This is a genomic window from Olsenella porci, from assembly GCF_009695875.1.
GTDB lineage: Bacteria > Actinomycetota > Coriobacteriia > Coriobacteriales > Atopobiaceae > Olsenella_H > Olsenella_H porci.
The window spans coordinates 57,672-114,703 of record NZ_VUNC01000005.1 but is presented as its reverse complement, the minus strand read 5'-3'; the positions used below and the strand labels follow the sequence as shown (position 1 = coordinate 114,703).

At 64.9% G+C, this 57,032-nt stretch carries 51 protein-coding genes; 39 read left to right on the top strand and 12 right to left on the bottom strand.

What is annotated here, in order from left to right; all coding sequences use genetic code 11:
- Window positions 1-322: 322 nt before the first annotated feature.
- Window positions 323-1,543 carry a threonine ammonia-lyase gene (ilvA, locus tag FYJ68_RS07195; protein ID WP_154435480.1) on the bottom strand — a complete coding sequence of 407 codons (1,221 nt, stop codon included), beginning with the start codon at window positions 1,541-1,543 and terminating at the stop codon, window positions 323-325.
- 186 nt (window positions 1,544-1,729) lie between these two features.
- Between ilvA and FYJ68_RS07190 the strand changes: the two genes are divergently transcribed.
- Together FYJ68_RS07190 and FYJ68_RS07185 are read left to right on the top strand one after the other, a co-directional pair.
- Window positions 1,730-2,545 carry an ABC transporter ATP-binding protein gene (locus FYJ68_RS07190; protein ID WP_154435478.1) on the top strand — a complete coding sequence of 272 codons (816 nt, stop codon included), beginning with the start codon at window positions 1,730-1,732 and terminating at the stop codon, window positions 2,543-2,545.
- A gap of 33 nt (window positions 2,546-2,578) precedes the next feature.
- Window positions 2,579-3,331 carry a class I SAM-dependent methyltransferase gene (locus FYJ68_RS07185; protein ID WP_195837754.1) on the top strand — a complete coding sequence of 251 codons (753 nt, stop codon included), beginning with the start codon at window positions 2,579-2,581 and terminating at the stop codon, window positions 3,329-3,331.
- A 215-nt stretch (window positions 3,332-3,546) separates the two neighbouring features.
- Here the strand turns inward: FYJ68_RS07185 and lpdD are convergent, their stop codons facing one another.
- Entirely contained in the window at window positions 3,547-3,975 is a 429-nt protein-coding gene (gene lpdD, locus FYJ68_RS07180; RefSeq protein ID WP_154435474.1) for a prenylated flavin chaperone LpdD, read from the bottom strand.
- 228 nt (window positions 3,976-4,203) lie between these two features.
- Here lpdD and FYJ68_RS07175 point away from each other — a divergent pair, with 228 nt between their 5' ends.
- Window positions 4,204-4,725 (top strand): HD domain-containing protein, encoded by a 522-nt coding sequence (locus FYJ68_RS07175; RefSeq protein WP_154435472.1) that lies wholly within the window; start codon window positions 4,204-4,206, stop codon window positions 4,723-4,725.
- Between the two features lie 313 nt (window positions 4,726-5,038).
- Here the strand turns inward: FYJ68_RS07175 and FYJ68_RS07170 are convergent, their stop codons facing one another.
- Window positions 5,039-5,836 carry a DeoR/GlpR family DNA-binding transcription regulator gene (locus FYJ68_RS07170; RefSeq protein ID WP_154435470.1) on the bottom strand — a complete coding sequence of 266 codons (798 nt, stop codon included), beginning with the start codon at window positions 5,834-5,836 and terminating at the stop codon, window positions 5,039-5,041.
- Between the two features lie 304 nt (window positions 5,837-6,140).
- On the opposite strand from FYJ68_RS07170, the gene FYJ68_RS07165 reads away from it, so the two are divergent.
- The 5 genes from FYJ68_RS07165 to FYJ68_RS07145 all read left to right on the top strand — a co-directional run bounded on the left by FYJ68_RS07165 (window position 6,141) and on the right by FYJ68_RS07145 (window position 9,831).
- Window positions 6,141-7,031, top strand: a complete 891-nt coding sequence (locus tag FYJ68_RS07165) for a class II fructose-bisphosphate aldolase (RefSeq protein ID WP_154435468.1) — start codon at window positions 6,141-6,143, stop codon at window positions 7,029-7,031.
- A 15-nt stretch (window positions 7,032-7,046) separates the two neighbouring features.
- Window positions 7,047-7,475, top strand: a complete 429-nt coding sequence (locus FYJ68_RS07160; RefSeq protein WP_154435466.1) for a PTS sugar transporter subunit IIA — start codon at window positions 7,047-7,049, stop codon at window positions 7,473-7,475.
- Window positions 7,476-7,543: 68 nt separating this feature from the next.
- Window positions 7,544-8,044, top strand: a complete 501-nt coding sequence (locus FYJ68_RS07155) for a PTS system mannose/fructose/N-acetylgalactosamine-transporter subunit IIB (RefSeq protein WP_154435463.1) — start codon at window positions 7,544-7,546, stop codon at window positions 8,042-8,044.
- A 63-nt stretch (window positions 8,045-8,107) separates the two neighbouring features.
- Window positions 8,108-8,935 (top strand): PTS mannose/fructose/sorbose/N-acetylgalactosamine transporter subunit IIC, encoded by an 828-nt coding sequence (locus FYJ68_RS07150; protein ID WP_154435461.1) that lies wholly within the window; start codon window positions 8,108-8,110, stop codon window positions 8,933-8,935.
- Complete coding sequence (locus FYJ68_RS07145; protein ID WP_154435459.1) at window positions 8,932-9,831, top strand: PTS system mannose/fructose/sorbose family transporter subunit IID; 900 nt, start codon at window positions 8,932-8,934, stop codon at window positions 9,829-9,831. The genes FYJ68_RS07150 and FYJ68_RS07145 overlap by 4 nt, the downstream gene beginning before the upstream one ends.
- A 374-nt stretch (window positions 9,832-10,205) precedes the next feature.
- Here FYJ68_RS07145 and FYJ68_RS07140 read toward each other — a convergent pair whose 3' ends face one another.
- Window positions 10,206-11,210 carry a LacI family DNA-binding transcriptional regulator gene (locus tag FYJ68_RS07140; RefSeq protein ID WP_229772110.1) on the bottom strand — a complete coding sequence of 335 codons (1,005 nt, stop codon included), beginning with the start codon at window positions 11,208-11,210 and terminating at the stop codon, window positions 10,206-10,208.
- A 336-nt stretch (window positions 11,211-11,546) separates the two neighbouring features.
- Here FYJ68_RS07140 and FYJ68_RS07135 point away from each other — a divergent pair, with 336 nt between their 5' ends.
- The 10 genes from FYJ68_RS07135 to FYJ68_RS07090 all read left to right on the top strand — a co-directional run bounded on the left by FYJ68_RS07135 (window position 11,547) and on the right by FYJ68_RS07090 (window position 22,358).
- Window positions 11,547-11,867, top strand: coding sequence for a PTS fructose transporter subunit IIB (locus FYJ68_RS07135; protein WP_154435455.1), 321 nt, complete (start codon window positions 11,547-11,549; stop codon window positions 11,865-11,867).
- Window positions 11,868-11,889: 22 nt separating this feature from the next.
- Entirely contained in the window at window positions 11,890-12,975 is a 1,086-nt protein-coding gene (locus tag FYJ68_RS07130; protein WP_229772109.1) for a PTS fructose transporter subunit IIC, read from the top strand.
- A 135-nt stretch (window positions 12,976-13,110) separates the two neighbouring features.
- Window positions 13,111-14,391, top strand: coding sequence for a class II D-tagatose-bisphosphate aldolase non-catalytic subunit (locus tag FYJ68_RS07125; RefSeq protein ID WP_154435453.1), 1,281 nt, complete (start codon window positions 13,111-13,113; stop codon window positions 14,389-14,391).
- Between the two features lie 90 nt (window positions 14,392-14,481).
- The gene (locus tag FYJ68_RS07120) at window positions 14,482-15,165 is read left to right on the top strand and encodes a transaldolase family protein (protein ID WP_154435450.1); all 684 of its coding nucleotides are present in this window, start codon (window positions 14,482-14,484) and stop codon (window positions 15,163-15,165) included.
- A 73-nt stretch (window positions 15,166-15,238) separates the two neighbouring features.
- A complete protein-coding gene (locus FYJ68_RS07115) occupies window positions 15,239-16,081 on the top strand; it encodes a transketolase (RefSeq protein WP_154435448.1) in 843 nt (280 codons plus the stop codon).
- A gap of 3 nt (window positions 16,082-16,084) precedes the next feature.
- Window positions 16,085-17,020 (top strand): transketolase family protein, encoded by a 936-nt coding sequence (locus FYJ68_RS07110; RefSeq protein ID WP_154435446.1) that lies wholly within the window; start codon window positions 16,085-16,087, stop codon window positions 17,018-17,020.
- Between the two features lie 577 nt (window positions 17,021-17,597).
- Window positions 17,598-18,125, top strand: a complete 528-nt coding sequence (locus tag FYJ68_RS07105) for a nitroreductase (RefSeq protein WP_154435444.1) — start codon at window positions 17,598-17,600, stop codon at window positions 18,123-18,125.
- 197 nt (window positions 18,126-18,322) lie between these two features.
- Complete coding sequence (locus FYJ68_RS07100) at window positions 18,323-19,150, top strand: nitroreductase family protein (RefSeq protein ID WP_195837753.1); 828 nt, start codon at window positions 18,323-18,325, stop codon at window positions 19,148-19,150.
- A gap of 198 nt (window positions 19,151-19,348) precedes the next feature.
- On the top strand, window positions 19,349-20,929 hold the full coding sequence (locus FYJ68_RS07095) for an MBOAT family O-acyltransferase (protein WP_326832266.1): 1,581 nt from the start codon (window positions 19,349-19,351) through the stop codon (window positions 20,927-20,929).
- Window positions 20,930-20,966: 37 nt separating this feature from the next.
- Window positions 20,967-22,358 (top strand): hypothetical protein, encoded by a 1,392-nt coding sequence (locus tag FYJ68_RS07090; protein WP_154435439.1) that lies wholly within the window; start codon window positions 20,967-20,969, stop codon window positions 22,356-22,358.
- A gap of 92 nt (window positions 22,359-22,450) precedes the next feature.
- On the opposite strand, the gene FYJ68_RS07085 is transcribed toward FYJ68_RS07090, so the two are convergent.
- The 3 genes from FYJ68_RS07085 to FYJ68_RS07075 form a co-directional block, all read right to left on the bottom strand.
- A complete protein-coding gene (locus tag FYJ68_RS07085) occupies window positions 22,451-23,197 on the bottom strand; it encodes an energy-coupling factor transporter transmembrane component T family protein (RefSeq protein WP_326832265.1) in 747 nt (248 codons plus the stop codon).
- The gene (locus FYJ68_RS07080; protein ID WP_154435435.1) at window positions 23,190-24,977 is read right to left on the bottom strand and encodes an ABC transporter ATP-binding protein; all 1,788 of its coding nucleotides are present in this window, start codon (window positions 24,975-24,977) and stop codon (window positions 23,190-23,192) included. Before FYJ68_RS07080 ends, FYJ68_RS07085 begins: the two co-directional genes overlap by 8 nt.
- A gap of 135 nt (window positions 24,978-25,112) precedes the next feature.
- Complete coding sequence (locus FYJ68_RS07075) at window positions 25,113-25,679, bottom strand: hypothetical protein (protein WP_154435433.1); 567 nt, start codon at window positions 25,677-25,679, stop codon at window positions 25,113-25,115.
- 569 nt (window positions 25,680-26,248) lie between these two features.
- Here FYJ68_RS07075 and FYJ68_RS07070 point away from each other — a divergent pair.
- Both FYJ68_RS07070 and FYJ68_RS07065 read left to right on the top strand, forming a co-directional pair.
- Window positions 26,249-28,063: an ABC transporter ATP-binding protein gene (locus FYJ68_RS07070; protein ID WP_154435431.1), complete on the top strand. Its 1,815-nt coding sequence runs from the start codon at window positions 26,249-26,251 to the stop codon at window positions 28,061-28,063.
- A gap of 131 nt (window positions 28,064-28,194) precedes the next feature.
- Window positions 28,195-29,109, top strand: coding sequence for a putative ABC transporter permease (locus FYJ68_RS07065; RefSeq protein WP_195837752.1), 915 nt, complete (start codon window positions 28,195-28,197; stop codon window positions 29,107-29,109).
- Window positions 29,110-29,603: 494 nt separating this feature from the next.
- Here the strand turns inward: FYJ68_RS07065 and FYJ68_RS07060 are convergent, their stop codons facing one another.
- Window positions 29,604-30,149 carry a flavin reductase family protein gene (locus tag FYJ68_RS07060; protein ID WP_154435426.1) on the bottom strand — a complete coding sequence of 182 codons (546 nt, stop codon included), beginning with the start codon at window positions 30,147-30,149 and terminating at the stop codon, window positions 29,604-29,606.
- 156 nt (window positions 30,150-30,305) lie between these two features.
- Between FYJ68_RS07060 and FYJ68_RS07055 the strand changes: the two genes are divergently transcribed.
- Together FYJ68_RS07055 and FYJ68_RS07050 are read left to right on the top strand one after the other, a co-directional pair.
- Entirely contained in the window at window positions 30,306-30,788 is a 483-nt protein-coding gene (locus FYJ68_RS07055) for a peptide deformylase (protein WP_326832264.1), read from the top strand.
- Between the two features lie 244 nt (window positions 30,789-31,032).
- Window positions 31,033-32,886, top strand: a complete 1,854-nt coding sequence (locus FYJ68_RS07050; protein WP_154435424.1) for a DUF6020 family protein — start codon at window positions 31,033-31,035, stop codon at window positions 32,884-32,886.
- Between the two features lie 47 nt (window positions 32,887-32,933).
- Here FYJ68_RS07050 and pdxT read toward each other — a convergent pair whose 3' ends face one another.
- Both pdxT and pdxS read right to left on the bottom strand, forming a co-directional pair.
- Window positions 32,934-33,524, bottom strand: a complete 591-nt coding sequence (pdxT, locus tag FYJ68_RS07045; protein ID WP_154435422.1) for a pyridoxal 5'-phosphate synthase glutaminase subunit PdxT — start codon at window positions 33,522-33,524, stop codon at window positions 32,934-32,936.
- Window positions 33,524-34,420 carry a pyridoxal 5'-phosphate synthase lyase subunit PdxS gene (gene pdxS / locus FYJ68_RS07040; RefSeq protein ID WP_154435420.1) on the bottom strand — a complete coding sequence of 299 codons (897 nt, stop codon included), beginning with the start codon at window positions 34,418-34,420 and terminating at the stop codon, window positions 33,524-33,526. The genes pdxT and pdxS overlap by 1 nt, the downstream gene beginning before the upstream one ends.
- A 138-nt stretch (window positions 34,421-34,558) precedes the next feature.
- Between pdxS and pdxR the strand changes: the two genes are divergently transcribed.
- The 9 genes from pdxR to FYJ68_RS06995 all read left to right on the top strand — a co-directional run bounded on the left by pdxR (window position 34,559) and on the right by FYJ68_RS06995 (window position 45,170).
- Window positions 34,559-36,037 carry a MocR-like pyridoxine biosynthesis transcription factor PdxR gene (pdxR, locus tag FYJ68_RS07035; RefSeq protein WP_154435418.1) on the top strand — a complete coding sequence of 493 codons (1,479 nt, stop codon included), beginning with the start codon at window positions 34,559-34,561 and terminating at the stop codon, window positions 36,035-36,037.
- A 240-nt stretch (window positions 36,038-36,277) separates the two neighbouring features.
- The gene (locus FYJ68_RS07030; protein ID WP_154435415.1) at window positions 36,278-38,053 is read left to right on the top strand and encodes a BspA family leucine-rich repeat surface protein; all 1,776 of its coding nucleotides are present in this window, start codon (window positions 36,278-36,280) and stop codon (window positions 38,051-38,053) included.
- A 291-nt stretch (window positions 38,054-38,344) separates the two neighbouring features.
- Entirely contained in the window at window positions 38,345-38,572 is a 228-nt protein-coding gene (locus FYJ68_RS07025) for a hypothetical protein (protein ID WP_154435413.1), read from the top strand.
- Window positions 38,573-38,705: 133 nt separating this feature from the next.
- Window positions 38,706-39,860 (top strand): CobW family GTP-binding protein, encoded by a 1,155-nt coding sequence (locus FYJ68_RS07020; protein ID WP_154435411.1) that lies wholly within the window; start codon window positions 38,706-38,708, stop codon window positions 39,858-39,860.
- Window positions 39,861-39,921: 61 nt separating this feature from the next.
- On the top strand, window positions 39,922-40,698 hold the full coding sequence (locus FYJ68_RS07015) for an SDR family NAD(P)-dependent oxidoreductase (protein ID WP_326832263.1): 777 nt from the start codon (window positions 39,922-39,924) through the stop codon (window positions 40,696-40,698).
- A gap of 184 nt (window positions 40,699-40,882) precedes the next feature.
- The gene (locus FYJ68_RS07010; RefSeq protein WP_195837751.1) at window positions 40,883-41,557 is read left to right on the top strand and encodes an HAD family hydrolase; all 675 of its coding nucleotides are present in this window, start codon (window positions 40,883-40,885) and stop codon (window positions 41,555-41,557) included.
- A gap of 258 nt (window positions 41,558-41,815) precedes the next feature.
- Complete coding sequence (locus FYJ68_RS07005; protein WP_326832262.1) at window positions 41,816-43,249, top strand: radical SAM protein; 1,434 nt, start codon at window positions 41,816-41,818, stop codon at window positions 43,247-43,249.
- A gap of 63 nt (window positions 43,250-43,312) precedes the next feature.
- The gene (locus FYJ68_RS07000; RefSeq protein ID WP_326832261.1) at window positions 43,313-43,738 is read left to right on the top strand and encodes a GNAT family N-acetyltransferase; all 426 of its coding nucleotides are present in this window, start codon (window positions 43,313-43,315) and stop codon (window positions 43,736-43,738) included.
- A gap of 220 nt (window positions 43,739-43,958) precedes the next feature.
- Window positions 43,959-45,170 carry a MalY/PatB family protein gene (locus tag FYJ68_RS06995; protein WP_154435403.1) on the top strand — a complete coding sequence of 404 codons (1,212 nt, stop codon included), beginning with the start codon at window positions 43,959-43,961 and terminating at the stop codon, window positions 45,168-45,170.
- A 344-nt stretch (window positions 45,171-45,514) separates the two neighbouring features.
- On the opposite strand, the gene FYJ68_RS06990 is transcribed toward FYJ68_RS06995, so the two are convergent.
- Window positions 45,515-46,129 (bottom strand): NUDIX domain-containing protein, encoded by a 615-nt coding sequence (locus tag FYJ68_RS06990; protein ID WP_154435401.1) that lies wholly within the window; start codon window positions 46,127-46,129, stop codon window positions 45,515-45,517.
- A 67-nt stretch (window positions 46,130-46,196) separates the two neighbouring features.
- Window positions 46,197-47,123, bottom strand: a complete 927-nt coding sequence (locus FYJ68_RS06985) for a carbon-nitrogen hydrolase family protein (protein WP_154435399.1) — start codon at window positions 47,121-47,123, stop codon at window positions 46,197-46,199.
- A 300-nt stretch (window positions 47,124-47,423) separates the two neighbouring features.
- Between FYJ68_RS06985 and FYJ68_RS06980 the strand changes: the two genes are divergently transcribed.
- The 8 genes from FYJ68_RS06980 to FYJ68_RS06945 all read left to right on the top strand — a co-directional run bounded on the left by FYJ68_RS06980 (window position 47,424) and on the right by FYJ68_RS06945 (window position 56,750).
- Window positions 47,424-47,741, top strand: coding sequence for a glutaredoxin family protein (locus tag FYJ68_RS06980; RefSeq protein ID WP_154435397.1), 318 nt, complete (start codon window positions 47,424-47,426; stop codon window positions 47,739-47,741).
- Between the two features lie 290 nt (window positions 47,742-48,031).
- Window positions 48,032-48,505: a YbaK/EbsC family protein gene (locus FYJ68_RS06975; RefSeq protein ID WP_326832260.1), complete on the top strand. Its 474-nt coding sequence runs from the start codon at window positions 48,032-48,034 to the stop codon at window positions 48,503-48,505.
- Between the two features lie 185 nt (window positions 48,506-48,690).
- The gene (locus tag FYJ68_RS06970; RefSeq protein ID WP_154435395.1) at window positions 48,691-49,851 is read left to right on the top strand and encodes an iron-containing alcohol dehydrogenase; all 1,161 of its coding nucleotides are present in this window, start codon (window positions 48,691-48,693) and stop codon (window positions 49,849-49,851) included.
- Between the two features lie 367 nt (window positions 49,852-50,218).
- Entirely contained in the window at window positions 50,219-51,697 is a 1,479-nt protein-coding gene (locus FYJ68_RS06965; protein WP_154435618.1) for an aminotransferase class I/II-fold pyridoxal phosphate-dependent enzyme, read from the top strand.
- Between the two features lie 466 nt (window positions 51,698-52,163).
- Window positions 52,164-54,626, top strand: coding sequence for a Rib/alpha-like domain-containing protein (locus FYJ68_RS06960; RefSeq protein WP_154435393.1), 2,463 nt, complete (start codon window positions 52,164-52,166; stop codon window positions 54,624-54,626).
- Window positions 54,627-54,961: 335 nt separating this feature from the next.
- Window positions 54,962-55,180: a type II toxin-antitoxin system prevent-host-death family antitoxin gene (locus tag FYJ68_RS06955; RefSeq protein WP_154435391.1), complete on the top strand. Its 219-nt coding sequence runs from the start codon at window positions 54,962-54,964 to the stop codon at window positions 55,178-55,180.
- Window positions 55,181-55,474: 294 nt separating this feature from the next.
- The gene (locus FYJ68_RS06950; protein ID WP_195837750.1) at window positions 55,475-56,164 is read left to right on the top strand and encodes a lysoplasmalogenase; all 690 of its coding nucleotides are present in this window, start codon (window positions 55,475-55,477) and stop codon (window positions 56,162-56,164) included.
- A gap of 181 nt (window positions 56,165-56,345) precedes the next feature.
- Entirely contained in the window at window positions 56,346-56,750 is a 405-nt protein-coding gene (locus FYJ68_RS06945) for a hypothetical protein (RefSeq protein WP_154435387.1), read from the top strand.
- Window positions 56,751-57,032 lie beyond the last annotated feature (282 nt).

Genomic DNA, 57,032 nt, shown 5'->3' with positions numbered 1-57,032 from the left:
AGTTGCACCTGCGTACCGGTGGTATTACTGCGACTCGTGTTCCTAACATGTATGAACGCCCAGGCAGAATTATTCGATACGTTTCCTGAAGGGGATGCCGCCATGATGCCATGGCGGCGAAAGCTGGTTCGTCCTGCGGGTGAGAGAGGCGCGGCGGTAGGGTTGCTGCCAATGCCGCTGGGATGGATGGCGGCGGCGTGGCGGGCTCTTCTCGCCCATGCCTGACGGAGCCACGCAAGCGGGGCCGCCGCGACGCCCGATGCGCCACGACGGCCCCTTTTGTGCCTGGGATGGGTGGGTGCCTGCCACCCTCCCCGCGTCCTTACAGGGAGGTCTGTACCACGGTGGGCTTGAAGCCTGCCTGGCGCAGGGCCTCCACGATCTGGTTCTTGTGGTCCTCGCCGTACGCCTCGATCGTGGTGCGCAGCTCGACGGCGGCATTGCGGTTGGTCGAGACGAACTGGTTGTGCTCCAGCTTGATCACGTTGCCGTTCTGCTCTGCGATCACGCTTGCGACGCGCACCAGCATGCCGGGGCGGTCGGGCAGCAGCACCGACACGGTGAAGATGCGGCCGCGCTGGATCAGGCCATGCTGCACGACGCTGGACATGGTGATCACGTCCATGTTTCCGCCCGAGAGGATGGCGACCACGCGCTTGCCCTCGGCGGGCAGGTGGTGTAGGGCGGCAACGGTGAGCAGGCCGGAGTTCTCCACGACCATCTTGTGGTTCTCGACCATGTCCAGGAAGGCGGCGACCAGCTCGTCGTCGTCGATGGTCAGGACGTCATCCAGGTTCTGCTGCAGGTAGGGGAAGACCTTGTCGCCCACCTCAAGGACGGCGGTACCATCGGCGATGGTGTTGGCGGAGGGCAGCTTGGTCACGTGACCCGCCTCGAGGGCAGCAGTGAGGCTTGCGGCGCCCTTGGGCTCCACGCCAATCACGCGAATCTTGGGGTTGTACAGCTTGGCGAAGGTCGAGACGCCACAGGCGAGTCCGCCGCCGCCCACGGGCACCAGGATGGTGTCCACCAGGGGAAGCTCCTGCACGATCTCCATGGCGATGGTGCCCTGCCCAGTTGCGACCGTGGTGTCGTTGAAGGGCGGAATGTAGGTGTAACCCTCCTGCTCGGCAAGCTCGACGGCACGCTCCTTGGCATCGTCAAAGACGTCGCCGTACAGGATGACCTCGGCACCGTAGCCCTTGGTGCGCTCGACCTTGATGAGCGGGGTGGTGGTGGGCATCACGACGATGGAGCGGGCACCCGCGTGGGTGGCGGCATAGGCGACACCCTGGGCGTGGTTGCCGGCGCTGGCGGTGATGACGCCGCGGTCCAGCTCCTCGCGGCTCATCGTCGAGATCTTGTAGTAGGCTCCGCGCAGCTTGTACGCGCCCGTGCGCTGCATGTTTTCGGGCTTGAGCCAGACGCGGTTGCCCGAGGCCTCGGAGAAATACGGGCTCTCGACGAGCTTGGTCTCGAGCGTGACCTCCTTGACCTTCTCCGATGCCTCCTCAAACGCCTCGAGGGTGAGCATGTCTGCCATTAGAGGGTCCCCCAAATCTTGTTGCCTGTCCTGCATGTGCGTGCGATGTTTCGGGCTTGGGCAAAGTTACCTTTGCCTACCTGATTTTGCATATAGTAGGTCTTCACGCGCCCTGGGTTATTGGCGGGGCGAGAAATGTGTGGATGCGGGGGCCCATGCCCTGCGCGCAACCAGAGGGGTCACTTCATGGCACGAGGAGCGGGGGCTCTGGGCTCGGAGCTGTTCAGGATTCACGATGCGAGCGTCGTAAGGTCGGGGAAGACCATCCTGCACGTGCGCGACTTCGCGCTGCGCGAGGGCGAGCACGTCGCGTTGCTGGGGCCTAACGGCGCAGGCAAGTCAACCTTCATCCAGCTGCTCACGCGCGAGGTGTTCCCCGTGTATCGTGACGAGCCGCCCGTGCTCTTTCGTGGGCAGGAGCGCCCCCAGCTGGCTGAGATTCGTCGGATCCTGGGCATCGTGAGCTCGACCATGCACGAGCAGATTCGCGTGCATGCCCCCTCCATCGACATCGTCGTGGGTGGTATCTATGGCACGCTCGGGCTCCCCATGCAATACGAGGTCACGGAGCATGACTACCAACGGGCGCTCGAGGCACTCGATCGCCTGGGCATCGCGGGGGTTGCCCACCAGGACATCAGGACCCTCTCCACGGGCCAGGCCCGCCGCGTCCTTATCGCCCGCGAGCTCGTGCGTAATCCAAAGGTGCTGGTCTTCGACGAACCCTGCACGGGTCTTGACCCGGAGGGCATGTACCACGTGCGCGAGTCGATGAGTACCCTGGCAGCCGAGGGGGTGTCGATCATCCTGGTCACGCACTACCCCGAGGACATCGTTCCCGCAATCGGCCGCGTTCTTCTCATCCGCAACGCAGAGGTGTACGCCGATGGTCCCAAGGAGCAGATGCTGCGCGGGGAGGTGCTCTCCGACCTCTTTGGTGTCCCTCTGGTGGTGGACGTCCACGAGGGCTGGTATTCGCTGCGCGGGGCCTACGGGGATTAGCGAGTCGGGTTTGGGCGCGTGATGGGAGGTCGGATGCCGGACGGGCTTGTGGTGCGTGCGGGGGACCCTTCCCTCGTTGGTGAGGCGCAGGGGCTGGGGGAGAGGCTCGGTGCCCCCGTGGTCGACGCAGTTCCTACCAGTGACGAGTGCCTCTCACTTGTGGTGTCGGCCGACGGGCTGTGCCTGCGTCGCGGGAACATGTCGCTCTCTGCCGACCTCACGAGAATGCTTCCGCGGCTGCGGCGCTCGAATCTCTCCCGCGAGCTGCTGGTGCGGGCCGCCAGAATCAGGGGAGACGGGCCGCGCACGGCATTTGACGCCACGGCAGGCCTTGGCGAGGACTCCCTCCTGCTGGCGGCGGCGGGTTTTGAGGTCACGCTCTACGAGCGCGACCCGGTGGTGTACGAGCTGCTCGCTGATGGCCTGCGCCGAGCTGCCGCCGTGCCGGGGCTTGCGGAGGCAGTCGGGCGCATGAAGGCGCGACGTGGGGACAGCGTGTCCGCCTTGGGCGAGCTGGATGCTGCACCGGACGTCGTTCTGTTGGACCCGATGTTTCCCGAGCGGCGCAAGAGCGCCTCGGTGAAGAAGAAGCTACAGATGATCCAGCGGCTGGAGCGGCCCTGCGAGGATGAGGCGTCGCTCCTCTCCGCCGCGCTTGGGGCGCATCCCCGTAAGGTCGTCATCAAGCGTCCTGCAAAGGGGCCGTGGCTTGCCGGGTCAAAGCCAAGCTACACCGTTGAGGGAAAGGCCATTCGCTACGACGTCATCGTCCCACCCTTTGCGTAGGGGAACGAGCGGGTGCTTTTGTTGGGCGCGTCGTGTGCCCAAGGCCGACGGGAGCCGACCTTTCCAAGGGCGCTCGTGTCTTGGGCGGGGACACGTTGCCAAGACCATGACGTGCCGGGGCAGTTTTTGCCCTGTGCCAATCGGCGCCGGTGGGGTCCAACGTCCCAGCAAGGCGTAGCGTCGCTCGAAAAGGGTTGGTTAAGAGGCGCCACGCCTCAAGCCCGGGGCCTCGCCGGGGCGGGATCCAGCTCGTCCTCGCTGGCGGCGGGAAGGGCTTTTGCCACGTAGTCGGCAATTCCCTCCGTGAGCTCGCTCACTACTCCGAGGAACGTGCGCAGGTCCTCGTCGGTGGCACCGTCCACGTGAAGGCCGGTGCTCGCGGCGACCGGCATGTGAAAGCGCGTCGCGAGCTTGGCCGCTATGTCGTGTGCGGGAATCTCGTCGCGATGACAGGGCACCGAGAGGATGCTCACGGTGGCGGTGCGCCCTGGCTCGGGGCGGGGAATCGCCTGTGCCGTCGCCCCCAGGTGCGCGTAGCGGGGCGAGCATGCCGTCACCGTGATGCCGCGCGGCGTCACGACGACTGCCGCCTCCAACCTAAAGCGCCCCTCGCCGGCGGCAACCGTTCCAAGCTGCATGCCCATGAGTCTCTCCCCCCGGTTTGCCCAAAGCTATCCAAGCCCAGGTTCCACCCTATAGCGGCTATACAGTCAAGCGAGAGGGAGGTGCAAACAGATGAACGGCGCGTAACCCATCGGTGCCCACCTTTGCCCCAATGAGATCGTCAGCGTAGCATTGCGAGGCGTCGACGGGGAGCGACTACTTCCCCCGACCGCAGGATCGCCGTCAAAACCATTTTTTGGGGGACAACCATGGATCAGACTCCGCCTCGGGACCACGTTGGGCTTGAGCTTGCGATGTTCCAGTACGACGCGGGCGACCCAAGGCGCATCCAGCACTTCGTGAAGGTGCGCGCGCTGGCCCGGACCATCGCTCTTTTGGAGGGGCTGGACCAGCGGGACCTCTATGTTCTGGAGGCTGCCGCCCTCGTGCACGACGTGGGAATCCACGAGTCCGAGCGCCGGTACGGCGACACGTCCGGCAAGCACCAGGAGGAGCTGGGGCCTGGCATTGCGCGCCCGATGATGGCGCGCCTGGGCTATGAGACGCAGGTCATTGACCGTGCGTGCTGGCTGGTGGGTCACCATCACAGCTACAACGACATCCACGACATCGACCTGCAGGTACTCGTGGAGGCGGACTTCCTGGTGAACATCTTCGAGGACCATCCCGACGACCCCGAGGCGCGCCGTCGCGTGGCGGAGTCAGTCGACGAGCGCGTGTTCCGCACCAGGGCTGGGCGCCAGCTTCTGCACGACCAGTTCATGGCGTAGCTCCGAGCCAAGGACGGGGGCCGCCTGCCGCATGCCTAGCTCATGGCATGGGGGAGAGGGGCGTGCGAGCCAGTAGTTGCCCAAACCAGCGAGCGAGGCGGCGGCACTTCTCCTCCCCTTAGAGCGTCGGCGTGTCCATGTTAGAAATCAAAGGTCGCGAGTACTCGCACCCGTTGATTTCTGACACCTTGTCTCGCAATGTGTTGTGACGACAACGTCAATGTCAGAAAAGACGGGATGCTAGTACTTGCGACGTGGCTTTTCTGCCGCGGCCAGAGTCAGCTTCCCTCGCAATCGTCCCGGAGGAGCGCACCTACGCGTAGATGACCTTGAGGTTGGGTGCCTCGCTCGCAAACCTAGCCCGATACTCCTCGCTCACCCCGGTGTCAGTTACCAGGACATCAAAGTCCGAGAGGTCGTTGTGGTGCACCGCGGCGCTCACCCCCATCTTGGTGGAGTCGAGCAATATCACGTGGCGTCGGGAGTGCTCCATCAGCTGGGCGAGCCACGCCGCCTGCTCCAGGCGGTGCGCGCTGAAGCCCTGCTCAAACGAGAACGCGTTGGTGCAGAGGTACACCGTGGGCACCATGAGCTGATCGACCTCTCGCGTGGGCACGACCCCCTCCGTGTAGTGGAAGCCCTCGCGGATGCGCCCGCCAAGCTGGATGACCGAGCTGTCGGGGAGAAGGGCATCCGCCTCGGTCGAGATCATCGTGTCGTTGGTGATGATCGTGAGGTTGTGCTTCCCCCTGAGTGCGCGCACGAACTCCAGGTTGGTCGTTCCGGCCTGGACTATGAAGGTGTCGCCGTCCTTGACGAGCTTCGCCGCGGCATGGGCAACCCGCACCTTCTCCTCGTGTGCCACCGAGACCGAGGTCGCCGCCCGCAGCTCGCGCTCGTTGGACTCTATGCTCATCGCGCCACCGTGCGTGCGCCTCACCTTCCCCTGGGACTCCAGCTCGCGCAGGTCCTTGCGCGCGGTGGCTGCCGAAACCCCAAACGCGTCCACGATCTGGGCGATGGTGATGGTCGAGGACTCCTCCACCATCTCCTGGATCCTCTGCTGTCGCTCCTCCAGAAAGAGGGGCTGGCTTGGGCTCTGCGTGCTCACGTCTCCTCGATTCCTGCGGTACGAATCGCTGCCTTGGCCCCAGCGGGGCTTCCCATACTGCTGCCGTTAGCAATGACTGTACTACCAAAACGAAAGCAAACGAATATGAATGCACGCTTAAACCTGAATTGGTACCATTCAGCGAAATAAAACGAATGAATATGCTTACAAATGATTAGATTCGGTTTGTGAAACGCGAGCAAGCGATTACGCAAGGGGTACGCATGCCCGCTCTTCTCCCATTTGGGAGTTGAGGCACGAAGGTTGGCGGGCAAACGTCCGCCAGGGAAGGAAGGAAGACGCGATGCTTGTTAGCCTTCGAGACGTCTGTCAGATTGCGGAGCAGAAGAACATGGCGGTCGCAGCCGTGAATTCCGCGAGTCTGGAGGCGATCCGCGCGGCCATCGAGGTGGCCGAGGAGACCCACTATCCCATCATCATCCAGCACGCGCAGGCGCACGAGTCGCTTGTCCCCCTCAAGTACGTGGGGCCCATCGTCGCCGAGCTCGCCGAGCGCTCGAGTGCGCAGATTTGCTTCAACCTCGACCACTGCGAGGACCTGTCCTATGCACGCCACGCCCTTGACCTTGGGTTCACCGGTGTGATGTTTGACGGCTCCGCCCTTCCCTACGAGCGCAACGTCGAGCTCTCCAGCTATGCGGCGGACATGTGCTCCGAGTATGGAGCGGGACTCGAGTGCGAGCTTGGCTCCATGGGCTCTCGCGAGGCGGGCGAGAAGGACGAGGGCGGCACCGCTGACGAGGCCGGTGCCATTTACACCGACCCCGACCAGGCAAAGGACTTTGTCACAAGGACCGGGCTCGACATTCTCGCCTGCTCGTTCGGCACCGTCCACGGCCTGTACAGGGGTGAGCCGAAGCTCAACTACCAGGTTCTGACCGACATCCGCGACCGCGTGAAGGTCCCCCTGGTGATGCACGGCGGCTCCGGCCTCTCGGACGAGCAGTACCACAAGTCCATCGACGCCGGCGTGCGCAAGATCAACTACTACACCTACGGTGTCAAGTATGCGGGCGAGGCAGTGCGCAAGATGATCGACGAGAAGGTCGCCGCCGATCCCAACGTCAACATCTACTGGCACGACATGACCACCACCGCTCACGAGAGCCTCGTTAAGACGTTCGAGCACGTGGTGACGGTGTTCGCCAACGGTGCAGACCCCTTCGTGATCTAGGGGAGGGGGCTGGATATGAGAAAGTTTCTGATCGCCTCTCACGGGACCGTGGCCAGCGGCATCAAGAGTGCCGTCAAGATCCTCACGCATGATGACTCGGCAATCACCGCGGTCGACTGCTACCTGGACGAATCCGACTTCACGCCCAGGATCCAGGAGTTCATCGACTCGGTGGGTCCGGATGACGAGGCCGTTATCTTCACCGACCTTCTGGGTGGCAGCGTCTGCAACAAGGTGATGCAGCTCGAGCCCGAGAAGCATGGGATCCTGCACGTCACCGGCGTGAACCTCATCACCGTCATGGGATGTCTCCTCTCGGACGAGCCGCTCAATGCGGGATCGGTGGACGAGATTGTGAAGACGGGGGCGTCCCTCATCCAGCGCGTCTCGGCAGACGAGGGCGAGGAGAAGGGCGACGAGTCCGACGAGGACTTCTTCGCATAGCTGCGTTCTTTGAGAAATGTCCGGCACACGATGCCGGTGGAAATGATGTCCTCAAGGAAGGGGGAACCATGATTGTTCAGATTCGCGTAGACGATCGACTCATTCATGGTCAGGTGGCGTTGCTCTGGGGCAAGGAGCTCAACACCAAGGGAATCGTGGTCGCTAACGACCACGCAGCACAGGACAAGACGCAGGCGGCAACGCTCAAGATGGCGTGCCCGCAGGGGCAGCGTCTCCTCATCCGCTCGGTCAAGGATGCCATTGGCGTGGCAAACGACCCTCGTGGCAAGGATATGCGCATCTTCATGCTCACGCAGACCGTTGCCGATGCTTATGAGGTTGCCTCCAACTGCAAGGGCAACGTGCAGGCGGTCAACATCGCAAACGTAGGGCGCTTCGACCGCTCCGACGACGCCAAGAAGAAGCTCCTCACCACGGGCGTGAACCTCAACCCCGAGGACCTCGAGGCGGCGCGCAAGCTTTGCGAGCTGGGAATCCCCGTAATTCACCAAGTCGGCACCACCGATGCAAAGACCAAGGTTGCCGACCTTCTTGCCAAGCTCGGCTAGCCGCGCAAAAGCCCCGACAGGGGCAACCGATACAAGAAGTGCGTTCCGTGGGAGGAGAAGAGCATGCTGCAATTGGCTTTGATGGCCTTCCTGGCATCGTTCATCTGCTACTTTGTGCAGTGGACGTTTGGCCAGCCGATGATCGACCAACCAATCTGCGTTGGAATGGTCGCCGGACTCATCTTTGGTGACGTCACTACCGGCATCATCATCGGCGCTGCGATGGAGGCAATCTTCATCGGCAACGTCAACGTTGGTGGCGCGACGTCGGCAGAGCCCGTCACCGGTACGGTCATGGCAATCTGCTTCGTGACTCAGATGGGCATGGCACAGGGTGCCGCAATCACCCTCGCAACCGCCGTTGCCATCTTCGCAAACATCATCTATTCGCTCATCTTCAACGTCCTCATGTCGTTCTGGTCGCCCCTCATCGACTGGGCCGCCCATACCGGCGAGACCAAGAACGTCTTCATCGTTCACTTTGGCGGTGCCCTCGTCATGAACGCCGCGATGGCAATCCCGACCTTCCTGGGCGTCTACTTTGGCGCAGAGCCCGTCGCGAACCTGGTCAACGTCATCCCTGCTGCCGTCACGAACGGCTTCAACGCCGCGGCCGGGCTTCTCCCCGCGGTCGGCATGGCGCTCCTCGTGAGGATGCTCTGGAACTCCAAGATCGCCATCTACTTCCTTCTCGGCTTCATCTGCGTCTCGTACCTGGGTCTGCCCATGGTCGGCGTTGCCGCGCTCGCAGCCGTGATCGTGGTGGTGGAGGCCTTCAACCAGCTTGACCTGCTCGACGTGAAGAAGAAGCTCCAGGCGCTGCGTGCGGGTGGCGGTGCCGTGCAGGCGGAGACCCAGGACCAGATTGAAGAGGAGGATTTCTTCGCATGAGTGCAGAAAACGAGAACGTCACCCAGCAGGGGGCTGACACCACCGAGGACGCCGCTTCCGAGAAGATCAGCGTCTCGACCAAGGACCTCTCCCACGAGGACCGCAAGATGCTCAAGGGCATCTTCCTCCACTCCTTCAACATCTTCGCCATGTACGGCGGCGGCGCAAAGGCAGGCGCCTCCGGATTCCTGTGGGCCCTCGCCCCGGCGTTCGAGCGCTTCTATCCCGACAAGGAGCGCAGGACCGACGCCATGGTGCGCCACTCCAGCTGGTACAACATCACGTCAAACGTCGGAACCTTCTGCATGGGCCTGGTTGCCGCGATGGAGCGCGAGAACTCCCAGCACCCCGACTTCGACACGCAGTCCATCGACGCAATCAAGGCCTCGCTCATGGGCCCCATGTCCGGCATCGGCGACGCCATCTTCTGGGGCGTGCTGCGCGTCATCGCTGCCGCCGTCGGCATGGCGCTGTGTGCCCAAACGGGCACCATCCTCGGACCCCTCGTCTTCCTGATCATCTACAACGTGCCGTCCATCCTCTGCCGTTGGTGCCTCACCGTCCTCGGTTATCGCGTGGGCTCGAACTTCATCACGAAGCTCGAGGAGGGCGGCCTCATGGACCTCATCACCAAGCTCGCCGGTGTTCTCGGCCTGATCATGATCGGTGCCATGACCGCCTCGTTCGTCAAGTTCAACTGCGCAATCACGATTCCCGCCGGCAGTGGTGACCCCGTCAAGGTCCAGACCTACCTCGACACCATCTTCAAGGGTCTCGTCCCCATCCTGTACACCCTTGGGTGCGTCAAGCTCCTCAAGAAGAACGTCAACGTGACGTGGCTCATCGTTGGAACCATGGTCATCGGCCTGGCGCTGGGCTTCCTGGGAATCTGCTAGGTAACGTCCATAATTTGCTTCCCCGACGGCGAGGGTCTCAGTTCAACTGGGGCCCTCGCCGTGGTGTTGCGTCGTGAGAGTGCGGCACGCATGGCAGCTGGCATGGGGGAGAGGGGATGCCTACGAGACCAGCCCACCTCCCTGACTCCCACCTCGCTTGTCCCCCGAGCAATGTCCACCCGCGGGTTGGGCGCGTACGAGCGGCGGGATGCGTGCGGAAACGATCGGCGATCGGGCTGGTCGAGCGGGGCTTGTCCCGCGATATTGGCTCGCCGCCGCACACGACCCCGCGATGAGCTATGCGAGCGACCAAGCCGGCGCCCCTGCCTCCCGACACCTTGGCGGGCGCTCCGCAAGCCGAACGGCGGCAGGTGCTACAGGGTCGATCCAAGCCAGTGCGTGGTGCACTCCATGACCTTCTGGGCGGGGACGTCTGCCTTTCCCTCAAGTTGGGAGACGAGCATCCTAAACGCCAGTGCCCCCTCCTCCCATACGGGCTCGGTGATGGTCGTGACGCTCGGCGTTACCAGCGTCGTCCAACTTGCGTTGTCGATGCCCAAGATTCCAATCCTCTGGGGAACAAGATGCATGAAGGGCTTCATCGCCTCGTAGATCCTGTTGAGTGCCCACTGGTGGGGGCAGACGAGAAGGGTCCGGCGTGCCGGGTTGAGGTTGTACTGGAAGTAGTGGGACAGCTCCTCGACGCTTGGGCCATCGTGTGAGATGGGAACGACGCCGTAGGGAAGGTTCCTCGCAGACAGGGCATCCTCTATCCCCTGGAGGCGCTCAAGTCTCGTTCTCGCACCAGAGGCGTCTGCGGCAAGGATGACAAACTCCTCGTAGCCTCGGTCGGCGCATTCCGTCACGGAACTGTAGAAGGCGTCATACAGGTTGGTCTTCACCCAGTGTCCGCTCATGTCGAAGGGGCTGTAGTCGTAGAACACAACCGGCTTTCCCGCCTTCGAGAGCCTATCCCTGATACCTCTCACCTGGCCCGTTGGTTGGATCACAAAGCCGTCCACCCCCAGCGAGAGCATCTTCTCGATGCAGAGGCGCTCGGACTTAGGGTCAAACACGGTGTCGCACACAATGGTCTGGTACCCATGCTCCGTGGCAACCGACTCCATGCCACGCAGGACCTCGCCGGCCCAATTGTTTGCGATGTTGCAGATGATGACGGCGATGACGCCAGTTGCCTTGTTGCCCAGAACCCTTGCCTGGGCGTTAGGGACGTAGCCCGTCTCGGCTATTGTCTTCGCGATGCGCTTGCGGGTGGCCTCGCTCATCTTCTCGTAGCGTCCGTTGAGGTAGTACGAGATTGTTGCGGTCGAGACGCCGGCGAGTTTGGCGACGTCCGTTATGTTGACTCGCTTCGCCATCGGTCCTGCTCCTCTCGCCTTGTCTGACTCCATGGTACGTTCGCGTCAAATGGTGTTGCAGGGAGTTGTCGGCGTGCGGTGAACGCAGTCTACCGAATAGGAAAAATTGTTCTTGACAACTCGAAACTGCCGTAGAGCAGCACGAAACCTTTGAAGTTAACTAATTAACAAATCAAGTTAAAATTAGTTAAAAACATACCTCTACCTGCCACTTCGCCGAAATGAGGATGCAGTTTCCCTCGTCCTGAGAATAATGGGTTCCAGGGAAAGGGAGCGACCAACCGCGAGCGGTCGAAGGTCCTCCGAAAGAGCGATTGAAGCAACGCGAGAGGAGAGATGGCAGTGAAGGTAGTGGCGGTGTGCGCCTGCACGGTGGGTATTGCCCACACGTACATGGCCCAGAAGGCAATCGAGGAGGAGTGCGCCCGTCGTGGGTTCGACTACAAGGTCGAGACCCAGGGTGGCATGGGCATCGATAACGAGTTGGACGAGGACGAGATCGCAGATGCCGACTACGCGCTCCTTGCCATTGACGTGGGAATCGAGGGGGACGAGCGCTTTGATGACAAGCGCGACGAGGGCAAGTGCCTCACCGTCGGTTCCGCCGACGTCATCGCGGATGCCAAGAAGGTAATTGACGAGCTGATCGCCCTGTAATCACAGAGAGGAGTGATGGGTAATGGCAGAGACAACAGCGAGCGCTCCAAAGAAGAAGGGGCTGTTCTCGAACTTTGGCAAGGACCTGCTCAAGGCCTTTAACACCGGCGTCTCGTACTTCATTCCCGTTGTCGTAATCGGCGGTGTGTTCCTGGCGTTCTCGCTTGCCTCCGGAAAGGCAGGGGCAAACGGCATGGAGGTCACCAACCCCTTCATGCAGAACCTGAACCTCATCGGCATGGCGGGTATCAACATGATGATCCCCGTGCTTGCCGCCTACATCGCCTACTCCCTTGCGGGCAAGCCTGGCCTGGCACCTGGCTTCGTTCTCGGATACCTGGTTAACAACCCCGTTCCCGTTGGCGAAACCAACGTTTCCACGGGATTCCTCGGCGCAATGATCATGGCGGTCTTCGTCGGCTACTGGGTCAAGTGGATGAAGACCTGGAAGGTCAACGACACCATTCGCACCATCATGCCGGTCCTGATCATCCCCATCTTCAGCACGCTTGTCCTGGGGCTGTTCTACATCTACGTGCTCGCGTTCCCCCTGAGCCTCGTCATGAACTGGCTCACCAATGTGCTTGGCAGCCTGCAGGGTGGGTCTGCCATAGTCCTCGGTCTCGTAATCGGTGTCATGACCGCGTTCGACATGGGCGGCCCCGTCAACAAGACCGCCTCCACCTTCACCATGGCGCTCATGACTGCTGGCGTGTATGCCCCCAACGGCATGTTCCGCGTCGCCGTCGCCGTGCCCCCCATCGCCTGTGGCCTCGCAAGCTTCATCGCCAAGAACAAGTTTGACGACGCCGACCGTCAGATGGGCATCTCCGCGATCTTCATGGGCTGCATCGGCATCACCGAGGGTGCCATTCCCTTCGCGGTCAAGGACCTTGGCCATACGCTCCCGGGAATCTGCATCGGCTCTGCCGTCGGTGCCGCCCTCGCTGCCGCCCAGGGCATCGAGTGCTACGTCCCCCACGGAGGCTTCATCGTCGCCATGGCTACCAACAACATCGGTCTGTACTGCCTTGATATCGTCATCGGCTCCCTCGTCGCGGCCGCCATCCTCGTTGCGATGAAGCCAAAGCTCGAGGCGAAGAAGTAAAGACCTCCGACGAGTAGACCGCAAAGGCGCGAAGACAACCGCATCCATTGCTTGCTACAAATCGGGTCGCCCCACGTGGCCGGGAGACCGCGTGGGGCGCTTTTTATGCCGATTTTCCTAACGAAGGAGAGAGAAATGCCGTACACAGAGCTTCCCATCCATGATGCCGTCAAGGGGCTTCTCAAGCTTCAGGACACCGGAGACCACGCCACCCTCGTTGGCATTGGGCCGATGTCGCCCAACCTGCTCCAGGCGGCCTTCGAGCTCGCCAAGGAGGAGGACTTCCCCCTCATGTTCATTGCCTCGCGCAACCAGGTCGACAAGGACGAGTTTGGCGCCGGATACGTGAATGGCTGGGACCAGGTTCGCTTTGCCGCGGACATCAAGAAGGTCGCTGACGAGGTTGGCTACACCGGCCCGTACTACCTTTGCCGCGACCATGGTGGTCCCTGGCAGCGTGACGAGGAGCGCAACGCCCACCTTCCCGAGGACGAGGCAATGGAGCTCGCCCGTCGCTCCTTCGTGGCAGACATGGAGGCCGGCTTTGACCTTCTGATGGTCGACCCGACCAAGGATCCCTATCAGATCGGCAAGGTCATTCCCCTCGAGACCGTCCTCCGTCGCACCATCGACCTCATCGACTACCTTGAGCAGTATCGTCGCGAGCACAACCTGCCCGAGGTCGCCTACGAGGTTGGTACCGAGGAGACCAACGGTGGCCTCACCACCACGGACAAGTACGAGGAGTTCATCTCCAAGCTCCAGCCCGAGCTGGAGAAGCGTGGCTGCCCCATGCCCACCTTCATCGTCGGCCAGACTGGCACGCTCACCCGTCTCACCGAGCAGGTCGGCCACTACAACTACAAGAACGCCCGCGAGCTTGCCGACATGGCAAAGGGGTATGGCGTTGGCCTCAAGGAGCACAACGCGGACTATCTGGATGACGTTACGCTCCTCGAGCACATTCCCGCTCACGTGACCGCCTCCAACGTGGCGCCGCAGTACGGCACCGAGGAGACGCGCGCATACCTCAAGCTCTGCAAGGTCGAGCAGCTGCTCGTTGACAACGGCCTGTGCGACGACCCGTCCGACCTCTACAACACCCTCCTGGTCAAGGCCATCAAGACCGAGCGTTGGCGCAAGTGGATGACCGGCGACGACGTTAACCTCCAGGTCGACGACATCCTCAAGGACCCCGAGCTCTCGTCCCAGATCCTTGACATCTCCGGTCACTACGCCTTCAACGACCCCGAGGTCAAGGAGCAGGTCGCCAAGCTGTACAAGAACCTCTCCGCCCAGGACATCGATGGCCAGCGGTTCGTCGTCGAGCACATCAAGCGCCCGCTGCGCCAGTACGTGGTCGGCCTCAACCTTAAGGGCGTGACCACCCGCATCAAGAACGCACTCGCCGAGTAAGCGTCACATTTAGGGGAGAGGAGAGACGGAACGAGCCCGTCTCCCCTCTTTCCACAGCCAGTCAATGCGCAACAAGGAAGAGGGGGACACATGAAGTTCTTCATCGACACCGCCGACCTCGACGAGATCAGGGAGGCCATGAGCTGGGGCGTGCTCTCGGGCGTGACCACCAACCCGTCGCTGTACGCCAGGACGGGCGGCAAGCTCGCCGACTTCGAGGCCCACATGGCCGAGATCTGCCGCGTCTGCGAGGGCCTGCCCGTCTCCGCCGAGTCGCAGGCCAAGACCACCGAGGGCATGGTGGAGGACGCCAGGAGGCTCGCGGCGCTGGCCCCCAACGTCGTCGTGAAGCTGCCCATCTGCGAGGAGAGCCTGCCGGCGACCCACCAGCTGGCCTCCGAGGGCATCCGCGTCAACATGACGCTGGTGTTCTCCGCCCCGCAGGCGCTGCTGGCCGCCCGCGCCGGCGCGCGCTACGTGAGCCCCTTCGTCGGCCGCTTCGACGACATCGGCGACGACGGCCTCGCCCAGCTCGAGACCGTGGTCCGCGCGGTCAAGAACTACTCCTACGGCTACTGGGACGGGGAGGGCGGCCCCGAGATCATCACCGCCTCCGTGCGCACCCCCAACCACGTGACCCAGGCCGCCCTCATGGGCGCCGACATCGCCACCGTGCCCTTCGCGGCGCTCAGGAAGTGCGTGAGGCACCCGCTCACCGCCGAGGGCAGGGCGAAGTTCGACGCCGACTGGGAGAAGGTCTCCGCCGGGGCGTAGGGTGCGATAGACTGAAGCGAGCCGGGGGCTAGCTGGCCTTCCGGCTCGTTTTTCTAGAAAGGAGAAGGGCACCATGGCCGAAACCAGGTCTCAGCACACCGACGCCGAGCTCGAGAAGATCGCCGCTCGCGTTCGCCAGGGCGTCATCGTCGGCACGCACGCAGCCAAGTCGGGTCACCCCGGCGGGTCGCTGTCCGCGGCGGACATCCTCACCTACCTCTACTTCGAGGAGATGGACGTCGATCCGCAGAACCCCAACGACCCCAAGCGCGATCGTCTCGTGCTCTCCAAGGGCCACGCGGCGCCTGGGCTGTACTCCGTCCTCGCGGAGCGAGGCTATTTCCCCCCCAAGGAGCTCGAGACGCTTCGTCACGTCGACTCCAGGCTGCAGGGCCACCCCAACATGAACGACACCCCGGGCGTCGACATGAGCACGGGCTCGCTGGGCCAGGGCATCTCCGCCGCCGTGGGCATGGCGCTTGCCGCCAAGCACTGGGGCGAGACCTGGCGCACCTACGCGATCCTGGGCGATGGTGAGCTCGAGGAGGGCCAGGTGTGGGAAGCCGCCATGTTCGCGGGCAACCATGGCCTCGACAACCTCTGTGCCGTCGTTGACTGGAATGGGCTCCAGATCGACGGCACCATTGAAGAAGTGAACCCCGCAACGCCCATCGCCGAGAAGTTCCGCGCCTTCAAGTGGCATGTCATCGAGGTCGAGGACGGTAACGACTTCGCCCAGCTGCGTCCCGCCTTCGCCGAGGCCCGCGCCACCAAGGGCGCACCCACGTGCATCGTTGCCAAGACCGTGAAGGGCAAGGGCGTCTCGTTCATGGAGAACCAGGTGGGCTGGCACGGCAAGGCCCCCAACGACGAGCAGTTCGAGCAGGCCATGGCCGAGCTCAAGAAGGGGGAGTAGGCAATGGCAGACGTCAAGAAGATCGCAACGCGCGAGAGCTACGGGCATGCCCTGGTAGACCTCGCCAAGGACCACGACGACTTCGTGGTGCTCGACGCCGACCTCGCGGCGGCAACCAAGACCGGCATCTTCAAGGCGGCCTATCCCGACCGCTTCTTCGACTGCGGCATCGCGGAGTCTGACATGATGGGCATCGCCGCGGGCATCGCGACCACGGGTCGCGTCGCCTTTGCGAGCACCTTCGCCATGTTCGCCGCGGGCCGCGCGTTTGAGCAGGTGCGCAACTCCATCGGCTATCCCCACCTCAACGTGAAGATCGGCGCCACTCACGCCGGCATCTCGGTGGGCGAGGACGGAGCCACGCACCAGTGCTGCGAGGACATCGCGCTCATGCGCACCATCCCGGGCATGACCGTGGTCGTCCCGTCGGACGACGTGGAGGCGCGCGCCGTCGTGAAGGCCGCCTACGAGCACGAGGGCCCCGTGTACATGAGGTTCGCCCGCCTTGCCACGCCCGTCTTCAACGACACGCCCGACTACCACTTCGAGCTGGGCAAGGCCGTCACCCTGCGCAAGGGCTCCGACGTCACCATCGTTGCCTGCGGCCTCATGGTCGGTGCCGCACTCGAGGCGGCGGAGTCCCTCGCCAAGCAGGGCGTGGACGCCGAGGTCATCAATGCCCACACGGTCAAGCCGCTCGACGCGGACACGATCTGCGCGTCCGCCGAGAGGACCGGCCGCGTGGTCACGGCGGAGGAGCACTCCATCCTAGGCGGTCTGGGCGGCGCCGTCTGCGAGGCCCTCTCCGAGCGTCACCCCGTCCCCGTCCGCCGCGTTGGCGTGCAGGACACCTTCGGCGAGTCCGGCCCCGCCGTGGAGCTTCTCCACAAGTATGGCCTGGATGCCGCTGGCATCGAGAAGGCTGCCCTGAGCTTCTAGCGAGCGGCGCCTCTCCCCACGAGGGTTCAGTCGGCCAGTCCCGGTTCGCCTGGGGCTGGCCGATTTCGTTTTTATAGCTTGCTTCGTTCCCCGTTGGCGTCCTTGGGCGAGAGGGGCGATGGAGCCTAGGAAGGGGAGGCCCATATCAACGGCGGTACGAGGCCATCTCCTCCTTAGCGGGCAAGCTGAGGGGAGCGTCCCGGGTGATCCCCGATGCGCTCTGAAGATCTCGTCTTGGCTCAACGCATCAGGAACCAAATCACGACGGAAAAACCGTCTCACATGTAAAGTCGGAACGCGACTCCCGGCGTGGGGGCAATCTTCCCTCGCACTCAGCCGGCGAGGTTCTGAACCACGATGATCCCTACGGGGGACCAGTAGGCAAAGAATGGAGCGGGCCGTCTCTCGCCCGGACTAGCCAGCTCCCTCATAAGTCCTCCGCCAGCCGGTGGGATGGGTCTCGAACCGAGGGGCATCGTCCCTCTCCCCCGCGACATCCCACGGACTCCAGGGGTATACCAACGTTTACGCGCCAGATTTACCGTTGCCACCTGTCCCACCAACGGAGGGGGAACCGATGAACGAAGTCATCCAGAACATGATGGACCGCCGTAGTGTTAGGAGCTACAGCTCGCGTCCCGTTTCGCGCGAGCTCGTGGAGCAGGTGATTCAGGCGGGGCTGTGGGCCCCGAGCGGCATGGGCCAGCAGTCTCCCATCGTCGTGGCGGTCACCAACCCCGAGCTGCGCGACCGTCTCGCCGAGGCAAACCGCAGGATCATGGGTGCCCCCGAGGGAGCGGACCCGTTCTACGGCGCTCCGGTCGTGCTGGTGGTCCTCGCCGACAAGGCGCGTCCCACACACGTGTACGACGGCTCGCTCGCCATTGGCAACATGCTCAACGCGGCGCACTCGCTCGGTCTGGGCAGCTGCTGGATTCATCGTGCGCGCGAGGAGTTTGAGGAGGGTGAGTTCAAGGCTCTCCTGGGCGAACTCGGCGTGACAGGCGACTACGAGGGCATCGGTCACGTGATCCTGGGCTACGCCGCCGACGAGCCAAAGGCGCCGGCGCCGCGCAGGCCAAACAGGGTCTTCTGGGCGGAGTAGGCGCTAACAGACGGAACAGACGGCGTCGCGCGAGGTCGGGCACGTTGCGTCCGGCCGCGTGCGGCGCGCGTCAGCTATGCCCAAGGAGTGTGCGGATGAGGGGCCATCTTGCCGTCCGTCCCAAAACTGGGACGGATGGCTTCGATTCCGTCCATAATTGACTGGTTATGAACATGTGTGGGAAGGGAGACGCTCCCGTGGAGGAACAGGAACAGGCATCCCAGGCTAAGCCGCAGGACCAGGGTGAGAGGGACGAGTCCCAGGAGGCGGCGCGCCCGCGCCATGCCGTGCCAAAGCCAGGTTCCGTCCCGTGGGATGAGGACCCCGAGACCGCGATGTCGCTCATGCTGTCCCGCCATGCGGTGCGGAGCTTCACCGACGAGCCCATAGACCAGCAGACCCGCGAGGCACTGCAGCGCGAGGTCAGGCGCGGCAACGAGGCGGGCCGGCTCCACATGTGCCTGGCCTGGGACGAACCCGAGGCCTTCGACAGCAGGCTCGCCCACTACGGAAACTTCTCGGGCGTGCACAACTACCTGGTCATCGCCGGTCCCGCGGACAAGGGGCTCGAGGCCCGCGCGGGGTACTTTGGCGAGAGGGTCGTTCTTCTCGCCCAGCAGCTTGGCCTCAACAGCTGTTGGGTCGCCATGAGCTACAAGCGGCGCCTGGTGCGCGCGAGCCTTCCCAAGGGGGACCGTCTGGTGATCGTGGTCGCGCTGGGCCATGGCACCACGGAGGGAAAGATGCACCCGTGCAAGAGCGTGCCGCAGGTCTCCAAGCCGGCCATCAACGTTCCGGCGTGGTTCACCCGTGGCGTTGAGGCGGCGCTTCTCGCCCCCACGGCGATGAACCAGCAGGGGTTCTGGATCACTCTCACGGGAAGGCGCGACCTGCAGAGCCGCGACATCGTTCAGATCCAGCCCGGCGGAGGCCCGTGCGCCAAGATTGACGCAGGTATCGCCCGCCTGCACTTTGAGCTGGGGGCGGGGGAGAAAAACTTCGCCTGGCAGGACAACCTCCTCTAGGGCAGGACGCGTCGCCCTTCCGTGGCGCACCACCAGGGGGGTCGCGCAAGCTCGCCAGTCGCCCTCTCTCGTCTCGGTGCGCTTCCTGAGCACCTTTGGTTCTCGCTGTACTAACTGTATTAATCGTACTAGTATCCCTAGGGCAGTTAGTTTGCGCCGCCCCGCCAAAGCGGAACGGCTCGTGGGAACGGTGCAGGTGTGGAGCTCTATTCGCTGCAGTTTGCGATATTCCTGGGGTCATCCCTGGTGGCGACGTATGCCCTGAGAAGGCTGGCGCCTCGCTGGCAGTGGGTGGCGCTCCTGGCATCGAGCCTTGTGTTCTATTGCCTTGAGGGCGGTGGCAGCACCCTTCTGTATCTGGTGGGTTGCGCCCTCGTCACCTGGGCTGCGCCGCTTGGGTTCCAGAGGCTGGACGAGCGTTGCAGGTGCCTGCGCTCGCAGGCCGCGGACCGGGCCCAGCGCAAGGCGGTCAAGGTGCGCTTTGCCCGTGCGAAGAGGCTCGTGCTCGTGCTGGCACTTCTCGCCTGCTTTGGCGTCCTCGCCTACCTCAAGTATTGGAACGCCCTGCTGTACCAAGTGGGTGCCGCGACCTCTCCCACAAGCCTGGGGCTGCTGCTCCCATTGGGCATCTCGTTCTACACCTTCCAGTCCGTGAGCTATCTCATCGATGCCTATCAGGGAAAGTTCGAGCCGCAGCGCAACTTTGCCAAGCACCTGCTCTTCGTCTCGTGGTTCCCGCAGATTCTACAGGGGCCCATCAACCGCTACGACGAGCTTGCCCCCCAGCTCCTGGACCCGCAGACTCCCGCCGCTGACCAGGTGGACCGTTCGATTCTCCTGTTTGGCTACGGACTCATAAAGAAGTACGCCATCGCCAACCTCACCGTGAGCGTTATCGCCAAGATCTTCTCCCACGTGACTCCGGCAATTCCGGGCTCGGCAGTGGTGTTTGGCATCCTCCTCTACTCTGCCCAGCAATACGGCGACTTCTCGGGCGGCATCGACATGGTCGAGGCCGTCTCGGAGCTGTACGGCATTCGCATGGCACCCAACTTCCGCCGTCCGTACCTTTCGGTTTCGCTCGCCGACTTCTGGCGGCGCTGGCACATCTCGCTCGGAAGGTGGATGCGCGACTACGTGTTCTTCCCGCTCGCGCTCACCCGGCCCATGCGCACCCTGGGCAAGTGGGGCGAGGCGCACCTGGGACGCCATGTTGGGAGGACGCTGCCCGCCTGCATCGCCAACATCGTCGTCTTCGTAATCGTGGGCGTGTGGCATGGTCCCCAGGCTCACTACCTGGCGTGGGGTCTGTATAACGGCATCGTCATCGCGATGGCGGACCTGCTCCGTCCGGCGACGGACGCTCTTGCCCATGCCCTGCGCGTTCGCCGGGAGTCCGGCGGATACCACGCCTTCCAAGTGGTGCGCACGTTCCTGGTCGTGAACCTGGGCTGGTACTTTGACCGAATCTACGACTTTGGCGACAGCCTGCTGTGCCTGCGCAACACGTTCATGCACTTTAAGCCCCAGGCCTTGGTCCCGTTCCTCGATGCCGCGGGTCTCACCTCTGCGGGCGGGTGGGGCCTATGGATAGCGGGCGTTGCCTGCGCGTTCGTGCTCGTGGTGAGCCTCTACGAGGAGGCGGGCCACGACGTGCGTGCGGCCGTCCTGTCCAGCAACGTGGTGACCCGCTGGTTCCTCTACACCGCGGTGTGCCTGATGCTGGCGATGGCCATGGCCCTGGGAAGCGGAGGGGGCTTCATGTATGCCAACTTCTAGCGGGCAGGTCCAGGCAAGGCAAGGAGGCGAGGGCCCCATGGAAGCCAGAGGTGAAGGTCGGGAGGAGAAAGGCGCGCGCCTCTCTCGCCGTGCCCTCGCGCGTCGCGTGGCGGGCAAGCTCATGCTGGCCTTGGCGGTGCTGGTGACGACGAACTTGATCGGCTCGTTCCTCCTGGAGAGCGAGGGCACCCTGGGCGGCGTCGCCTGGGAGGCGTTCAGGCAGGCGAGCGACGTCGACACCGTGGTGGTGGGCGCCTCCTATGCGCAGCGTGGCATCGACCCCGATGAGCTCGACTCGTGCCTGGGCAGCTCCACCATCAACCTGGGGTCTCCTGCCCAGCCGCTGGACGATAGCTACCTTGCCGTGAAGAGCGTCCTCTCGCGCAGGCACGTGAGGCGCGTCATCGTGGGCATCGGCTGCGAGTCGATGTTCTCCACCTGGGGCCTTAGGTCCGAGGTGCCCTACCTGCAGGGAATGCTCCAGGGAACCACGCTGTCGGAGGCCGCCGAGGTGTATCTGGGCCGCATGACCGACCCCCAGTACGTTGGCACGTGCAACTCGCTCAACCTGCTCTTTCCCTGGGCGTACGACTTCACGCCCTCGCCCCAGCGCGTCGTGACCAATCTGGAAGGAAAGCTCGACGACACGACGACGCTCTCCAGCGCAGAGGAGCAGACTAAGCACTGGAGCTATCACGGCAAGGGATACGGGACCTTCGAGGTGCAGTTTCACCCCACGCGCAACGACGCCACGTCAACCAGCCGCTACGGCAACCGCCCCTTCCTTGCCGCGCGCGTGGATGCGCTCCTGCGCATCTGTGACCTGTGCCGCGAGCATGGGGTCGAGTGCGTGGTCGTGGCCACGCCGCACCCCACCTTCGACATCCTGGCCTATGGGAGCTACTACCCCAGGAGCATGGGGAGGCTCCAGCGTGCGGTGGAGCGCCACGGGGCCAAGTTCTATGACTTCAATCTATATAAGGGTGGGCGTCGCCTGGGAAAGGATGACTTCTCCGACTTCGACCACCTGCGCCATGCGGGTGCCCGCACGTTCACGAGCGAGCTCGCCGGGATTCTGTACCGTGCCGAGAGGGGCCAGGATGTCTCGAAGAGCTTCTATGGCTACGACGACTGGGACTCCTACCTGGATTCGGTGGACTACGTGGCCGGGGTCTCGGCCGAGGCGACCGTGAGAGGTGACGGCTCCGTCACCGTTGCCGCGACGGTTCGCACGGGACGTCCCAGGCGAGCGCAGCTGCGCTTCGAGGCAAAGGTCGGCGGCTCGTGGGTGGTGCTGCGCGACTGGGGGAGCGCCACCAGCGTGACCTGGACCCCTCCCGCCCACGGTGCGATTGAGGTGCGCGTGAGGGCACGCATTCCGGGCGCCGATCCAACGGGAACCTACGTGCAGAAGACGTTCCTGCGCTAGCGGCCACGAGCGGGGGAGAGGGGCGCGGCATCCGCACGTGCCCCCACCCACCGGCCTTGGGTGCGGTCGGTCGCGTGGCCCCTCTCGCCGCGCTATGCCAGAACGCCTAGGACCACGAGGGCGACGCAGGCGGCGAGCACGACGTAGTCGCGGCCCGTGAGGGGGTAGCGCTTGTAGGAGCTCTGGCGCGTGCGCAGGTAGAAGCCGCGCTCCTCGGCGGCAAGGGCCGTGGCGTCGGTCTTGCCCACGGAGCTCACCAGCAGGGGCACACACAGTGGGAGCATCAGCTGGAGCTTGCGCAGGGGGTTCTTGGTGTCGTACTCAACGCCACGGGCGCACTGGGCCTCCATGATGGCGTTCATCTGCTGGGAGAACACGGGCACGAAGCGCAGCGCGGTGGTGAAGGTGAAGGCGTAGCGATAGGGGATGTGGAGCACCTCGACGCAGGCGTTGGAGAGGTCCACCAGCTTGGTCACCGTGAGCATGAGGATGAGGGGCAGCGCCACGCCCAGCAGGCGCAGGCAGGCCTTGCTGCCGGTCGTGAGCCCCTCGGTGGTCATCCAGGCAAAGACGACGCTGCCGCCGCGCACGAAGGCGGTCTGCAGCAGGAGCATGACCACGGCGAGCGGCACCAGCAGCTTGAGCAGCGAGACGAGGCGCGAGGCGGAGTGCGCGTAGACGCCCAGGGCGAAGGTCAGGGCGAGCAGCCCCAGCAGCATCGCGTAGGTGTTGGCCAGGAAGGTCGCGATGATAATGGCGGCCGCCAAGGCGAGCTTGGTCACCGGGTTGAGCCGGTGGAGCAGCGTGTTGCCGGGAACGTAGTCGATGGCGTTAAGCACGGGTGACCATCCCCTCCGTGAGGTCGACGATTCCAGAGACCTGGCTGATTCCCGCGAACTCCGGCGAGACGTCGCGCGCCAGCGCCTGCGAGAGCTCGATCACCTGGGGCGCCTCCACGTAGGCCCGCCGCATCAGGTCGGCGTCCGAGAACATCTGCGTGGTCTCCCCCCGTCCGAGGATGCGGCCGTCGGCCATGACCACGATCCTCTCCGCGAAGTCGGAGACGACCTCCATGTCGTGGCACACCATGATCACCGCGCAGCCGCGCTCCGCCATCTGCGTGACAGTCTCCATGACGGTCATGCACTCGCGGTAGTCGAGGCCGCTCGTGGGCTCGTCGAGAAGCACCACGTCGGGCTCCATGACCACCACCGAGGCAAGGGCGACCATCTGGCGCTGCCCGCGCGAGAGCGAGAAGGGCGCTTCGTCCGCGGGAAGGCCGAAGCGGTCGATGACCACCCGCGCGCGCCTGCGCGCCTCGTCGGCGTCCACGCCCTGAAGCTCCAGGCCAAAGGCGATCTCGTCCAGCACCGTGTCCTTGCACAGCTGGTTGTCCGGGTTCTGGAACAGGGTGGAGCAGTGCGCCGCGATCTTGCTGGTCGGGACGTCGGCGGTGTCGATGCCGGCGATCCTCACGGTGCCGGACGAGGGACGCAGCAGCCCGTTGAGCAGCTTGGTGAGCGTGGTCTTTCCGGCCCCGTTCTGCCCGACGATGCCCACGACCTCCCCGGGGTACACGCACATGTCGAGGTCGTCCACCGTGGCCCCGCCGTTGGGGTAGCCAAAGCAGACCTTGCTCAGCTCCACGACGGGTTGGGCGCCCTGGGAGTGCGGACGCTGCGGCGGAACGTGGCGCGAGCCGGCGCGCGCCTCGGGCACCTCCGCTACCTGCGCGGGATGTGGGCCAACGAGTCCGGCGATGAGCCGCTCGGCCTCGTCGACCGTGAGACAGGGGTCGCCGCGCCTCACCAGGCCGCGACGTGCCAGGCTGTTGTACACGCGCGCGACGCGGGGGCTGTCCACGCCAATCTTGCGCAGCTCCTCCGCGTGGGCGAACACCTGGCGCGGCGTGCCGTCCAGAGCGAGCGAGCCGTGGCTCATCACTAGCAGGCGGTCGCAGTAGCGGGAGAGAAGCGCCACCTTCTGCTCGATGACCACGACCGTGATGCCCGACTCGCGGTTGACCTTGCGCAGGGTGTCGAACACGAGCGTGGACGACGCGGGGTCAAGGGCCGCAGTGGGCTCGTCCAGCAGCAGGACGCGTGGCTGAAGGGCGAGGATGGCGGCGATGGCCACCTTCTGCTTCTGTCCGCCCGAGAGGGTTGCGATCTCGCGGTCGCGGAGGTCCTCTATCCCCACGGTCCTGAGTGTCTGCTCCAGCCGCGCCTCAATCTGGTCGTGCGGCACGCCAAAGTTCTCGAGGCCAAAGAGCATCTCGTCCTCGACGACCGAGGCGACCATCTGCGTGTCGATGTCCTGCAGCACGCTACCGACCACGCGCGAGATGTCGGTGAGGGTGACCTCGCAGGTATCGTTGCCGTCCACGATCGTCGCGCCGTAGAGCGCGCCGCGATAGTGATGGGGGATGGCGCCCGACATGACCGAGGCAAGAGTCGACTTCCCCGCGCCGGAGGGGCCGATCACCCCCACGAACTCGCCCCTTCCCACCTTGAGCGAGACGTGGCTCAGGGCCATCTCCTCGTCCTGGTCGGGGCCGCCCTCGTACGAGAACGAGACGTCCCGGAGCTCGATGATTGGTGAGTCTGCGCTTGATGGCATTGAAACCCCTCGATGGCTCGAACGTGCCTTGGTTGAGAGAATGGGCCGCCCGGCTCGTGCCGAACGGCCCATTCATGGTAGCCGACCTATGGGCCCTGCCGCCCGCTGGTTGGCGGCGTCGACGTGGGACCGACGCTAGTCGTTGATCTTGAGCGCCTTGCGGATGGGGAGGTAGAGCGCCTGCACCAGGATGGCGTTGAACACGCCGGTGAGCACGACCACGGGGAGCATGGCGGCCACGAGCTGCTGGGCGGCGCCGATCATGGCGATCTTGATGAGCATGAAGATGATGCCCGAGACCACGGTGGTCACGAAGGTTCCCACTAGGGGCACGACCTTGCCTGCCTTGCTGCCCATGAGGGAGTTCACGATGACGGCCATGAGCATGGCGGCGACTCCCTCGGCGGCGAAGTCGATGAACGGGGAGGTGGTGGTGATCTGGATCACGGCGGCGGAGATGAGGCCGATCACCAGGGCCTGGCCCACGTTGGGGCGCACGACCAGGATGGTCAGGCAGAAGGCCGAGATGATGAACTCCGGGCTGATGAGGCCGCCCGTGGCTCCCGAGATTGCCTTGCCCACGGTGAAGTTGAGGATGAAGCCCGCCGCCAGGAGGACGGCGAGGAGGACGAGCGCCCTCACGTCGAGCTTGCCGTGGTCTGCGGAGGTGACGGTGCGTGCCTGCTGGTTGTTCTGGGACATGATGGGTTCCTTTCGCTCGTGCCTTCGTGTTGGTTGCTTTGCATGCTCTCGTGGCGGTCAGATGGTTGCGCTCACACAAAAAGGGGGCCCCGGCCAAACCGGAGCCCCCTCTGTACGCAGGATGTATGGCGCAAGAGACTCACGATCGACCGACCGGGTTCGAATCGCGCCACCACCAGTTGTTGGACGTGCATGCGTTGGCTGCGATGCAGTTCATCTGTGGCGCTCCTCTCAAAACCCGGCCGCTGTGTGCGGCGTGTGTCGGTTGTGTGGAACTATACGTCGCCCCCAAGTGCAGATGCAACCCACATTGCGTAAACGCTTTGTTACGGTGCAAGGCGATGTGCCCGCTGGGGAGGCCCCTCCTACGTCGCATGCCCCGCGACCAGTCCAGTCCTGGCTGCCAACGGATGGGGCTGCGAGCCGTGGACGCATCTTCTCTCCCCATGTATAGGAAGCCGATCAAAGTGGGACTATGTACCGATAGCTTTTCTTCAGGCTTCTCACGTTTGGGATTGAGGCGGCGTCGCGTCGGGCATGCCTGGCAGTTCGCCGCAGGGGAGGGACGCATGGCGCTCGGGGGAACCAAGGGACGGAACGACCGGTCCACCATGAGGAGGACGCTCCACTACTTTTGGCAGGTCACGAGGCAGAAGATGGGGGCCTTCGTGCTCTCCATCGTGAGCTCGGTGGGCTACATCGCCCTGCTCACCTTTGCCAACACCTACGTGATGGGCCTCATCGTCGATCGCGTGCAGGCATCCCCGGTTCCCGCCGGCCAGGTCTTTACGGTCTTTGGCCCCTACATTCTGGCGTTGCTCGTGGTCAACGCCGTGGGACAGACGCTTTCCAAGCTCCAGGACTACTCGGTGTACAAGCTCGAGATCAACGGCAGCTACCAGCTCTCGCGCCTGTGCTTCGACACGCTGTCCAACCAGTCGATGACCTTCCACAACAGCCGCTTTGGCGGCAGCCTGGTGAGCCAGACCTCCCGCTTTGTCTCCGGCTACTCCGGCCTGGTGGACGTGGTCACCTACTCGCTGTGGCCGACCATCGCCTCCGTGGTGCTGACCATTGGCATGCTCCTCCCCGTGGCGCCCAGCTTCGTGGCCGTGCTCTGCGCGATGCTCGTGCTCTACGTGGCCTTGGCGTATCGCATGTACAAGCGCATCCTGCCCCTCTCCGCCCAGGCGTCGACCGCGCAGAACAAGCTCTCGGGCGTCCTCTCCGATGCCGTCACCAACATCCTCGCGGTGAAGACGTACGGGCGCGAGGACTACGAGCGCGGCCTGTTCACCAGCGCGGATCGCGATGCGATGGCGGCGGAGAACCGCAACATGCGCGCGACCATGCGCCGCGGCTTCACCACGTCGGCCCTCATCACGGTGATCATGTTCGTCGTCTCGATATTCGTGGCCGGGGGCAATGCGTGGTTTGGCATCAGCGCCGGCACCCTGGTGATGATGTTCACGTACACGTACAACCTCACGATGCGCTTCAACTACTTCAACTCGATGATGCAGCGCATCAACCGTGCCTTTGGCGACGCCGCCGAGATGACGCGCGTGCTCGACGAGCCCACCCTCGTGGCCGATGCCCCCGACGCACGCCCGCTGCAGGTGAGGGAGGGCGCCATCGACTTCGAGCACCTGGGCTTCCACTACCCCGACGCCCCCGCGGACGAGGACGTGTTCCGCGACCTCAACCTTCACATCCCCGCGGGGCAGCGCGTGGGCCTGGTGGGACGCTCCGGCTCTGGCAAGACCACGCTTACCAAGCTGCTGCTGCGCCTGGACGACGTGCAGGAGGGCCGCGTGCTGGTGGATGGCCAGGACGTGAGCAAGTGCACCCAGCAGAGCCTCAGGCGCCAGGTCGCCTACGTGCCGCAGGAGGCGCTGCTGTTCCACCGCACCATCCGCGAGAACATCGCCTACGGCAGGCCCGACGCCACCGAGGAGCAGATCGTCCGTGCCGCGGAGGAGGCAAACGCGCTCGAGTTCATCAGGCGCCTTCCCCAGGGATTCGACACCATGGTGGGCGAGAGGGGCGTCAAGCTCTCGGGCGGCCAGCGCCAGCGCGTGGCCATCGCCCGCGCCATCCTCGTGGACGCGCCCATCCTGGTGCTGGACGAGGCGACGAGTGCCCTCGATAGCGAGTCCGAGGCATTGGTGCAGGGCGCGCTCGAGAACCTCATGCGCGGGCGCACCTCCATCGTGGTGGCCCACCGCCTCTCCACCGTGGCATCCTTGGACCGCATCGTGGTCCTCTCGCACGGCAGGATCGTGGAGGACGGCACCCACGCCCAGCTGGTTGCGCAGGGCGGGGAGTACGCTGGGCTGTGGAACCGCCAGACCGGCGGGTTCCTGGAGGGCGACGCGGAGTAGGCGTCCCACCCGCCGGTGGAAGCTGGTGGCGGGCACGGTTCCCGGCTCCTCTCGCCCAATCCGCGATGCGCGCCCAGGGCTCCCGCGCTAGCCTAGTGGGACTAGCATCGCAACTATTTGAGAGGGCCAGCATGGACATATGCTGCTACGTCACCTGGTTTGGCGTCTTCAGCCTGGGCGGGTGGGTGTACGAGTGCACCTTCTGCGCAATAAAGAACCGACGCTGGGACAACAGGGGTTTCCTGTTTGGTCCCGTGTGTCCCATATACGGTTTTGCGGGCGTTGCCGTCTTGCTCCTGCTGACTTGGCTTCCCAGGGTCCTCTCCGTGGCCTCGACGAGCATGCCCTGGTGGGAGGTGTTCGTGTTCTGCTCCGTTGGGAGTGCGGTGCTCGAATACCTTACGTCCTACCTTCTGGAGCGGTTCTTCCACGCGAGATGGTGGGACTACAGCAAGATTCCCCTCAACCTCAACGGGCGCATCTGCCTGCCGTTCGCACTCTGCTTTGGCCTCGCCGGGACGCTGGGGTACTACTACCTGGCCATCCCCATCGCGTCCGTGTCCTCGGGCGTTTCGCTCATGACGTGGGAGGTCTTGGCCCTCGTCATCGTTGGGCTCATGTGCGCCGACCTGGGGCTTACGGTCTCGGCGCTCACCGACCTTGGCAAGCGCATCGAGTCCGCCCAGTCCGCGTTTGACGCCGTCATGAACGTGGCCGTCACGGACATCGCTTCGGGTCGTCCGCCGCTCGGCGAGGACGTCTCGCAGAGCACCAAGCGCATCGCCGCCGGCATGTCTGGGCTGCAGCGCCGCGCGCTTCGCACCGTAACCAACTTCACCAGCGAGCGCAGGAACGCCGCTGCCCAGCGACTCCGTCGAGCTCTGGGCATGGCTGAGCGGGAGGCCCACAAGGCGGGGGAGAGGCTGGAGCGTGACGCCCAGGAGGCCGGCGAGCGCGTGGAGCATGGCCTGCACGGGGCGGAGGAGCGAATCGAGCGCGAGGCGGGCGAGAGGGACGACCGTTCTGATCGCCGGGAGCATCGCTAGGGTCGTCAGGACTCATCCGCTCGGCGTCGGTCCTCTTTTGTGCTCCATCCTCAACTGCTCTTGTTGCCGCGGCGAAGGGCCCATGTTGCTGCTGCCATGGATGCATTCCTGATGGAAATCCAACTGGGGAAACGCGATGCCGATCGCTGACGCGGCAGCCGAAGCCACGAGAAAGTGCACATTTCGGGAGTCCTTTGCCAGTGGGCTCGCCGTGGGATGCGTCTGAGCCGCAGCAATGCTCTCGCTTGCAGAAAAGAGTCCTAAGAGGGGGCGTTGCGACCCATCACATACGGAGGAAGCCGGCTTGTCCGGAAGGCGTGTGCCCCGCCCGGCATGGGGGAGCTGTCACAAACGGGCCAAGGCGGAGAGCCTTGGCCCGAGGTTGACGCACGTCCGATGCCTTCTTAGACGAATTGGGTGGTATCGCTACTGCCACGCATAACCCCGAGGTAGGGGAGAGGGCGCGGCAACGTTGCCTGTCCTCCCGTGCGCGACTACCCCTCGATCACGTAGGCGTTGACGATCTGGCCGAAGACCATGATGTGCGGGTCACGGTTGGCGCCCACCGCCCTTCCGTCCACGTCCTGGGGATAGAACCTCTCGCGCACGTCAAGCGTGTACAGGTCAAGCTCCTGGGGCTGACGGTAGACGACCTTGCACTCCAGTGTCAGCGGCAGCTGGGCTATGCCGGGAACGTCCACCTCGCGCGAGTCCACTAGCGTGAGCCCCAGCTCGCTTACCTTGTCCATCTCGTCCCCATGGTGACTCCCGCAGAACCCGACAATCTTACGGTCGAAGTCTCCCAGTGGGACGTTGACCGTGAACTCGGGGTTCTTGTCCAGAAGCGACACCGTGTGGCGGTGCAGGCGGATGAACGCCTCGAACACGGGGGACGACCAGTTGGTCCCCAGCATGCCCCAGCCAATGGTCATGGTGTTCACGCGTCCCTCCGCCTTGGTGGTGAGGAGCACCCCCTTGGGAATCGCGCTCACGATTTGCCCCGCGTACTCCCGGTAGTCGACGTCCCTTCTCTGCGGCATGCGCCCTCCCTCAATCGGTTTGCCCGTGGGGAGATGATACCCACCGGAGTGGCAACGTCCCAACAAACGGAAGCGCGGGCGTCGCGCGGCGTCCGCTGCATGGGAAAACGCGCCATCCGCCCGCGTCGCATCCCGGTGGCGCACGGCGGATAACGTATGATACGTAGGCTGATGGCAAACCGTCCCGCGCCCGGCGCGGGCACCCACGAGGGAGTGAGCATGGTCAAGGAGATCTGCAAGGACGACGAGGTTCTGGGCAAGAAGTGCGCGAGGGCAACCGCCGAGGACGCGGATGTGGCGCAGGACGTCGTCGACACCATGCGGTCGGTCGAGGACTGCACCTGCCTGGCGGCAAACCAGATTGGCGTCGCCAAGTCCGTCGTCGCCTACCTGGACGACGAGGGAGAGGCACACGTCATGTACAACCCCCACGTCATGATGGGGCTGCAGGCGGCGCGCGTGACCGAGAGCTGCCTCTCGCACGACGAGCCCGTCAAGGCCACCCGCTACGCAAAGGTCAAGGTTCGTTACGAGGAGCTGGTGGACGGCCAGCTGGTCCAGCACACGCGCGACTTCACCGGCTGGACCGCGCAGATGATCCAGCACATGTGCGACCACTGCCGCGGCAAGCTGGTCTAGCACCGGCATCCGGGCATGCTCCGTACGGGGTGCCGGGGAGAACGCGTCATCCCTTGCCCCGACGCCGGCGCGGGCTGCCCGTTCCACGCGCCTGCCGCGCGTCTCGCCTCCCTCCTCCTTGGGCTCCCCTAAGGTGTGAGGGAGAATTGTCGAGACGGGCCACCTTCCTGCACGTTTGTGGGGGAAGGGAATATGGTCAGGTCTCGTCTTCTTTCCTTTTGCAACCTTAGGCATTCTTCCGGAGGTGGTCACCATCCACGCGCTCAGGGGCAGGCTGCCCAGGTTGGGCTACGTGCTGTGCGTGGTGGCGTGCGCCGCCTTCGCGTCGGTCTCGTTCACCTACGGCGAGTACATGTTCGAGTCGGGCTACATCCTCGACCGAACGGAGGCCACCCGGGAGTTCCTCTCCCTCACGGCAATCATCTCGATCTTCCTCTTCGCGGTGTGCGAGATCGTCGTGTGCGTCACGGACCGCATGGGCAGGCGTCGACGCTGGGACCCCATGTCCGGCCTCCCCATCGGTCTCATCCCCAAGGCAGGTGAGGGGGAGAGTGACGCGGCGTCTTTGGGTCGCGGCGCCTCCCGCCGGCATCATGCCCTCCAGGTCGTTGACCGCCTGACCCCGCGCCTGACGCCCCGCTCGATCATCGTGTTTGCCATCGTGCTGTTTGCGCTGTGGATCCCCTATCTGCTGGCAGCCTTCCCGGGCTCCATGAACTGGGATGCGTTCTACCAGGTCTCGATGTACCAGCGCACCTATCCCGTGTACCAGATTCCCTGGCTCGAGACCCACAGCATCGTGGAGGGCGCATGGCTCTCCGACCATCACCCGGTGTTCGACACGGTCCTCTACGGCCTCTTCACCAAGACGAGCCTCGACCTCACGGGCAGCTGGAACGCGGGCGTGTTCGCCTTCGTGGTGTTGCAGGGGCTCGTGACCGCCGCGACCTTCTCGCTCGCCATTGCCTACCTGCGCCGGCTTGGCGTCCCCGCACCCCTCAGGCTGGGCGCCTTCCTCTTCATCGCGATTCTCCCCTTCTATGGCATGTACGCCTTCACCATGGTCAAGGACTCCACCTACAGCCTGGTGTTTGTTACCTACCTAGTGTTTTTGTGCGAGGTGGTACGCTCCAGGGGAGAGGTGCTGTACCGTCACCGCTGGGTTGCCGTGTGCTTCCTGCTCCTTGGCGTGCTGCAGGCGCTCACCAAGAAGTCCGGCGCCTACATCGTGATTCCAACCTGCCTGGTGTGCGCGGTCGCCTTCCGTGGGGTGTGGAGGCAGTTCGTGGCGCAGGCTGCGACCGTCGCGGTCATCATGTGGGTGATTCTGCCGCATATAATCTTCCCGCTGTTCAACATCATCCCCGGTGGGGTGCAGGAGCCGCTCAACACGCTGTTCCAGCAGACCGCCCGCTACGTGATGTATCACGGTGACGAGGTTACCGACGAGGAGAGGGAGGCCATCGACGCCGTCCTGCCCTACGAGGCGCTGGTGATCAACTACCAGTACGACGACGCCGACACGGTCAAGGCCTGGTACCGCTACCAGACGGCAACCAGGGCGGACCTCCTCCGCTACATCCGCGTGTGGTTCCAGATGGGGCTCAAGCACCCCGAGGTGTACTTTGACCAGATCGTGGGCACGGCGAACCTGTTCTTCAACGCCCACGGCATCGTGTCCATACAGTGGCACACGGGCGACATAGACCCGGAGGGGGCAAAGTACGTGTGGCACCCCATGGCGCTCACGGGCTACCGCCTCACGGTCCACTCCATCTACAACGACCTGCTCGACAGCAGCGTGCCGCTGTGCCTGCTGTTCAGGGTGGGGCTGTACTCCTGCTGGATCCCGCTCGCCGTGCTGTGCTACCTGGTGCGCCGCAGGGGCACCGGCGCCCTCGTCATGCTGCCGGTGCTCCTGAGCATCGCGACCTGCCTCCTCACGCCCATCTTCACCGCGCGATACGCGCTTCCCACCATCTACGTGGCGCCATTTCTCGTTGGGTTGGCGTTCGCCCCCGTGAGGCCTACCGAGGGAGAGGACGAACCCCCGGAGCGCCCGGTGCCGCCCGAGGGCGAGGCGCTCCCCACCCGCTAGGAGCCACGGGCAGGGTTGGGGTTCTCGCTAGGTGAGAATCACCGCCCTCACAGCTCCAGGAACATCTCGTGGACGCGCGTGTCCCCGTCCAGCTCGGGATGGAAGGCCACGCCGATCTGGTTGCCCTGCCGCACCGCCACGACCCGGCCGTCCACGCGCGCGAGCTCGGTCGCACGGGGACCCACGCCCGCCACGTAGGGGGCACGGATGAAGCTCATGGGCACCTCTCCAACCTCGTCGAACTCGGCTCGCGCGTGAAAGCTCCCCAGCTGGCGGCCGTAGGCGTTGCGCTCAACGGTCACGTCGAGCGTGCCGAGCCACGGTCCCACCTGGTCCGGACTGGGCTCGTCCTGGCGGGAGGCGTCGCCGCTCACCTGCGCCGCCAGGAGGATCAGGCCGGCGCAGGTCCCCAGGACCGGCATGCCGGCGAGGATGCGCTCGCGCAGGGGGACCAGCATGCCCTCCTCGCGCAGCAGCCGGCCCTGGACCGTCGACTCGCCCCCCGGCAGCACCAGCCGGTCAAAGGGGCGGTCAAGGTCCCGCGCCTCCCGCAGCTCAAACCAGGGTTCTCCCAAGCGATCGAGCATCGCCTCGTGCTCGGCAAAGGCCCCCTGTAAGGCGAGAACCGCGGTCGCCATCACTTGCCCCTCTCTGCCATGAGGGTCTTGATCTCGTCCTCGTTGATGCCGACCATCGCCTCGCCGAGGTCCTCGGACAGGGCCGCGATGCGCTCCGGGTCGTCGAAGTTGGTGACTGCCCCCACGATGGCGCGGGCACGCTTGGCCGGGTCACCACTCTTGAAGATGCCGGAGCCAACGAACACGCCCTCCGCCCCAAGCTGCATCATCAGGGCCGCGTCCGCGGGCGTCGCCACGCCGCCGGCGGCAAAGTTGACCACTGGGAGCCTGCCCTCGTCGTGCACGGAGCGCACGAGGGACACGGGAACCTCCAGGCGCTTGGCCTCCTCAAACAGCTCGTCGTCACGCAGGCTCGCCACGTGGCGGATCTGCGAGTTGATTAGCCGCATGTGCCGCACGGCCTGCACCACGTCGCCCGTGCCGGGCTCGCCCTTGGTGCGGATCATGCTGGCGCCCTCCGCGATGCGGCGCAGGGCCTCGCCCAGGTCGCGTGCCCCGCACACAAACGGGACCTGGAACCGGGTCTTGTCGATGTGGTACACGTCGTCGGCGGGGGAGAGGACCTCCGACTCGTCGATGTAGTCAATCTGGATGGCTTGGAGTACCTGCGCCTCCGCAAAGTGGCCGATCCTGCACTTGGCCATCACGGGGATCGAGACCGTCTGCTGGATCCCCTTGATCATCTTGGGGTCGCTCATGCGGCTGACCCCGCCCGCCGCCCGGATGTCGGCGGGGATGCGCTCCAGCGCCATGACCGCTGCCGCCCCCGCCTCCTCGGCTATGCGCGCCTGCTCCGGCGTGGTCACGTCCATGATGACCCCGCCCTTCAGCATCTGTGCCAGCTCTCGGTTGAGCTTTGCCCGCTCCTGGGGCGTGGTGTCGGTCTGCTTTGCCATGCTCGTCTCCCTTGCGTCGTTGGCTGCGAAATTGCGCAAGGCAGATGCTAAGGACAAACTGGAATGGTCAAAATAACCAATACATGACTAGTATGTAAGGCCAGAATAGGACCAGTTTAACAAGCTCGATAAGACCAGATGGGCGGCCCCATGCTCTCGTACGACATGTCGCAACGCGGCAGCCTCAGCCGCTACGAGTATCTCTATCGGCGGATGCGGGACGACATCCTCTCTGGTGCCATCGCCGCAGGAGACAGGCTCCCCTCAAAGCGCGGGCTTGCGGACGCGCTGGGCGTCAGCCTCGTCACGGTCGAGAACGCCTATGCGCAGCTTGTCGCCGAGGGGTACGTGACCGCGCTCGAGCGCAGGGGGTACTACGCCAACGAGCTGCCCGTGCCTCATGGCGTGCGGCCGTGCGTCGCCACGTTCGTCTCGCCTGACCCTACGGATGACGGGGAAGGACCCAGGCTGCTTGCGGACTTCTCGTCGCCCGCCACCCTCGCCGACTCCTCCGCCGCAAACCTGTGGGAGCGCGCCCTGAGGCAGACGCTGTCCCAGGAGCCGCGGGAGGAGCTGTTTGCCGCCCAGCCGCCCCAGGGCACGCTTCGCCTTCGCCGTGCGATTGCACGCTACCTGCGTGGGAGTCGCGGCGTCGACGTGGATCCCTCCCGCATCGTGGTCGCTGCGGGGGCGCAGGCCATCTATGCCATGATTGCCCGCCTGGTGGGGTTGGGAGGAACCGTTGCCGTGGAGGACCCAGGCTACCCGCGCGTGTGGCAGACCTATGCGGCCTGCGGGCTCCACGTGGCGTTTGTCCCCACGGACCGGGAGGGCATGCGCGTGGGGGAGCTATCCCGCACCGGGTCGACCCTCGTCCACGTCATGCCCTCTCACCAGTTTCCCACGGGCTGCGTCACCAGCGCGTCTCGCCGCTACCGGCTTCTTGGCTGGGCTGCCGAGGGTCGCGAGGTGGGCAAAGGGCCCGCCCGCTACGTGGTGGAGGACGACTACGACTGCGAGTTCCGCATGTCCGGTCGACCCATCCCCCCTCTCCTCGCGTCCGACTCCTCCGATAGCGTCATCTACGTCAACACCTTCTCCAAGAGCCTCAGCTCCGCCCTGCGTCTGGCCTACATGGTGCTGCCGGTTGGGCTGGCCCAGGCATGGGAGAGGGACCTCTCGTTCCTCTCGTGCACCGTGAGCGTGGTTGACCAGGTCGCCCTTGCCCGTCTGCTCGAGTCCGGGGACTACGAGCGGCACGTCAGCAGGTACCGCTCCCAGCAGCGTGCGGTCCGCGACGGGCTTGTCCGCGCGATGGGGGAGTCGTCGCTTGCGGGGATTGCGCATGCGGAGGAGAGGGACTCCGGCCTCCACTTCGTGCTGGCCCTCCCGGCGGGGGACGGCGGCCCGGATGCCGAGCGCGCCGTTGCGCGGGCGGCGCTCGGGCGCGGAGTCCGGCTCGCCCCGCTCTGCGGCTACGCACACGACCGTCGCAATGCCTCGCGAAGTGACGGGCTGTGCAGGTTCGTGATGCAGTACGACGGGCTGAAGGCAGATCGCATTCCCCAGGTCGTCGAGGTGCTGGCGTGGGCTGTGCGGTCGGTGGGGGCGGGCTGAGCCAGCGCCACGCAGTCCGGCACGCGCCTCCGCTCTAATGCCACGCGTTGTTGGCGAATGCGTGGGTAACGGGCTTCGTCCGGCCGGGTCCACGGCCCCCGGGACACCATCTGTTCCATCACGGACAAGGGCGTCCGGAGGGGCCCGCTTTCGCCTACTCCGGGGCCCCGCGCGCCTTGGCTCCCTTACCGTAGCCTTAAACGGGCCCGGTCGGGTGGCCCGGCGTGGGAGGGGGACGGCATGAGGGAGTTCGGCAGGGGGCTGGCGGCGCTGGCGGTCGCGGCGGGTCTCGGCGCGGGGGCGCTGTGCCTCCCCGTGACGCCCGCCCTGGCCGCGGACTCGGGCGGCACGCAGCCGATGTACCGCCTGTACAACCCCAACAGCGGGGAGCACTTCTACACGGGCAACTCCCACGAGCGCGACTCGCTCGTCAGGGTGGGCTGGAGGTCAGAGGGCACCGGCTGGACGGCGCCCACTAAGTCGGACACCCCGGTCTACCGGCTCTACAACCCCAACGCCGGAGACCACCACTACACCATGAGCGCCTACGAGCGCGACTCGCTCGTCAAGGTCGGCTGGAACTACGAGGGCATCGGCTGGTACAGCTCGGATGAGGAGAAGGTTCCCCTGTACCGCCAGTACAACCCCAACGCGAGGGCTGGCTCCCACAACTACACGACGAGCAAGGGGGAGAACGACCACCTGGTGAAGCTGGGCTGGAGGGCCGAGGGCATCGGCTGGTATGGCGTCGATGCGAGCGCCAAGCCGGCCCCCGCCCCCGAGCTCGTCGCCGAGGGCCAGTTCGGCGAGGGCTGCACCTGGAGGCTCTACGACGACGGCAAGCTGGAGATCTCCCCCACGGACGGGAAGTCGGGGACGATGGCCGCGTTGCCTGGCGTCTTGGACAAGGAGGAGGTGCTGAGGACGACCTCCATCGTCATCGACAGGGGCGTCAAGGCACCTGCGGACTCGTCTTCGCTGTTCGCCCTCCGGGACGTCGATCCTTTCTACTTCCGCGTGCCCCTCGAGAGCATAGACGCCTCCAACCTCGACGTCTCCGGCGTCACGAACATGTCGGGTATGTTCAGGGGCTGCGAGGCCCTCAGCGATCTCTCGCCCCTCGCCTCGTGGGACGTCTCCGGCGTCACGGACATGTCGGACATGTTCTCTGGCTGCGATGCCAGCGACCTCTCGCCCCTCGCCTCGTGGGACGTCTCCGGCGTCACGGACATGTCGGACATGTTCTCTGGCTGCGATGCCCTCAGGGATCTCTCGCCCCTCGCCTCGTGGGACGTCTCCGGCGTCATGGACATGTCTGGTATGTTCGGGGTCTGCGCAGCCCTCAGCGATCTCTCGCCCCTCGCCTCGTGGGACGTCTCCAACGTGACTAGCATGTACAACATGTTTTCCCGCTGCACTCTCAAGGACCTCGCCGGGATTGAGAAGTGGGACGTCTCCGGCGTCAGGGACATGGCGTTCATGTTCTCTGGCTGCGAGGCCCTCAGCGATCTCTCGCCCCTCGCCTCGTGGGACGTCTCCGGCGTCACGGACATGTCGTACATGTTCCAGAGCTGCACAGCCCTCAGCGATCTCTCGCCCCTCGCCTCGTGGGACGTCTCCGGCGTCACGGACATGGAGGCTATGTTCGGTGGCTGCGAGTCCCTCAGAGATCTCTCGCCCCTCGCCTCGTGGGACGTCTCCGGCGTCACGAACATGTCTGGTATGTTCGGTGGCTGCGATGCCAGCGATCTCTCGCCCCTCGCCTCGTGGGACGTCTCCGGCGTCACGCATATGTCGAGTATGTTCTTTCACTGTGCCCTCAGCGACCTCTCGCCCCTCGCCTCGTGGGACGTCTCCGGCGTCACGGAGATGGGGGGTATGTTCTATTCTTGCAGCTCACTCTCGGACGCGACCCCGTTGAACTCCTGGACCCTAAGCTCTTCCGTCGTCACCGCGGACATGTTTGATGGATGTGCCGAAGGGATAAAGACGCCCTCCTGGTACCACGAGGGCTAACGCGTTAGCCGACACGGCCTACTCTGCGGCGCGGTCGGGGCGGGGGCCCCGGCCGCGCCATAGCCATGGTGGGAGAGGCGAATCGACGTCCCCGTCTCGCCGTCCCTCCCACAGCCCGACCGGTCGGTATCAGGCTGCGCGTAGCGGGTGTCGGCGGGGCTCCCCCCGTGCCCCCCTCGAGCCTTGTTTCGCAAAGTTGGATAATGGGCCTTTGGGGAACAAGGAGCCACGGGGGAGACGGGCAGGGGCAAACCCCGCACGGCAAACCATGGCAGGCGGTAGGGAGGGTCCATGGCAAAGGGGTTCAAGACGGCCCACGGCCACGCAATGACGGGCAAGCCGGCAGAGAGCAGGCCCGTCAAGGGAAAGGGCCGGGCAACGCCGGGCGTCATCGGCTCCGACGGGCTTACCGACGAGGAGCGCCAGGCTCTGGTCCGGCGAAAGATGCGCAGTTCGGTCATTTCGGTGGTCGTCGGCGTGATTCTCCTCGTCGTGCTCGCCGTCCTGGGAATCCGCTAGCGTCACGGCTCGATGCCGCCCCGCCCAGGCGTGAGGGATTTTGGGTGCGCACCCGTGCCGGGGCGATGCCTGCCCTTCGCGGTGGGTAGGATGCAGGTGCTGAACAACCTCTAGCAGAAAGCGTGGGCATCACATGCCAAAGAGCGACAAGCCCGTGAAGATCGTCCTTCTCACCGGCTACCTGGGAGCGGGCAAGACGACCCTCCTCAACCACATCCTGTCCAACGACGAGGGCATTCGCGCGGCGGTTATCGTCAACGACATCGGCGAGGTCAACGTCGATGCGAGCCTCATCCGCGACGGGGGCCTGTCCAAGACCGACGACCTCATTCCCATGACCAACGGCTGCATCTGCTGCACCCTCTCGGACGACCTGGCCAAGCAACTGGGCAGCATCGCGCAGTCCGGCGACTTTGACTACATCATCATCGAGGCCTCGGGCATCTGCGAGCCCATCCCCATCGCCTACACCATCTCGGCCTTCTGCGACCAGAGCAAGAACGGTGGCAAGGCCCCTCTCGACCTGGACAACATCGTTGCGGTGGTGGACTGCGCCCGCATGTTCGACGAGTTCCACGGCGGCAAGGACCTGCTCGCCGACAACATCGACGAGGACGACATCGAGTCCCTCCTCATCCAGCAGCTGGAGTTCTGCACCACCGTGGTCCTCAACAAGACCGACAAGGTGACTCCCGAGCAGATAAGCGAGCTCAAGGCAATCGTCCGCAGCCTGCAGAAGGATGCCAAGATCGTCGAGGCGACTCAGGGCAACGTCCCGCTCTCCGAGGTGCTCGACACCAACCGCTTTGACTTTGACCGCGCCTACAACTCTGCCGCCTGGCTCGACGCCATGGACCACCCCGAGGAGCACGAGGACCCCGAGGTGCTGGAGTACGGCATCTCCACGTTTGTGTACGAGCGGCGCCAGCCCTTCGACATCGACCGCCTGTCCGACTACGTGACCACCTGGCCCGATGACATCATCCGCACCAAGGGCATGGTCTGGGCCTCGCAGGACCCCGACATGTGCTACGTGTTTGAGCAGGCCGGCCAGCAGGTCACTCTCAGCGAGAACGGCCTGTTCGTGGCCTCCGCCCCCGAGGACGAGCGCAAGCGGATCATCGCCGAGAACCCCCAGGTCATGGACGACTGGGACCCCGTGTGCGGCGACCGCATGACCAAGCTCTGCTTCATCGGGCGCAACCTGGACAAGGATGCCATCGTGGCGGGGCTCGACGACTGCCTTACCGACTGGGATCCCATCGAGGACGAGCTTCCGCAGGAGTAGCTGCCTGCCCTCGGGCACACGGCGGCGCGACGATGGAAAGGGGCGGTGCAGGCAGGTGAGAGTGGCGATCATCACGGGCGCGTCGAGCGGCCTGGGGCGCGAGTACGCGCTCTGGTCCGACACCCAGGGCTACGACCAGATCTGGCTCGTGGCCCGTCGGGAGGGGCGCCTGCGCGAGCTGGCCACGTCCCTCTCCACCGAGTCCCGGTGGCTCTCGCTCGACCTTGCCGAGAGGGGCAGCGTCACCAGGCTCGAGGACGAGCTGCGTCGGGAGTCGGACCGCCCCGACTTCCAGGTTGCCCTGCTGGTCAACGCCGCCGGGTTTGGCAAGTTTGCAAACGTGGAGGACATGTCGCTCGAGCAGACCGACGCGCTCGTGGACCTCAACTGCCGCGCAGTTGCCGACGTCACGCGCGTGTGCCTTCCCTACCTGGGACGCGGTAGCCGCGTGCTGCAGCTCGCCAGCTGCGCCGCCTTCCAACCGCTGCCCGGGCTCGACCTGTACGCCGCGAGCAAGGCGTTCGTGCTGTCGTACACGCGCGGTCTCAGGCTCGAGCTGCGGGGGAGGGGCATCCGAATCACGGCGGTGTGCCCCATCTGGGTCAAGACCGAGTTCAACCAGGTTGCGCGCTCGTCCGCCGGGGAAGGCCAGACTACAGTCAGGCACACCTTCCCCAACCTGAGTCCCCATCACGTGGTCCGCTGGTCGTGGCGCATCAACTCCATCAACTACCCCGTGGCCACCTGCGCCGTCAGCTCCTTCGTCATGCGCATTGCGGGCAAGGTGCTGCCCGCGCCGGTGGTCATGGGGGTCTGGCAGCTGCTCAGGCGCCTGTAGGGGAGAGGCCCGAGCGTCCGTCGGCCGAGCCAGGCCGCACAGGGCAACGGGATGCTCCCTGGCTCCCTTGCCGCGACTCCCGACTTCCCCTCGTCCCGTGGAGGTCTGCCCCGAGCCCCATGCCCGCGTCCCTCTCGCCGTACCATGGCACACGATGACCAAGGCGAGAGGAACCGGGGGTCCCATGCTGCAGGCGGCAATCTTTGACATGGATGGGCTCATGATCGACACCGAGCCCATCTGGGATAGGACCTGGGTTCCCGTTCTGGCAGACATGGGGGTCACCGACGTCCCCCACGACTCCCTCCAGGTCATGATCGACATGAGCCGCGGGGCGGGGATCGACCAGATGCGCCGTGCCCTCGACGGGCAGCTTGGTGTTGGGAGGGTTTCCGCCGAGGAGTTCCGGCGTCGTCAGGTCGCCTGCTTCAACCGCCTGTGCGAGGAGGGCGTCCCCGCCAAGCCAGGGCTGGGGGAGCTGCTCGCGTTCCTCCGCCGCGAGGGCATCCGCTCGGCCGTCGCGTCGTCCAGCCCCCGCGACATGATCGACGCGCAGCTTCGCCGCGTCGGAGCCCGCGACATGGTCGACCTGCTCGTCTCCGCGGAGGAGGTCGAGCACGGCAAGCCGGCGCCCGACGTGTTCCTGGAGGCGGCCCGTCGCCTGGGCACAAAACCGGGGCGCTCGCTCGTGCTCGAGGACAGCCTCAACGGCATCGAGGCGGGCTGGCGCGGCGGCTTTCTGCCGGTCATGGTCCCCGACCTTATCGCGCCGGATGACGCGGCTCGCGAGCATGCCGTCGCCATCTGCCGCGACCTCAACGAGGTGCGGGACCTCATCGCCGCCGGCAGGCTGGGCTAGTCACTGCCAGCTCAATCGGCGGGGTGCAGACGCCTCGTCCCTCTCAACTGCGAGGACTGGCACCTCTCCACCAATTCCTTCGTGACCGTGTGACCGAGTCCCATCCCTTAAGGGTAACTTTCCAACCCCTGGTCAAAAGTGGGCGGGTCATGTCTATACTTGTCAGAATCCGACACCATGGACATGTCCTGTCGAGTCTGGCGAGACACGTCTCGGCCTGTCCCGGAAGTCCGGTCGTGCAATGGAAAGGGGAACCACGTGTCTGCGATTAACTCGCTCAAGGCGAAGGCAATCTCCGTCGCCGTGAACAAGGGCTTCGACATGCTCTACGACGACTTCGACGGCAACCTTCCCAAGGTCGAGTCAATGGTCAACAAGTTCGCCGGGTCGGGCGACAAGATCAACGACGCCCAGCTGCGCCTGTTCAACATGGTCATGGGTTACATGAAGGACCCCGATAACAACTGGCGCAGGCTCGTGGACAACGTGATCAACAACGTGGACCGCGAGGTCGCCCGCACCTTTGTGCAGAACTTCTTTGTCAACTCCGTCACCCTGGGCGGCAACATCCAGCGCCAGGTCAACGAGCGCGAGGGCTGCAACTGCCCCTGGGCCATCCTCATGGACCCCACCACGGCGTGCAACCTGCACTGCAACGGCTGCTGGGCGGCCAACTACACCGACTCAAAGCAGAAGTCGATGACCTTCGACGAGCTCAACTCCATCATCACGCAGGGCAAGGAGCTCGGCACCTACGTCTACCTCTACACCGGCGGCGAGCCCACGCTGCGCAAGCGCGACCTCATCCGCCTGTGCGAGCTGCACCCCGACTGCTACTTCAGCGCGTTCACCAACGGCACCCTGGTGGACGAGGAGTTTGCCGACGAGATCGCGCGCGTCAAGAACTTCATGCCGGCCTTCTCCATCGAGGGCTTTGAGGAGGCCACCGACGCCCGCCGTGGCAAGGGCACCTTCGCCAAGGTCACCCACGCCATGGACCTGCTGCGCGAGCGCAGGCTCCCCTTTGGCGCTTCCATCTGCTACACCAGCCAGAACTACGATTCGATCACCTCTGACGAGTTCATCCAGTTCCTGGTGGACAAGGGCGTCCTCTTCGCCTGGATCTTCACCTACATGCCCGTTGGCCTGGGCGCCCCCGTCGAGCTCCTCGCCACCGCCGAGCAGCGCTCCGGCATGTACCACAAGGTCCGCGACAACTGGCGCAACAACGTGCCCATCTTCTTCGCAGACTTCTGGAACGACGGCGAGTACACCGGTGGCTGCATCGCCGGTGGCCGTCGCTACCTGCACATCAACGCCGGTGGGGACGCCGAGCCCTGCGCGTTCATCCACTACTCCGACAGCAACATCCGCGAGAAGAGCCTGCTCGAGTGCTATAAGAGCCCGCTGTTCAAGAGCTACCAGGCGCACCAGCCGTTCAACACCAACATGCTGAGGCCGTGCCCGCTGCTCGATAACCCCGGAAGGCTCTCCGAGATGGTGCACGAGACCGGTGCCAAGTCCACCGACTACACGCACCCCGAGGACGTGGACGAGCTCGAGAGCAAGACCAAGGCCGTCGCAGAGCGCTGGGCCGTCGCGTCCGAGCCGCTGTGGGAGAAGTCGCCCAAGAAGCGCCTCTCCGACCGCCTCGCCGCCGAGGGCAAGGACCCCAACAGCTGGATCAGCTAGGACCGTGGTGCTTGCGTCCCTCTCACCTGGTGTTGCCGGGGAGAGGGACGATGCCCCCTTGCCGTGAGCCTTCCCCCTGGCGTCCCGTTTGCCTTGCTCAGGGCGCCTGGGGTTTGTTCGAGCCTCCCCTTGGGTATACCTACTTTACATAAACGAACACCCACGCCGCCCTTCGGGGCGGCGTGGCCCGTAAAGAGGGGAGAGAGCGTCATGAACATGCAGACCGAAGACGACAAGGTGGTCTTTGTCAACGATAGGGGTACCGTGATGGGCCGCGTCTCGTTCCCCATGGACGACGACGGCGTCGCCAACTTCAACGAGACGTACGTGGAGCCCTCCGAGCGCGGAACCGGCCTCGCCGGCAGGCTCATGGGGCAGGCCGCGCGGCACCTGCGCTTTGCAGGCGTGAAGGCGCGTGCCACCTGCTCGTACGCGCAGCGCTGGTTCCAGAAGAACCCGCAGTACAGCGACATCCTGGTCGCCGAGTAGGGGGTTGGTCGGGCGTGTCCGTCGCGCGTACGGTTGCGCGCCGCCCGTTGGCACAATCTGTCACCGCCTGCTGATGGGGTGGACAGACTCAAGGGGAGCCCGTGGTCTGGTTGGACCGCGGGCTCCCCTCTTTGCCGTCCGGACCCCCGGACCCCGGCTCGTCTCGCCTGCCGTCGCGATACCATGGGTTGCGGCACACGAGGCGAGGGGAGACACCCGCATGCACTACGACTTCGAGACAATCCTGGACAGGAGCGGCACCAACGCGCTGGCAATCGACGGCCTGGGCAAGATCCCCGGCTTCTCCCCCGACCCGCCCAAGCCGGGCTGGGACCTCATTCCCATGTGGGTGGCGGACATGAACTTCTCCGCCCCCGGGTGCATCACCGACGCAATCATCCGACGCGCACGGCATCCCGCCTTCGGTTACTTCCTGACGCCCGACGCCTACTACGACGCCATCTCGTCCTGGCACGCCCGCCGCAAGGGGGTCACGGACATTCGGCGGGAGCACATCGACTACCAGAACGGCGTCCTGGGCGGCGTCGCGAGCGCGCTCTCGGCGTTCTCGTCCCCTGGTGACGAGATCCTCATCAACTCGCCCACCTACGTGGGGTTTACCAAGACGCTTGCCGCGATGGGTCGCCACGCCCTCCACAGCCCGCTCGTGAGGGACGCCGAGGGCACCTGGCGCATGGACTACGACGACATGGAGCGCAAGCTCCGCGACCACCACGTGCACGTCGCGATACTCTGCTCGCCGCACAATCCCTGCGGCCGCGTGTGGGAGCGCGACGAGCTCGAGCGCGCCATGGCGCTCTTCGAGCGCTACCAGTGCGTGGTCATCGCGGACGAGATCTGGAGCGACCTCGTGCTGCCCGGAGTACGGTACGTCTCGCCCCAGTCGGTCACTCCCTGGGCGCACGACAACACCATCTCGCTCTTCGCACCAAGCAAGACCTTCAACCTCGCGGGGCTTGTGGGCAGCTATTCCGTCACCTACAATGCCCGCCTCCGCGACCGCATGCGCTCCGTCTCCGACGCCACGCACTACAACGAGATGAACGTCCTCAGCATGGAGGCCCTCGTGGGTGCGTATGGCGACGAGGGTGCCGAGTGGCTCGGCCAGCTCCTCTCCGTGATCGACCGTAACGTCGACCTGGCATGCGGCTACGTGCGCGACCGCTTCGAGGGCGTCAGCGTCTACCGTTCGCAGGGCACGTACATGCTGCTTATCGATTGCTCCGCGTGGCTCGACGAGCACGGCTGGACCCTCCCGCAGCTGGAGAAGGCGGGCTGGGACGTGGGCGTTGCCTGGCAGGACGGCGGCGCGTTCCTCGCTCCGCAGAGCATCCGCATCAACCTCGCGCTGCCCACCAGCAGGGTGGAGGAGGCCTTCCGCCGCCTGGACGAGCACGTGTTCAACGCATAGGCTCGCCATATTGCGCCGCAGCTTGGCAGCGGGACGGGGATTTCGCGCGAGTCCCCGCCCCACCCGCGGCAGACCCGTTGGGGCCCCGGGCGACGGGTGCCTGCTGAGGAATTGCGACCTGTGGCAATCCGCGCACGAAAACTGCTGAGGACAATCGAGTATTGGCAATCCAGGGGGACCAAAGGAGGCCCTTCCTCTGCCAATGCTTCGCTATTCTCAGCGGCGGAGGCCTCCCAATTGCCAAAGGTCGAGTTTCTTAAGCACCTATGGGAGCCAGGTGCCCCCTCGGCCGCCAAGGCCCAGGATTCCCTAGCGCCCCGCACCGCCCAATGCCCGAGTTCTCCCTAGCGCCCCTGCACCAGGAGCCAGGCGTCCGCGATGATGTTGGCGTGGTCAAAGGCGAGCCCGTCACCCTTCACGTCCGTTGCCCGCAGAAGCCCCGAGATCGGTAGGCGAGAGGTGCCAAACGACACGTGCAGCACGTCGTCCCCGTGGGCCAAGGTCAGCTCCTCCCTCGCGCCCTCCGACCTCGCCACGACGTCAAACCACACTGCTCTCGCCGCGTCGTCGCCGGCGTGGACCGTGACGCCCTGCCGGTCAAGTGCTACGAACGCATACGAGACGGTCCATCCGCGCGGGTCGCGTCCGGGCGTGCTGTACAGGCGCAGGGGCTCCAGGTCCAGGCCCTGCGCGCCCGTCTCCTCGGCAAGCTCCCTCGCCGCGCACTGGTCCGCGGTCTCGTTGGGGTTGGCGAACCCGCCTGGCGTGGCCCAGCAGTCCAGGTAGGGGTGGCCCCCGCGCTGCACCAGCAGCAGCTGGGTTCCCTCCCCGTTGCGGCGGAACACGCAGATGTCCGCGGTCAGCGACGGCTGGGGGTACTTCTTGGGCGTGTACTGCGCCAGGAACTCCTCCTCGGTCAGGCCGTTCTTGTCCCTCAGCTGGCTTCCGTCACGACGCATTGTCGGTCACGCTCCCAAGAATGAAGGTTTCGCTCCACACACCCTCGTACCCGTCGCCGCCCCGCCGCTACAGGTCGCTGACCTCCAGTCGCACGGCGTCGGGGCGCGCGTAGTGTCCAACCGCGTCAAACTCCCACTTGGACGACACCACCTCGTCCATGTCCAGCTCCGCGTAGGCAACGTCCTCGCGGTCCCACATGGGCTGGGTCACGTAGTGGCCGGTCGGCCCCAGCACGCAGGACCCGCCGCGATAGACGGTTTGCGGCAGCGCCTCCACCTCCTCGGGGTACGCCAGTCCCTCGGGGTAGTCATCGCGGCGAATGTACGGCGCGCAGTTGACCACAAAGCAGCGACCCTCGATTGCAATGTGCTGCAGCGTGGCCTGCCACTCGGGGTTGTCGTTGGTGTTTGGGGCCAGGTAGATGGTCACGCCCTTCTGGTACAGCGCCACGCGGGCGAGGGGCATGTAGTTCTCCCAGCAGATCAGCGTGCCCATGGGGCCCCACGGGGTCTGCGACACGGGGAAGTAGTGGTCCTGTGCGTCCCCCCAGATCAGGCGCTCCGCCCCCGTGGGCTTGAGCTTGCGGTGCAGGGCGTCGACGCTGCCGTCGGGGGCAAACACCAGGTTGGTGTTATAGAGCGTGCCGTTGGTGGGGTGCCGCTCAGAGATGCCCACGCTCACCCATGCGTTGGCGCGCGCGGCGGCCTGGCCAATCGCCGTTGTCTCGGGGCCGCCCACCACCACGGAGTTCTGCGCGTACATCAGGTAGTCGCCGCGACCCTCGGGCTTGCGGGCACCCAGCACAAAGCCAAAGTTCATGCCGTGGGGATAGCCGGGAATCAGAAGCTCGGGAAAGACGATCAGGTCGCTGGGATGCTCCCGGGCAATGCGGTCAATACGCTCCACGACCCGCCGCGTCCCCTCCTCGCGGTCAAACAGCACCGGCTCGCTCTGCACCACCGCGATGCGGCATGTTCCTCGCAGGTCCCTCATGGCTCTCCCCTCGTCGGAATCGTCCAGACGATGGTGCCACAAACGGAGGGGGAGAGGGACGCGGCAATCCGGCTTCCCGCGGCTCTCGCTGGCAGTCGGTCCTCCTCGACCGAGGCGGCCCGCACAACCCACCGCGCCAATCCAAGGCCCGTGCGGCCGAGGTGCCCCGTACCTCTCCCATGCCGTTGCCGTGAACTCTGCCCCGTCGCGCACCCTCCGGCGCAAATGTGGGTATACACATCACAGTTTGGAGAGAGGCGCAGGGCACATCCCTGCCACACAACCCGATGGGAGCTTCACATGACCACCTTCGACGACCTCAAGCTCTACGTCCTGCCAGGCTGCCCGTTCTGCGCCAAGGTCGACGCGTTCCTGGACAAGAACGACGTCAGCATCGAGCACCTGGACGTGACGCAGGGGACCAACGGCGACGACCTGGTGCGCATTGGCGGAAAGCGTCAGTGCCCCTGCCTGCTGATCGACGGCAAGCCGCTGTACGAGAGCGGCGACATCATCGACTACCTTGCCGGTCGCCTGGGCACGCAGGCACCCGCGCAGGAGGCTGCCGCCGGTGGCGCCTGCACCTTCACTCCCGGAGGCGGGCACACCTGCGAGTAGCCTCGCACTGCTCGTCCTGAGCCGGCGTCTCGGGCGTCGCTCGGATTCGCGCTGAGCCCGCGAGCATTCGCTGCGACGTCTCGCGTCACCCTTCGCGAGCCGCTGGTTCCCGCCATCCTGTCACGAACGGCTACCGCACGCCGAGCCAGCTGCCCCGTGCGACCTGCCCCATCCGCCATTCGAGCGCGTTGGGGCATATCCCGCAGCGTTAACCCCTTGGGGCAAAGTCGGGCCGCCCCTCTCGCCTCGTGCTACCCTCTGCAGGGCAGTGCGAGTGAGAGGAGCGGCCCGTGTCAGCCGAGTCGACGAGGGAGTACTTGGCCCGCTTTGGGCTGGACGACAAGATCATCACCTACGACGTCCCCACGGCGACGGTTCAGCAGGCGGCTGACGCCTCGGGGCTAGAGCCCGGCCAGATCGGCAAGACCATGGCCTTCGACGTGAAGGGCACCCCAGTGCTGGTGCTGTGCGCCGGAGACGCAAAGGTGTGGAACTCCGCGTTCAAGCGCCAGTTTGGCGTCAAGCCCACGTTCATCAAGCCGGACGAGCTGGAGGAGCGCGTCGGCCACCCCATGGGAGGCGTCTGTCCCTTTAACGTGCGCGAGGGCGTGCAAAGCTACCTGGACGTCTCGCTCCAACGCTACGACTTCGTGCGTCCCGCGGCGGGCTCCGAGAACACGGGCGTGGACGTGACCATAGACCACCTGCCCCAGGTTGCGAACTCGCTGGGATGGGTCGACGTCTGCAAGGGCTGGCGAGAGTAGCCGGGGCATCCGCTGGTTGCCCGTCCCGTCGGCAGAGGCACGCCCCGCCACCCGCCGACGCGCCCACGCCGCGAGGTTGCCGGCTCGTCTCGCCTCGCCCTCTCGGCGCACGGCCTTCCCGGGAGCGTCCTACAATTCTGGTGACGGCGCACTGTTGAAAGCGTCACACCAGAAAGGGGACTTGCATGCGCAACTTCACGTTCTCCATTCCCACCACCATCCACTTTGGCAAGGGCCAGATCTCGCACCTGTCCGAGCTCAGGCAGAGCGGCACCAAGGCGCTCCTGGTGTACGGCGGTGGCTCCATCAAGCGCAACGGCATCTACGACGAGGCCCTGCGCATTCTGGGGGAGGCCGGCGTGCAGGTGAGCGAGCTTTCCGGCGTGGAGCCCAACCCGCGCATCCAGACGGTCCGCCGCGGGGTCGAGATGTGCAAGTCCGAGGGGATCGACATGGTCCTTGCCATCGGCGGTGGCTCCACCATCGACTGCGCCAAGGTCGTGGCAGCTGGTGCCAAGTACGACGGCGATGCCTGGGACCTGGTACTCGACCGCACCAAGATCAAGGACGCCCTCCCCATCTACTCGGTGCTCACGCTCTCGGCCACGGGCTCCGAGATGGACTCCGCTGCGGTCATCTCTGACATGACCAAGAACGAGAAGTGGGGTACGGCGGCCGAGTGCCTTAAGCCCACGATGTCCGTCCTCGACCCCACCTACACCTTCTCGGTGTCGCGCAGGCAGACCGCGGCTGGCACGGCCGACATGATGAGCCACACCTTCGAGAACTACTTCACCAAGGAGCAGGGTGCCGACGTGCAGCTGCGCTTCTGCGAGGCCCTGCTGCGCACGATGATCAAGAACGGGCCCATCGCCCTTGCCGAGCCTGACAACTACGAGGCGCGCGCCAACCTCATGTGGGCGGCCAGCCATGCGATCAACGGCCTGGTCTCCGAGGGCAGCGCCGACCCCTGGTGCGTGCACCCCATGGAGCACGAGCTCTCGGCCTTCTACGACATCACCCACGGCGAGGGACTGGCCATCCTCACGCCGGTCTGGATGGACTACGTCCTCAGCGTCAAGACCGTCTCCGCCTTTGCCACCTACGGCCGCAACGTGTGGGGGCTCGTGGGCAGCGACGACTGGTCCATCGCGCACGACGCCATCGCCAAGACCTCCGAGTTCTTCTTCAAGACCATGGGGCTCCCTGCCAACCTCCGCGCGGTGGGCATCACCAGCGACGAGCACTTTGAGGTCATGGCCGAGAAGGCCGCCCGCCGCACCATCAACGCCTACGTCCCGCTCGACAAGGACGACGTGGTCAACATCTTCCGCGCGGCGATGTAGGGGGGTCGTCTCTCGCGCCACCCAGCCTGCTCGCACTGGTGATACGGCCGGGATCGCCCTTCCTCAAACCCATCGCTGGTTGCCGACACCAAACTCAACGCCTCGGGCGCCTCGTCGCGTCCGGGGCGTTCTCATGCCGGGGGAGAGAAGCGCCACCTGCCAGCCGTCCGCCGTTCCAATTGGGTGAAAATGAACTTCTCGCTTGCCAACGCTCACCTTGGTGCTACCCTCAGTTCAATTCAAGCGGGATGGAGGTTCATAAATTGAACTCTTACACCCCAAAATTGAACTTGGAGGCCACGTGGAACTGAGGGAAGCCCAGGAGGACCAGCGCACGGCGGCCTTTGCCAGCCGGCTCTCGCGTCTGATGGAGCAGAGGGGCCTCAAGCAGGTCGACCTCCTGCGCATTGCCGGCGAGCAGGGCCACAAGCTGGGCAAGAGCCAGCTCAGCCAGTACCTGAGCGCCAAGACCATGCCCCGGCGCGAGATGCTCGCCTTTCTCGCCCACGCACTGGGGACCAGTCCGGAGTGGCTGGCGGGGCAGACGGACGACGAGGGGGCGGCACCCACCGCAGACGGCCCCTCAAGGGTGAGAGACGACGAGTCAAGGCAACAGCCGAAGGGAAGCGCCATGCGCGAGTTCAAGAAGTCCAGCAAGCTCGACAACGTCCTGTACGACGTCCGCGGTCCCGTGGTGGACGAGGCCAACCGCATGGAGGCGGCTGGCACCCAGGTCCTCAAGCTCAACATCGGCAACCCCGCCACGTTTGACTTCCGCACGCCCGACGAGGTGGTGCAGGACATGGCGAGCCAGCTCACCGAGTGCGAGGGCTACTCGGCAAGCCGCGGCCTGTTCAGCGCGCGCAAGGCGATCATGCAGTACTCGCAGCTGCGAGGTCTGCCCAACGTCACCATGGACGACATTTACACGGGCAACGGCGTGAGCGAGCTCATCAACCTGTGCATGCAGGCACTCCTGGACACCGGAGACGAGATCCTGATCCCCATGCCCGACTACCCACTGTGGACGGCGTGCGCAACGCTGGCGGGCGGCAAGGCGGTCCACTACCGCTGCGACGAGGAGGCCAACTGGTTCCCCGACGTCGACGACATCCGCAAAAAGATCACTCCCAACACCAAGGCCATCGTGATCATCAACCCCAACAACCCCACGGGTGCGGTGTACTCCCGCGAGGTGCTCGAGGAGATCGTGCAGGTGGCTCGCGAGAACCAGCTGATCATCTTCTCGGACGAGATCTACGACCGCCTGATCATGGACGGGCTGGAGCACACGAGCATCGCGTCGCTTGCCCCCGACCTGTTCTGCGTCACGTTCAGCGGCCTGTCCAAGTCGCACATGATCGCCGGCTATCGCATCGGCTGGATGGTGTGCTCGGGCAACAAGCGCATCGCCAAGGACTACATGCTGGGCATCAACATGCTGTCCAACATGCGCCTGTGCTCCAATGTGCCCGCCCAGTCCGTGGTGCAGACGGCGCTGTGGGGCCACCAGTCGGTCAAGGACTATCTGGTCCCCGGCGGGCGCGTGTTCGACCAGCGCGACTGCGTCATGGACGAGCTCGCAAAGATCGACGGCATCAGCTGCGTCAAGCCGCATGCGGCGTTCTATTGCTTCCCCAAGCTCGACGTCGACAAGTTCAACATCACCGACGACATGCAGTTTGCCCTCGATCTCCTAAGGGAGAAGAAGGTCCTCATCGTGCAGGGGACGGGCTTCAACTGGGACAAGCCAGACCACTTCCGCATCGTGTACCTGCCGCGCGTGAGCGTGCTGAGCGAGGCCATCCGCAAGATCGGCGACTTCCTGGAGTACTACCGCCAGTAAGGATTGCCAAGCGACTTCGGGGGGCGCGAACCCCTGAACCTGCCATGGCGCGAGCGCCGCACCACTTCGGTGGCTGCGGCGCTCGTTCGATTGGCAGGGTGACATGGCTAGCGGCAAGCCTCTTCACCCTTGTTTGTTGCGTTCGCGCTCAGAGCGGCAAAACACTCACGTGAAACTTACTTACACGTGTGTCAAGAGAGACCCCGTGAAAACTCACGCCCAGGGTTGATTTCCAAATTACCCTAAGAGTACCCCCATCTGGGACAACGCAAGGCGCTACGAGAGCTCTTGCCAATGCTCTTGCAGGGGCGTGACGTTGGGTTTACGGGCCGTGCTCCCAAGCCCAGAGTCCAACTGCTAGCCCATACGCCGCTTGCGGATTCGTTTGCTGACGAGCATCGCACTCCCATATCCTGTTTCCTGAAGATGGGCCGAGTCGGGTTGGCCATCGTGGGAAGGAGGGCGCATGCGCCAGTTCGGGAGCATGGCAGCCGTTGTTGCGGTCGCGGCAGGCCTTGGGTTCGGTGTCGTCGGCGTTGGACCGACGGCGGCTTTGGCGAAGGACTCGGTGGAGACCGAGCCGATGTACAGGCTCTACAACCCCAACAGCGGGGAGCACTTCTACACTGCGAGCGGCGGCGAGCGCGACCACCTCGTGAGGGTCGGCTGGAGGTCCGAAGGCACCGGCTGGACCGCGCCGAAGAGCTCGAACACCCCGGTCTACCGGCTCTACAACCCCAACGCGGGCGACCACCACTACACCATGAGCAGGGGCGAGCACGACGCTCTCGTCAAGGTCGGCTGGAGGGACGAGGGCATCGGCTGGTACAGCTCCGACTCCAAGGCCGTCCCCCTGTACCGCCAGTACAACCCAAACGCGAAGGCCGGTGCGCACAACTACACCACGAGCAAGGCCGAGAGCGACTACCTCGTGAGGGTCGGTTGGAACTACGAGGGGATTGGCTGGTACGGCGTCGACAAGGATGCCCAGCGCGGACCGCTCGCGGATGCCTATGACCCCAAACCGGCTAACCTCAACGTCGCGCTCAGGTTCTCGGTCGATGCTAGGTCCGCCATCGCCAACGCCTCGGAGCTGCCCGAGGGAACGACCTTCTCATGGGCAAAGGCGCCCGACACCTCCAGTGAGGGCGCTGTGTCCGGTACCGTAACGGTCACCTATCCCGATGGGTCGACCGACGCCGTGCGCGTCACCGTGAATGTCGCGCGCACCGAGGCACAGAAGAAGGCCGAGGAGGCCCAGAAGGCGGCCGATGCCGCCAAGGCGGACGCCAAGGCCAAGGACGCCGCCACGGCTCAGGCCAAGGCCTCCCTCGATGTCGCCCAGTCCAATGCCACGAATGCAAAGACCAAGCTCGACGAGGCGCAGTCTGCCAAGGACGCGGCCGATCATGCCGTTACTGACGCCAAGTCCAAGCTTGACAAGGCTGCGTCCGACAAGGCCGTTGCCGACCAGACGGTTATCAGCTCAAAGTCCAAGCTCGACAAGGCTGCGTCCGACAAGTCCACTGCTGACCAGGCGTCCAAGGACGCCAAGTCCAAGCTCGACCAGGCTCAGTCTGCGGCCGACAATGCCGCTGCCGATGCCAAGGCGAAGTCCAACGCCGTCCAGTCTGCCAAGGATACCCTCGACGCAGCGCAGAAGGTCTACGACGACGCAACTAAGCCGAATTCCGAGGATGTCGCGCAGCTCCTCGACTCCATCTCGAACGGCAAGTACTCGGAGTGGGCCGCTAAGACCTACTACAGCCTCAACGACGAGAGCATCACCAACAAGGCCAACGGGTCGAACATGACCTACGACAACTTCCTCGCCGCCCTCGACCTGATCGACCACCTCAACCAGTACCGCACCACGCACGGCCTCGACGCCCTGACCGTGAGCGGCTACGAGATGGCCGGCCAGATGCTCGAGTGCGACCTCGTGGACGACGGCACCCTCTCGTACCACACGAACTTCTGGGGGAAGGCGTGGTTCAAGGACCTCGCGTGGGGCTACGCCAACTACGTCAACGGCAAGGGCTACGACGCCGTCGACGCCTGGCTCTCCGAGCGCGACACCTTCAAGAAGGACGCCGAGGCCTACGCCAACAACGGCTACAAGGTCGCAGACGGCAAGTACAAGCCCGCGACTGACGAGTACAAGAAGGACCTCGCGTCCATTGACTGGTCCAGCGAGCCCTCCGTCATAGCGTTCTACAAGAATTACTTCGGTTCCATCGACGCATACGTCACGGCTGCCTATGGCAATCCTAGTGAGTACGGTCACTGGACGAGCCTGACCAGCCCTGTGGCCAAGTACATCGGCATGGGCTACAGCACGAGCCACCCCCGCTACGGCACCGCGGAGGCCGCGGCCGGACACACCGACGCCGTCGATGGCGACGTCACCGGCACCACGGACTACTTCCGTGACCTGGTCGACAAGGCCGAGGCAAGCAAGGCCGCCACGGTGGACCCGTCCCTGAAGACCGCGCTTGACAATGCGCAGGCGGCCTACGACTCGGCTAAGTCCGAGCTCGACGCTTCGAATGCCACGCTGGCCACCGCCAAGACGAACCTCTCGACTGCTCAGTCTGCCTACGACAAGGCCGCCTCCGATTCCAAGGCAAAGGCGACTGCCGTGACCGACGCCCAGTCCGCCTACGACGCGGCCGTCAAGGACGCGCAGTCCAAGGCGACTGCCGTGACCGACGCCCAGTCCGCCTACGACACGGCCGTCAAGGACGCGCAGTCCAAGGCCACTGCGCTGACCACAGCCCAGTCCGCCTTCGACACCGCCAAGTCGAGTCTCGACAAGGCGCAGAAGGTCTACGACGAGGCCAAGGCGGCGTCTGATGCTGCCGACAAGGCAGCTCAGGAGGCACAGGCCAAGGCCGACGAGGCCAAGAAGGCAGCCGGCGGCTTCTAGGCAAGGTTGCGAGTCTGGAGGTACCCGCGTGAGAGTCGCATGGGTGCCGGCATTTAGATACCAACCTTTGGTTTGACAGGGGGGCGACTCGAGGTCTCGTCGAGCCGCCCCCTGTTGCCACCAATGACGGTAACTTGCCGAGACTCGCCTCATCCGCTCCTTGCCCCGGCAAATAACCCGGGCGGCCTCCGGTGCCCCACGGCCCAAATCCTACCATGCGCTAGTCAGTCTTTGTCCTCAACGCCGCGGCTGTGACGTTGCCAAGCATCGAATATCTCATGTCCATAAAAATGGTCATAATAATGTCCAGAGAAGTCTGCTGGGACGGAGGGACCATGGCCGCGATCACGATGGGCCTCGCCGAGGTCAAGAACAATTTCTCGAAGGTTACGGCGGAGGTGAACCGTACAGGCCGCCCCGTCACGGTTCTCAAAAACAACAAGCCCTGGGTGATCATCCAGCCGGCGACGCGGGCCGCCGAGGGAGACGTCGTCGACGTGGCGGTTGACTTCATGGACGAGTACGCCGACGTCTTTCGAGAGCTCGCCAAGTGAGTGGGGCGCATCGTTTCGCCACGCGTGAAGCCATTGCCATTCATGACGCCTCGATAGCACACTTTGGAGGCCTTGCCGGAGTGCGGGATGAGGGCCTGCTCGTGTCCCGCGCGGCGGGGGACGTTGCCGATCTCGGCACGCAGCAGGAGTCAGGGGAGAGGGATGCTCCCGCTCCTCCGTCCGCGTGAGTGGCGGTACCGCGTGGCAGGTGGCTTGAGTGCTGGCTTGATGTGCGCGGGTACCATCTGCTGGGGAGGAACGTCCTCCCGACACCAGGCAAAGCCCGGAGGAGCCATGTCCCCATCCCTCTCGCTCGCGCTCATCGGCATCGTGTTGCAGACGGCGTTTATCCAGTGCGACCGCTCGCGCCGCTATGGCCTCGCCGCTGTTCTCAAGGGGCTCGCGTCTCTCGCCTTCGCGCTCCTGGGTCTGTGGGGTGCGCTCAAAGGGGGCCAGGCGGGCGGGGCATCCGTGGCGTCGTCCCTCGTTTGCCTGGGACTTGCCTGTGGTGCGGTGGGGGACGTCCTGCACGCGCTCCGGTTTGTCCAGCCGGTCAAGCGCGTTGCCACGCACCTCTTCATGTCGGGTGCCGTGAGCTTCTTCCTCGGGCACGTCGCCTACCTGGGGGCGCTCGTACCTCCCTGCCCGATGCCCGGCATCCCGCTCCTGCTTGCCGCAGTGGCCGTCGCCGTGGTCTTTGCAGTGCTGGGCCCGCGGATTCGCCTGCGCGGCACCAGGCGCGCGAGCGGGGTGGCCTACCTGGGTGCGGTCGTGTGCGTCGCTTCCTTCGCGATCGTCGGGTTCCTCTCCCAGCCGTCCCCGTCGCGTCTGGCGTTCGCGCTGGGCGGGATGCTGTTCGCGGTGTCGGACACGCTGCTTGCGATCAACTCCTTTGGCGGCGGGAGCACGACGGGGCGCCGCGTCGTGAGCCTCTCCACCTACTACGTGGCCCAGCTGCTCATCGCCGGCAGCCTGTGGCTTTGAGGGGTGTAGCTCGGGTTTCCCGCGACGGCTTAGCGGACGAGAGCGGCTTCCTGCCCGTGGGGCGAGCCCGGCGGCTGGCGTGAGCGCTTCTCTCCTTGGCTTTGGTGGGGCTGGCTTGCGACTCGTGCCAGCGTCCCTGGGGTAAGCTATCGCAGTTGACACTTTGTTGAGGGGGAGGACCATGGCGGAGAAGAGGACGCTCGACCTGGCAAAGCCGCTGGAAGAGCTGCTGGAGGAGAACGAGGACCTGCGCCAGACGCTGGTCGAGCTGGGGTTCGAGGAGCTTCCGGCGGAGTCGACCATCCCCGAGCTAGCCAAGGACGCCGGGGTGGACCTGTCGGTCATCGCGTTTGCGCTCGAGGCCTCGGGGTACGACGTCCAGGGTTACGAGCACGAGGACGACGGCTACGAGAGCCCGTTGCCCGACATGCTCAGCGTGCTGTTTGACAACAGCTATCGTGGCGAGAGCCTGCCCGATACCCCGCTGCCGGGAGGGGAGGCCGCACCGATGCTCGCCAACCTGGAGATGGCGATTCGCCGCGCGCAGCAGGACGGGACGCTTCCCAAGAATCCCGCGGGGGAGTAGGTAGGTCCGTCCCAAGGGGATGTTGGGTTTGCGCGATGATGCGGGGACGCGGGCGTTGTCGCCCTCGCGCTCTGGCGCCTAGCAACATGATAGGTTGAACTTTATCAGCAGATGCCTCGCGTGAGTGCTCACGTAAGGCGTCTGCTGCCACTTCGGGATAGCAGTGTGAGTCCGGTCACGTCGTCTATCTGGGAAATCGTCGGACGGTGCCCTCTCTTTGACCAAGGCCAGCTCTGAGAAGTGCTCGTATCGGGCTCCTGCTGCCATGGGTCCGGAGCTACT

Bases quoted from the DNA above. Each gene is read 5' to 3' on its own strand.
- ilvA (WP_154435480.1), bottom strand. From the start codon at position 1,543: ATGGCAGACATGCTCACCCTCGAGGCGTTTGAGGAGGCATCGGAGAAG.
- FYJ68_RS07190 (WP_154435478.1), top strand. From the start codon at position 1,730: ATGGCACGAGGAGCGGGGGCTCTGGGCTCGGAGCTGTTCAGGATTCAC.
- FYJ68_RS07185 (WP_195837754.1), top strand. From the start codon at position 2,579: ATGCCGGACGGGCTTGTGGTGCGTGCGGGGGACCCTTCCCTCGTTGGT.
- lpdD (WP_154435474.1), bottom strand. From the start codon at position 3,975: ATGGGCATGCAGCTTGGAACGGTTGCCGCCGGCGAGGGGCGCTTTAGG.
- FYJ68_RS07175 (WP_154435472.1), top strand. From the start codon at position 4,204: ATGGATCAGACTCCGCCTCGGGACCACGTTGGGCTTGAGCTTGCGATG.
- FYJ68_RS07165 (WP_154435468.1), top strand. From the start codon at position 6,141: ATGCTTGTTAGCCTTCGAGACGTCTGTCAGATTGCGGAGCAGAAGAAC.
- FYJ68_RS07160 (WP_154435466.1), top strand. From the start codon at position 7,047: ATGAGAAAGTTTCTGATCGCCTCTCACGGGACCGTGGCCAGCGGCATC.
- FYJ68_RS07155 (WP_154435463.1), top strand. From the start codon at position 7,544: ATGATTGTTCAGATTCGCGTAGACGATCGACTCATTCATGGTCAGGTG.
- FYJ68_RS07150 (WP_154435461.1), top strand. From the start codon at position 8,108: ATGCTGCAATTGGCTTTGATGGCCTTCCTGGCATCGTTCATCTGCTAC.
- FYJ68_RS07145 (WP_154435459.1), top strand. From the start codon at position 8,932: ATGAGTGCAGAAAACGAGAACGTCACCCAGCAGGGGGCTGACACCACC.
- FYJ68_RS07140 (WP_229772110.1), bottom strand. From the start codon at position 11,210: ATGGCGAAGCGAGTCAACATAACGGACGTCGCCAAACTCGCCGGCGTC.
- FYJ68_RS07135 (WP_154435455.1), top strand. From the start codon at position 11,547: ATGGCAGTGAAGGTAGTGGCGGTGTGCGCCTGCACGGTGGGTATTGCC.
- FYJ68_RS07130 (WP_229772109.1), top strand. From the start codon at position 11,890: ATGGCAGAGACAACAGCGAGCGCTCCAAAGAAGAAGGGGCTGTTCTCG.
- FYJ68_RS07125 (WP_154435453.1), top strand. From the start codon at position 13,111: ATGCCGTACACAGAGCTTCCCATCCATGATGCCGTCAAGGGGCTTCTC.
- FYJ68_RS07120 (WP_154435450.1), top strand. From the start codon at position 14,482: ATGAAGTTCTTCATCGACACCGCCGACCTCGACGAGATCAGGGAGGCC.
- FYJ68_RS07115 (WP_154435448.1), top strand. From the start codon at position 15,239: ATGGCCGAAACCAGGTCTCAGCACACCGACGCCGAGCTCGAGAAGATC.
- FYJ68_RS07110 (WP_154435446.1), top strand. From the start codon at position 16,085: ATGGCAGACGTCAAGAAGATCGCAACGCGCGAGAGCTACGGGCATGCC.
- FYJ68_RS07105 (WP_154435444.1), top strand. From the start codon at position 17,598: ATGAACGAAGTCATCCAGAACATGATGGACCGCCGTAGTGTTAGGAGC.
- FYJ68_RS07090 (WP_154435439.1), top strand. From the start codon at position 20,967: ATGGAAGCCAGAGGTGAAGGTCGGGAGGAGAAAGGCGCGCGCCTCTCT.
- FYJ68_RS07080 (WP_154435435.1), bottom strand. From the start codon at position 24,977: ATGCCATCAAGCGCAGACTCACCAATCATCGAGCTCCGGGACGTCTCG.
- FYJ68_RS07075 (WP_154435433.1), bottom strand. From the start codon at position 25,679: ATGTCCCAGAACAACCAGCAGGCACGCACCGTCACCTCCGCAGACCAC.
- FYJ68_RS07070 (WP_154435431.1), top strand. From the start codon at position 26,249: ATGGCGCTCGGGGGAACCAAGGGACGGAACGACCGGTCCACCATGAGG.
- FYJ68_RS07065 (WP_195837752.1), top strand. From the start codon at position 28,195: ATGGACATATGCTGCTACGTCACCTGGTTTGGCGTCTTCAGCCTGGGC.
- FYJ68_RS07060 (WP_154435426.1), bottom strand. From the start codon at position 30,149: ATGCCGCAGAGAAGGGACGTCGACTACCGGGAGTACGCGGGGCAAATC.
- FYJ68_RS07055 (WP_326832264.1), top strand. From the start codon at position 30,306: ATGATACGTAGGCTGATGGCAAACCGTCCCGCGCCCGGCGCGGGCACC.
- pdxT (WP_154435422.1), bottom strand. From the start codon at position 33,524: ATGGCGACCGCGGTTCTCGCCTTACAGGGGGCCTTTGCCGAGCACGAG.
- pdxS (WP_154435420.1), bottom strand. From the start codon at position 34,420: ATGGCAAAGCAGACCGACACCACGCCCCAGGAGCGGGCAAAGCTCAAC.
- pdxR (WP_154435418.1), top strand. From the start codon at position 34,559: ATGGGCGGCCCCATGCTCTCGTACGACATGTCGCAACGCGGCAGCCTC.
- FYJ68_RS07030 (WP_154435415.1), top strand. From the start codon at position 36,278: ATGAGGGAGTTCGGCAGGGGGCTGGCGGCGCTGGCGGTCGCGGCGGGT.
- FYJ68_RS07025 (WP_154435413.1), top strand. From the start codon at position 38,345: ATGGCAAAGGGGTTCAAGACGGCCCACGGCCACGCAATGACGGGCAAG.
- FYJ68_RS07020 (WP_154435411.1), top strand. From the start codon at position 38,706: ATGCCAAAGAGCGACAAGCCCGTGAAGATCGTCCTTCTCACCGGCTAC.
- FYJ68_RS07010 (WP_195837751.1), top strand. From the start codon at position 40,883: ATGCTGCAGGCGGCAATCTTTGACATGGATGGGCTCATGATCGACACC.
- FYJ68_RS06995 (WP_154435403.1), top strand. From the start codon at position 43,959: ATGCACTACGACTTCGAGACAATCCTGGACAGGAGCGGCACCAACGCG.
- FYJ68_RS06990 (WP_154435401.1), bottom strand. From the start codon at position 46,129: ATGCGTCGTGACGGAAGCCAGCTGAGGGACAAGAACGGCCTGACCGAG.
- FYJ68_RS06985 (WP_154435399.1), bottom strand. From the start codon at position 47,123: ATGAGGGACCTGCGAGGAACATGCCGCATCGCGGTGGTGCAGAGCGAG.
- FYJ68_RS06980 (WP_154435397.1), top strand. From the start codon at position 47,424: ATGACCACCTTCGACGACCTCAAGCTCTACGTCCTGCCAGGCTGCCCG.
- FYJ68_RS06970 (WP_154435395.1), top strand. From the start codon at position 48,691: ATGCGCAACTTCACGTTCTCCATTCCCACCACCATCCACTTTGGCAAG.
- FYJ68_RS06965 (WP_154435618.1), top strand. From the start codon at position 50,219: ATGGAGCAGAGGGGCCTCAAGCAGGTCGACCTCCTGCGCATTGCCGGC.
- FYJ68_RS06960 (WP_154435393.1), top strand. From the start codon at position 52,164: ATGCGCCAGTTCGGGAGCATGGCAGCCGTTGTTGCGGTCGCGGCAGGC.
- FYJ68_RS06955 (WP_154435391.1), top strand. From the start codon at position 54,962: ATGGCCGCGATCACGATGGGCCTCGCCGAGGTCAAGAACAATTTCTCG.
- FYJ68_RS06950 (WP_195837750.1), top strand. From the start codon at position 55,475: ATGTCCCCATCCCTCTCGCTCGCGCTCATCGGCATCGTGTTGCAGACG.
- FYJ68_RS06945 (WP_154435387.1), top strand. From the start codon at position 56,346: ATGGCGGAGAAGAGGACGCTCGACCTGGCAAAGCCGCTGGAAGAGCTG.